Annotated in this window: 49 protein-coding genes, 2 tRNA genes and 2 pseudogenes (2 of these 53 cut by a window edge); 29 read left to right on the forward strand and 24 right to left on the reverse strand. The window is 40.9% G+C overall.

The window, feature by feature from the left end; translation table 11 throughout:
* The 4 genes and pseudogenes from NIES592_RS00405 to NIES592_RS00425 form a co-directional block, all read left to right on the forward strand.
* Positions 1 to 650, forward strand: a pseudogene (locus NIES592_RS00405) (tetratricopeptide repeat-containing S1 family peptidase) (its annotated part extends 688 nt beyond the left edge of the window); the annotation flags it as partial.
* Between the two features lie 202 nt (positions 651 to 852).
* A complete protein-coding gene (locus NIES592_RS00410) occupies positions 853 to 1,110 on the forward strand; it encodes a DUF2281 domain-containing protein (RefSeq protein WP_073554614.1) in 258 nt (85 codons plus the stop codon).
* Positions 1,097 to 1,495, forward strand: a complete 399-nt coding sequence (locus tag NIES592_RS00415) for a type II toxin-antitoxin system VapC family toxin (RefSeq protein ID WP_073554615.1) — start codon at positions 1,097 to 1,099, stop codon at positions 1,493 to 1,495. The genes NIES592_RS00410 and NIES592_RS00415 overlap by 14 nt, the downstream gene beginning before the upstream one ends.
* A gap of 671 nt (positions 1,496 to 2,166) precedes the next feature.
* Positions 2,167 to 3,309, forward strand: a complete 1,143-nt coding sequence (locus NIES592_RS00425; RefSeq protein ID WP_073554617.1) for a histidine decarboxylase — start codon at positions 2,167 to 2,169, stop codon at positions 3,307 to 3,309.
* 31 nt (positions 3,310 to 3,340) lie between these two features.
* On the opposite strand, the gene NIES592_RS26115 is transcribed toward NIES592_RS00425, so the two are convergent.
* From NIES592_RS26115 to NIES592_RS00495, 14 genes are all read right to left on the reverse strand, one after another.
* A complete protein-coding gene (locus NIES592_RS26115) occupies positions 3,341 to 3,457 on the reverse strand; it encodes an HNH endonuclease (protein WP_371915092.1) in 117 nt (38 codons plus the stop codon).
* On the reverse strand, positions 3,402 to 3,977 hold the full coding sequence (locus NIES592_RS00435) for a DUF262 domain-containing protein (protein ID WP_256678035.1): 576 nt from the start codon (positions 3,975 to 3,977) through the stop codon (positions 3,402 to 3,404). Before NIES592_RS00435 ends, NIES592_RS26115 begins: the two co-directional genes overlap by 56 nt.
* Positions 3,978 to 4,241: 264 nt before the next feature.
* Positions 4,242 to 5,960 (reverse strand): urease subunit alpha, encoded by a 1,719-nt coding sequence (gene ureC / locus NIES592_RS00440; protein WP_073554618.1) that lies wholly within the window; start codon positions 5,958 to 5,960, stop codon positions 4,242 to 4,244.
* Positions 5,961 to 6,024: 64 nt separating this feature from the next.
* Complete coding sequence (locus tag NIES592_RS00445) at positions 6,025 to 6,330, reverse strand: urease subunit beta (protein ID WP_009455228.1); 306 nt, start codon at positions 6,328 to 6,330, stop codon at positions 6,025 to 6,027.
* Between the two features lie 27 nt (positions 6,331 to 6,357).
* Positions 6,358 to 6,660 (reverse strand): urease subunit gamma, encoded by a 303-nt coding sequence (gene ureA / locus NIES592_RS00450; protein ID WP_062249546.1) that lies wholly within the window; start codon positions 6,658 to 6,660, stop codon positions 6,358 to 6,360.
* A 35-nt stretch (positions 6,661 to 6,695) separates the two neighbouring features.
* Entirely contained in the window at positions 6,696 to 7,562 is an 867-nt protein-coding gene (locus tag NIES592_RS00455) for an urease accessory protein UreD (RefSeq protein ID WP_073554619.1), read from the reverse strand.
* 651 nt (positions 7,563 to 8,213) lie between these two features.
* Positions 8,214 to 10,385 (reverse strand): tetratricopeptide repeat-containing S1 family peptidase, encoded by a 2,172-nt coding sequence (locus tag NIES592_RS00465; RefSeq protein ID WP_073554620.1) that lies wholly within the window; start codon positions 10,383 to 10,385, stop codon positions 8,214 to 8,216.
* Between the two features lie 471 nt (positions 10,386 to 10,856).
* Positions 10,857 to 11,003, reverse strand: coding sequence for a hypothetical protein (locus NIES592_RS24825; protein ID WP_178379446.1), 147 nt, complete (start codon positions 11,001 to 11,003; stop codon positions 10,857 to 10,859).
* 153 nt (positions 11,004 to 11,156) lie between these two features.
* Positions 11,157 to 11,942 carry a S1 family peptidase gene (locus tag NIES592_RS00470; protein WP_073554621.1) on the reverse strand — a complete coding sequence of 262 codons (786 nt, stop codon included), beginning with the start codon at positions 11,940 to 11,942 and terminating at the stop codon, positions 11,157 to 11,159.
* Positions 11,943 to 11,955: 13 nt separating this feature from the next.
* Entirely contained in the window at positions 11,956 to 12,558 is a 603-nt protein-coding gene (locus NIES592_RS00475) for a COP23 domain-containing protein (protein ID WP_062249535.1), read from the reverse strand.
* A 245-nt stretch (positions 12,559 to 12,803) separates the two neighbouring features.
* Positions 12,804 to 13,886, reverse strand: coding sequence for a photosystem II q(b) protein (gene psbA, locus NIES592_RS00480; protein ID WP_062249533.1), 1,083 nt, complete (start codon positions 13,884 to 13,886; stop codon positions 12,804 to 12,806).
* Positions 13,887 to 15,591: 1,705 nt separating this feature from the next.
* Positions 15,592 to 16,674, reverse strand: a complete 1,083-nt coding sequence (gene psbA, locus NIES592_RS00485) for a photosystem II q(b) protein (RefSeq protein WP_073554622.1) — start codon at positions 16,672 to 16,674, stop codon at positions 15,592 to 15,594.
* Positions 16,675 to 16,995: 321 nt separating this feature from the next.
* The gene (locus NIES592_RS00490) at positions 16,996 to 18,495 is read right to left on the reverse strand and encodes an MBOAT family O-acyltransferase (protein WP_073554623.1); all 1,500 of its coding nucleotides are present in this window, start codon (positions 18,493 to 18,495) and stop codon (positions 16,996 to 16,998) included.
* Positions 18,496 to 18,578: 83 nt separating this feature from the next.
* Complete coding sequence (locus tag NIES592_RS00495) at positions 18,579 to 21,536, reverse strand: DUF1574 family protein (RefSeq protein WP_073554624.1); 2,958 nt, start codon at positions 21,534 to 21,536, stop codon at positions 18,579 to 18,581.
* 348 nt (positions 21,537 to 21,884) lie between these two features.
* Between NIES592_RS00495 and NIES592_RS00505 the strand changes: the two genes are divergently transcribed.
* The 3 genes from NIES592_RS00505 (at position 21,885) to NIES592_RS00515 (ending at position 26,151) form a co-directional block, all read left to right on the forward strand.
* A complete protein-coding gene (locus NIES592_RS00505) occupies positions 21,885 to 22,115 on the forward strand; it encodes a hypothetical protein (RefSeq protein ID WP_009455237.1) in 231 nt (76 codons plus the stop codon).
* A 108-nt stretch (positions 22,116 to 22,223) separates the two neighbouring features.
* Positions 22,224 to 25,286, forward strand: a complete 3,063-nt coding sequence (locus tag NIES592_RS00510; protein WP_071846777.1) for a phosphoenolpyruvate carboxylase — start codon at positions 22,224 to 22,226, stop codon at positions 25,284 to 25,286.
* A 613-nt stretch (positions 25,287 to 25,899) separates the two neighbouring features.
* The gene (locus tag NIES592_RS00515; RefSeq protein ID WP_009455239.1) at positions 25,900 to 26,151 is read left to right on the forward strand and encodes a hypothetical protein; all 252 of its coding nucleotides are present in this window, start codon (positions 25,900 to 25,902) and stop codon (positions 26,149 to 26,151) included.
* Between the two features lie 113 nt (positions 26,152 to 26,264).
* Here the strand turns inward: NIES592_RS00515 and NIES592_RS00520 are convergent, their stop codons facing one another.
* Positions 26,265 to 26,651, reverse strand: coding sequence for a hypothetical protein (locus NIES592_RS00520; protein WP_073554626.1), 387 nt, complete (start codon positions 26,649 to 26,651; stop codon positions 26,265 to 26,267).
* Between the two features lie 319 nt (positions 26,652 to 26,970).
* Between NIES592_RS00520 and NIES592_RS00525 the strand changes: the two genes are divergently transcribed.
* From NIES592_RS00525 to NIES592_RS00545, 5 genes are all read left to right on the forward strand, one after another.
* On the forward strand, positions 26,971 to 27,276 hold the full coding sequence (locus tag NIES592_RS00525) for a small RNA NsiR4-regulated ssr1528 family protein (RefSeq protein ID WP_073554627.1): 306 nt from the start codon (positions 26,971 to 26,973) through the stop codon (positions 27,274 to 27,276).
* A gap of 72 nt (positions 27,277 to 27,348) precedes the next feature.
* Positions 27,349 to 27,421 (forward strand) — tRNA-Arg (locus NIES592_RS00530).
* A gap of 73 nt (positions 27,422 to 27,494) precedes the next feature.
* Positions 27,495 to 28,142 carry a group I intron-associated PD-(D/E)XK endonuclease gene (locus NIES592_RS00535; RefSeq protein WP_143168319.1) on the forward strand — a complete coding sequence of 216 codons (648 nt, stop codon included), beginning with the start codon at positions 27,495 to 27,497 and terminating at the stop codon, positions 28,140 to 28,142.
* Between the two features lie 101 nt (positions 28,143 to 28,243).
* Positions 28,244 to 29,110 (forward strand): nuclease, encoded by an 867-nt coding sequence (locus tag NIES592_RS00540; protein ID WP_073554628.1) that lies wholly within the window; start codon positions 28,244 to 28,246, stop codon positions 29,108 to 29,110.
* A 290-nt stretch (positions 29,111 to 29,400) separates the two neighbouring features.
* The gene (locus NIES592_RS00545) at positions 29,401 to 30,108 is read left to right on the forward strand and encodes a chorismate lyase (protein WP_062249519.1); all 708 of its coding nucleotides are present in this window, start codon (positions 29,401 to 29,403) and stop codon (positions 30,106 to 30,108) included.
* A gap of 72 nt (positions 30,109 to 30,180) precedes the next feature.
* On the opposite strand, the gene NIES592_RS24830 is transcribed toward NIES592_RS00545, so the two are convergent.
* The gene (locus tag NIES592_RS24830; protein WP_178379447.1) at positions 30,181 to 30,453 is read right to left on the reverse strand and encodes a hypothetical protein; all 273 of its coding nucleotides are present in this window, start codon (positions 30,451 to 30,453) and stop codon (positions 30,181 to 30,183) included.
* Positions 30,454 to 31,051: 598 nt separating this feature from the next.
* Here NIES592_RS24830 and NIES592_RS00555 point away from each other — a divergent pair.
* Together NIES592_RS00555 and NIES592_RS00560 are read left to right on the forward strand one after the other, a co-directional pair.
* Positions 31,052 to 32,779 (forward strand): DUF3352 domain-containing protein, encoded by a 1,728-nt coding sequence (locus tag NIES592_RS00555; RefSeq protein ID WP_073554629.1) that lies wholly within the window; start codon positions 31,052 to 31,054, stop codon positions 32,777 to 32,779.
* 152 nt (positions 32,780 to 32,931) lie between these two features.
* Positions 32,932 to 33,840, forward strand: a complete 909-nt coding sequence (locus NIES592_RS00560) for an alpha/beta fold hydrolase (protein WP_073554630.1) — start codon at positions 32,932 to 32,934, stop codon at positions 33,838 to 33,840.
* A gap of 178 nt (positions 33,841 to 34,018) precedes the next feature.
* Here NIES592_RS00560 and NIES592_RS00565 read toward each other — a convergent pair whose 3' ends face one another.
* The 3 genes from NIES592_RS00565 to NIES592_RS00575 all read right to left on the reverse strand — a co-directional run bounded on the left by NIES592_RS00565 (position 34,019) and on the right by NIES592_RS00575 (position 36,279).
* Positions 34,019 to 34,930 (reverse strand): branched-chain amino acid transaminase, encoded by a 912-nt coding sequence (locus tag NIES592_RS00565; protein WP_062249513.1) that lies wholly within the window; start codon positions 34,928 to 34,930, stop codon positions 34,019 to 34,021.
* Between the two features lie 78 nt (positions 34,931 to 35,008).
* Entirely contained in the window at positions 35,009 to 35,641 is a 633-nt protein-coding gene (locus NIES592_RS00570; RefSeq protein ID WP_062249510.1) for a hypothetical protein, read from the reverse strand.
* A gap of 5 nt (positions 35,642 to 35,646) precedes the next feature.
* Positions 35,647 to 36,279, reverse strand: a complete 633-nt coding sequence (locus NIES592_RS00575; RefSeq protein WP_073554631.1) for a ParA family protein — start codon at positions 36,277 to 36,279, stop codon at positions 35,647 to 35,649.
* Positions 36,280 to 36,678: 399 nt separating this feature from the next.
* Here NIES592_RS00575 and NIES592_RS00580 point away from each other — a divergent pair, with 399 nt between their 5' ends.
* Positions 36,679 to 38,142, forward strand: coding sequence for a YcjF family protein (locus NIES592_RS00580; RefSeq protein WP_073554632.1), 1,464 nt, complete (start codon positions 36,679 to 36,681; stop codon positions 38,140 to 38,142).
* A gap of 25 nt (positions 38,143 to 38,167) precedes the next feature.
* On the opposite strand, the gene NIES592_RS00585 is transcribed toward NIES592_RS00580, so the two are convergent.
* Positions 38,168 to 38,353, reverse strand: coding sequence for an amino acid adenylation protein (locus tag NIES592_RS00585; RefSeq protein ID WP_256678036.1), 186 nt, complete (start codon positions 38,351 to 38,353; stop codon positions 38,168 to 38,170).
* Positions 38,354 to 38,589: 236 nt separating this feature from the next.
* Here NIES592_RS00585 and deoC point away from each other — a divergent pair, with 236 nt between their 5' ends.
* The 4 genes from deoC to NIES592_RS00605 all read left to right on the forward strand — a co-directional run bounded on the left by deoC (position 38,590) and on the right by NIES592_RS00605 (position 43,424).
* Positions 38,590 to 39,279 (forward strand): deoxyribose-phosphate aldolase, encoded by a 690-nt coding sequence (gene deoC / locus NIES592_RS00590; protein ID WP_009455252.1) that lies wholly within the window; start codon positions 38,590 to 38,592, stop codon positions 39,277 to 39,279.
* Positions 39,280 to 39,409: 130 nt separating this feature from the next.
* Positions 39,410 to 40,378, forward strand: coding sequence for a DNA repair protein RecO (gene recO, locus NIES592_RS00595; protein ID WP_073554633.1), 969 nt, complete (start codon positions 39,410 to 39,412; stop codon positions 40,376 to 40,378).
* On the forward strand, positions 40,365 to 41,960 hold the full coding sequence (locus tag NIES592_RS00600) for an MFS transporter (protein ID WP_178379464.1): 1,596 nt from the start codon (positions 40,365 to 40,367) through the stop codon (positions 41,958 to 41,960). The genes recO and NIES592_RS00600 overlap by 14 nt, the downstream gene beginning before the upstream one ends.
* 315 nt (positions 41,961 to 42,275) lie before the next feature.
* On the forward strand, positions 42,276 to 43,424 hold the full coding sequence (locus NIES592_RS00605) for a glycosyltransferase family 4 protein (protein ID WP_073554634.1): 1,149 nt from the start codon (positions 42,276 to 42,278) through the stop codon (positions 43,422 to 43,424).
* A 46-nt stretch (positions 43,425 to 43,470) separates the two neighbouring features.
* Here NIES592_RS00605 and recR read toward each other — a convergent pair whose 3' ends face one another.
* Positions 43,471 to 44,037: a recombination mediator RecR gene (recR, locus tag NIES592_RS00610; RefSeq protein WP_026086321.1), complete on the reverse strand. Its 567-nt coding sequence runs from the start codon at positions 44,035 to 44,037 to the stop codon at positions 43,471 to 43,473.
* A gap of 181 nt (positions 44,038 to 44,218) precedes the next feature.
* Here recR and NIES592_RS00615 point away from each other — a divergent pair, with 181 nt between their 5' ends.
* Entirely contained in the window at positions 44,219 to 44,686 is a 468-nt protein-coding gene (locus tag NIES592_RS00615; RefSeq protein WP_062249501.1) for a hypothetical protein, read from the forward strand.
* A 590-nt stretch (positions 44,687 to 45,276) separates the two neighbouring features.
* Here the strand turns inward: NIES592_RS00615 and NIES592_RS00620 are convergent.
* Entirely contained in the window at positions 45,277 to 46,197 is a 921-nt protein-coding gene (locus tag NIES592_RS00620; protein ID WP_062249498.1) for an alpha/beta fold hydrolase, read from the reverse strand.
* Between the two features lie 242 nt (positions 46,198 to 46,439).
* Here NIES592_RS00620 and NIES592_RS26355 point away from each other — a divergent pair.
* From NIES592_RS26355 to NIES592_RS00650, 6 genes and pseudogenes are all read left to right on the forward strand, one after another.
* Positions 46,440 to 46,649: pseudogene (locus NIES592_RS26355) on the forward strand (S-layer homology domain-containing protein); the annotation flags it as partial.
* A gap of 59 nt (positions 46,650 to 46,708) precedes the next feature.
* A complete protein-coding gene (locus NIES592_RS00630; protein WP_062249494.1) occupies positions 46,709 to 47,626 on the forward strand; it encodes a histone deacetylase family protein in 918 nt (305 codons plus the stop codon).
* 191 nt (positions 47,627 to 47,817) lie between these two features.
* Positions 47,818 to 48,954, forward strand: coding sequence for a glutamate--cysteine ligase (gene gshA / locus NIES592_RS00635; protein ID WP_071846774.1), 1,137 nt, complete (start codon positions 47,818 to 47,820; stop codon positions 48,952 to 48,954).
* Between the two features lie 452 nt (positions 48,955 to 49,406).
* The gene (locus tag NIES592_RS00640; RefSeq protein WP_009455262.1) at positions 49,407 to 49,868 is read left to right on the forward strand and encodes a tRNA (cytidine(34)-2'-O)-methyltransferase; all 462 of its coding nucleotides are present in this window, start codon (positions 49,407 to 49,409) and stop codon (positions 49,866 to 49,868) included.
* A gap of 752 nt (positions 49,869 to 50,620) precedes the next feature.
* Entirely contained in the window at positions 50,621 to 52,927 is a 2,307-nt protein-coding gene (locus tag NIES592_RS00645; RefSeq protein WP_073554636.1) for a peptidoglycan DD-metalloendopeptidase family protein, read from the forward strand.
* Between the two features lie 268 nt (positions 52,928 to 53,195).
* Positions 53,196 to 53,269: transfer RNA gene (locus NIES592_RS00650), tRNA-Met, on the forward strand.
* Positions 53,270 to 53,419: 150 nt separating this feature from the next.
* Here the strand turns inward: NIES592_RS00650 and NIES592_RS00655 are convergent.
* Complete coding sequence (locus tag NIES592_RS00655) at positions 53,420 to 55,510, reverse strand: amylo-alpha-1,6-glucosidase (protein ID WP_073554637.1); 2,091 nt, start codon at positions 55,508 to 55,510, stop codon at positions 53,420 to 53,422.
* Between the two features lie 261 nt (positions 55,511 to 55,771).
* On the opposite strand from NIES592_RS00655, the gene NIES592_RS00660 reads away from it, so the two are divergent.
* The 3 genes from NIES592_RS00660 (at position 55,772) to NIES592_RS00670 (ending at position 57,477) form a co-directional block, all read left to right on the forward strand.
* Entirely contained in the window at positions 55,772 to 56,371 is a 600-nt protein-coding gene (locus NIES592_RS00660) for a peroxiredoxin (RefSeq protein WP_062249487.1), read from the forward strand.
* Between the two features lie 228 nt (positions 56,372 to 56,599).
* Positions 56,600 to 57,151: a peroxiredoxin family protein gene (locus NIES592_RS00665; RefSeq protein ID WP_009455266.1), complete on the forward strand. Its 552-nt coding sequence runs from the start codon at positions 56,600 to 56,602 to the stop codon at positions 57,149 to 57,151.
* 47 nt (positions 57,152 to 57,198) lie between these two features.
* Positions 57,199 to 57,477: a glutathione S-transferase family protein gene (locus NIES592_RS00670; protein ID WP_256678057.1), complete on the forward strand. Its 279-nt coding sequence runs from the start codon at positions 57,199 to 57,201 to the stop codon at positions 57,475 to 57,477.
* A gap of 78 nt (positions 57,478 to 57,555) precedes the next feature.
* On the opposite strand, the gene NIES592_RS00675 is transcribed toward NIES592_RS00670, so the two are convergent.
* A protein-coding gene (locus NIES592_RS00675; RefSeq protein ID WP_062249485.1) for a DnaJ C-terminal domain-containing protein crosses the window boundary here: on the reverse strand, positions 57,556 to 57,671 show its 3' portion. 883 nt of this gene lie beyond the right edge of the window; the window shows 116 of its 999 coding nt (coding positions 884-999); the start codon falls outside the window, past its right edge — the gene reads right to left on this strand; the stop codon is at positions 57,556 to 57,558.

Here is a 57,671-nt window from a genome sequence, read left to right on the forward strand (position 1 = left end):
TGGATGTGGGAGTGCGTCCACCGGATGTTGTGGCGACTGGGCTGAAAGCAGATGACTTTTATATCAGAGCCTACGATAAGTATGATCAAAAAGATTACAAGGGCGCAATTGCTGATTTAACAGAAGCGATTCGTCTCAATCCCAACTATGACAAAGCCTACAACAACCGGGGTGTAGCCCGCAGTGATTTGGGAGATAAGCAAGGGGCGATCGCTGATTACACCTCTGCTCTCAAAATTAATCCCAACGATGCTGATGCCTATAACAACCGGGGTAATGCCCGCAGTGATTTGGGAGATAAGCAAGGGGCGATCGCTGATTTCAACTCTGCCCTCAAAATTAATCCCAACTATGCCGAAGCCTACTACAACCGGGGTAATGCCCGCAGACTATTGGGAGATAAGCAAGGGGCGATCGCTGATTACACCTCTGCCATCAAAATTAATCCTAACTATGCTAAAGCCTACAACAATCGGGGTAATGCCCGCAGACTATTGGGAGATAAGCAAGGGGCGATCGCTGATTTCAACACTGCTCTCAAAATTAATCCCAACTTAGCCCAAGCCTACGGACAACGGGGTATAGTCCGCGCCCTGACAGGAGATAAGCAGGGTGGAATTGCGGATTTGCAGAAAGCTGCTGAACTGTCTCAACAACAAGGAAATACAGAATTACATCAAAAGGTGTTGGAGTTTATTAGAAAGCTTCAGCAGTAGATAAGTGAGGAGTGTGAAAGGTATGAAGGGTGGTGCGATCGCTTGTTGATGATTCTCTATGATTAGGCGATCGCACCCCCATTGAGTAAAGCAGTAAGCTAGATTTAGCGGTTAGTTTAGTTAAAAAGTATGGTATATGAGTACTGAACAATTACTACTGGAAAAATGGCGATCGCTTCCCTTGGACAAGCAACAAGAAGTTCTTGATTTTGTTGAGTTTTTAGAGTTTAGGCAAACCTCTACAATTCTTCTCAAGCCAAAGAAATCTTTTCCCGCAACTACTTTGGATGATGTTGCAGGATGTTTGAAATATCAAGGTACAGCAAAAACGATTCAAGATATGGATAATGCTATCCGCCAAGGTGTAGAGGAATCATGGCATGATCGCAGTTGATACTAATATTATTGTCAGGCTGTTGACCCAAGATGATGAATTACAGTATCAACAGAGTTTAGAAATTTTCCAGAATCATGATGTTTTTATACCAGATACGGTGATTCTGGAAACTGAATGGGTACTAAGGTTTGCGTATAAGTTTAAAACAGAAGAAATATGTACAGCGTTGCGTAAGCTTTTTGGTTTATCGAATGTTCATTTAACAAATGCTAGTCTAATTTCTCAAGTACTGCAATGGCATGAAGCTGGCTTAGATTTTGCTGATGCTTTTCATTTAGCCCAAAGTCAGCACCATACTCAACTCTACACCTTTGATGAGAAATTCATAAAAAGGTCTCAAGGGCTGACAAGATGTGAAGTTAAAAAGCCTGAAGGTAAATAATCCTAATCGCATTCGGATCAACTAACAAGCGATCGCTTGTTGGTGATTCTCTATGATTGGGCGATGTCTGGCGACAAGCCACTGCGCGTCTACGCATTTCAAACAAGAAACTCCAAGTTTAAAATGAGACAATTCAGGTTTGAACCGTGAAACTTTGAGTTTGAAACCTGGAACTTCAAGTTTTAAACAAGAAACTTTTCGTTTCAAACGAGAAATTCCAAGCTTGAAACATGAAATTTCGAGTTCAAAGCTTGAAACTCCAAGGTTGAAACGAGAAACTTCGAGTTCAGAACTTGAAACTCCAAACAAGATCCCCGACTTTTATCAAAAGTTGGGGATCTGTTTGGCTAAATGACACGGCAGCATTTGACAAAGAGCTAGAATGAAATTGTTAGTGGCTGTAGTAACTGAGTGAGCAAATACATAGCTGTAAAACAGAGATGCTTTGCTAAAACCTAGATAGAAGAGAATTTACAAGTACATTGTAATTCACATTTTTATCCCAAACATCATGTGATGAAGGCGAAAAAAAGCACGAATAAAAAGAGCGTGCAGTAAGTATTTCAGCCTGAATCAAATCTTTTCGTTTTTCTGTTCTCTGCTACCTCATCATCAGTCCATAACAGAGAAAGCATAAGAAAATTAGCAAGGTTAAGTAGAAAAATAAACTTATGTTTCCCCAATTAGTTGATACAAATACTTCAGTAAGTCTGAAAAGACTACAGCAACATATAGCTGAATGTGCAAAACTTTCTATAGGTTATCCTGTTAACCTCAATTTTGATTACACTTTACTGCTGCCTTTCTTGCAATATAATCTTAATAATGTAGGAGATCCCTTTGTTGAGGGTAATTTTGCTCTTCATTCCAAAGAATTTGAACGCCAATCTCTTAACTGGTTTGCCCAACTTTATGAATTAGAAGAATATTGGGGATATCTTACCAGTGGTGGTACGGAAGGTAATCTCTACGGTATGTTCTTGGGTAGAGAACTCTACCCTGATGCGGTTCTTTATTCTTCTAGAGATACTCACTATTCGGTTGCTAAAGCAGCACGTTTATTGAAAATACCTCACGTTGTGATTAGTTCACAATTCCATGGTGAAATTAACTATGAACATCTAGAGTATGAGCTATCACAGCGAAAACAGCAAAGTGCCATTATTAATATAAATTTAGGCACTACTATGAAAGGAGCAGTAGACAATATAGAGCGAATTAATGACATCATACAAAGGTTAAGAATTCGCTTTTATATCCACTGTGATGGCGCACTCGGAGGAATGTTACTTCCTTTTATTCAGGAAGCACCAAAAATTAGTTTTCGGGATTATCCCATTGGAAGTATTTCTGTTAGTGGTCACAAGTTTATCGGTTCTCCGATCACTTACGGAATTGTTCTTACCCGTCAACCCTATGTCAAAAAAATTGAGACAAGTGTTGAATATATTGGCAGTAAAGATATAACTATTTTGGGTTCACGTAGCGGACTTGCTGCTTTACTTTTGTGGTATGCTATCCAAACGAGAAATCAGCACTTCCATAGGGAGGTTGCTACCTGCTTGCAAAATGCGCGGTATTTACGCGATCGCCTCTTGGAAATCAATTACCATCCTTTACTTAATGACTTTTCAACCACAGTCGTTTTTGACAAACCTGCTATCGAGTTGTGTCGCAAGTGGCAATTAGCCACACAGGGAAATATTGCCCACATTGTCGTCATGCAACACATTTCTACCCAAAAAATTGACCAGTTTATAGACAATTTATTAGTTAATAATAAGCTTTCTTGCTTCTCCACCTCTTGCTTGTAAATTCCAACTTGATTTACAAAATTCTTAAATTTTAATTTTTAAATGTTGTATTGCAATATGGATGAGTCAACTGTGCATTGTCTACAGTAGCATTACCACCATCTGCTCTTCTTTGAATGTGATCTATAGAGATAGAGTGACTGTGCAGATAACCACCACATATTTTGCATCGGGGAACTTTGGGTAAAGCGCTTCTGGGTTAATGATTGATAATCCTTGTAAGAACCTATCTTTGCCTTAATTAGTTTTCTTGTTTTTTGAGCAGCATTTTTCTGCTCTTCTGTGATGTCTCCATCATAGAATACTTTAGAAATCTTGCCATCACCATAGTCATCATTTATCCAGGCTATTAAAGAACTAAGGCGATGGGAGCCATCAATTACGAAATAGTAACTACTAGAACTTCTCCAAAGAATAACTGCTGGTATCAAATCGCCATCTAAAAAACTTTCGATAAAACCACAAATTTTCTCAGCATCCCATTCATTTGTTTCTCTTTGAAAATCAGGTTTGCGTAAAAATGGATAGAAAAAAGAATTTGGTTCTAAATCACGAACCGATATCATAGGTACATTTCTTCCTATGTTTTGACTTTGCTGTCCTTGGACTTCAAATGCTTCTCTAGGTATCAGTGCATCTAGGCTAACTTGTGGACTGTCTTTTGGCATGGTCTCTACTTTTGTGGACTTTTGTAATTAAAATATAAATTGGGTGTTTAATAATACAAGATACTTATAAGTAAAGCAATAATAATTTCACTCTTTCACTTTTTTGAATGAATGAAAAATCTAGTAGTGAATGATTATATATAACTAAATAATTGCTTGATATCACCAGGTAAGGCATCAATAATTTCAACGACAGTAACTTTTTATTTGAGCAACGACTACTTAGAAGCTGCTCAAAAAATTAGTATCAAGATTAATATCGGATCAAAACAAAAAATAACGCTGTGCCATTGGTAGAACCGTTGCTGGTTCACAAGTCAACAACTCTCCATTTGCCCTAACTTCGTAAGTTTCTGCATCTACTTCCATACGTGGTAATGCATCATTCAGCTTCATATCCTGCTTAGTTAACTGGCGTATCCCGGAAACTGCAACTGCTTGCTTGTGCAACTTCAACTGGCTAGGAATATCGCGTTCTAATGCTGCTTGGGAAATAAAAGTCAACGATGTTGCATGACGCGCACCAGCAAAACTACCAAACATCGGACGCATATGCACAGGTTGGGGTGTAGGAATGCTGGCGTTAGCATCTCCCATTTGCGACCATGCAATCATGCCACCTTTAATGACTATCTCTGGCTTGACACCAAAAAATGCCGGACGCCACAAACATAAATCTGCAAGTTTACCCTCTTCCACTGAACCCACATACTGAGCAATACCGTGGGTAATAGCTGGATTGATAGTATATTTTGCGACATAACGTTTTGCTCTGAAGTTATCATTCTCAACCCTCCCTTGGTAAGGGGGGGGTAAAAATCCGCGTTGCACTTTCATTTTATGTGCAGTCTGCCAAGTACGAATTATGACCTCTCCTACTCTGCCCATTGCTTGGGAGTCAGAAGAAATCATACTAAACGCACCCAAATCATGCAAAATGTCTTCCGCAGCAATAGTTTCCCGACGGATACGTGACTCAGCAAATGCTACATCTTCTGGGATTCCTGGATCGAGGTGATGGCAAACCATCAACATATCCAAGTGTTCATCAAGGGTGTTAACAGTGTAAGGACGGGTGGGGTTGGTGGAGGATGGTAGGACATTTGCCTCACCGCAGACTTTGATAATGTCCGGTGCATGTCCACCGCCTGCGCCTTCGGTGTGGTAGGTATGGATGACACGATTTTTAAAGGCGGCGATCGTATCTTCTACAAAACCTGCTTCGTTGAGGGTATCGGTGTGAATTGCTACCTGTACGTCGTAATCATCGGCAACGCTGAGGCAAGTATCAATTGTTGCTGGGGTTGTTCCCCAATCTTCGTGGAGTTTTAGCCCCATTGCACCAGCTAAAATTTGTTCTACAAGTCCTTGCGGTTGGCTAGTGTTGCCTTTGCCTAAAAATCCCAAGTTTACAGGGAAGGCATCGGCCGCTTGTAGCATTCGGTAAATATTCCAAGGACCGGGTGTGCAGGTAGTAGCATTTGTGCCAGTAGCTGGCCCGGTACCGCCACCAATCATTGTAGTAATACCGGAAGCGATCGCCACTTCGATTTGTTGGGGACAAATAAAATGAATATGGGCGTCAATTCCGCCAGCAGTCAGAATCATACCTTCACCAGCGACGGCTTCTGTCCCAGGGCCGATAATAATATCTATATTGTCTTGAATGTAGGGATTGCCAGCTTTACCAATTTTGAATATTTTGCCATCTTTAATGCCGATGTCTGCTTTGACAATACCCCACCAATCGAGAATCAAAGCGTTGGTAATTACCATGTCTACAGCACCATCAGCGTTGGAGATGGGTGATTGTCCCATGCCATCACGAATGACTTTACCCCCACCAAATTTGACTTCATCGCCGTAGGTGGTGAAGTCTTGTTCGACTTCTATAAACAATTCTGTATCGGCTAGGCGGATGCGATCGCCTACTGTGGGGCCATAGGTTTCCGCATAAGCGCGGCGATCCATTCTGTAACTCATGTTTACTCCTGGGAAATTTTGAAACGCAGAGGAGCGCAAAGCAAAGCGCAGAGAAACGCAGAGGTTAGAGTTGTCCGTTAATTCTGCCGTTGAATCCGTATACTTGGCGTGTACCAGCAAGGGGAACTAGGGTGACTTCTTTTTCATCACCTGGTTCAAATCTAACTGCTGTTCCCGCGGGAATATCGAGGCGCATTCCTCGCGCTTGTTCTCGATCAAAGTTTAAGGCGGTGTTGACTTCAAAAAAGTGGAAGTGGGAACCTACTTGGATGGGGCGATCGCCTGTATTTGACACTTGTAATTTTACCGTCGGACGCCCTGGGTTAAGTTCTATTTCGCCTTGTGGTGTAATTATTTCTCCGGGAATCATCATACTCAATCCAAAATCTAAAATTCCTCACCTGATGGGATTATGCACTGTCACTAACTTTGTCCCATCAGGGAAAGTTGCTTCTACTTGCACTTCATGAATCATCTCTGGTACTCCTTCGATGACTTCATCTCGTGTCAACAAGGTTGTACCATAACTCATCAACTCTGCAACTGTCCTCCCATCTCTTGCACCTTCCAAAATTGCAGCCGAAATATAGGCGACAGCTTCGGGATAATTCAACTTCAAACCTCTGTTTTTACGTCTTTCTGCTACTAAAGCAGCAGTAAAAATCAATAACTTGTCTTTTTCCTGCGGCGTCAGTTGCACTTTTTACCTCCCTTGTTGGCGTCTTAACTGTTGGCTCATATCTGCCAAACTCTTGGTACACAGCTACTACGATTTAAAAAAGACATACGTAATAACTGCCAAACACCGATAAACCAGTTTCTCACCTCAGCAGTTGAAGATCCACGGTATCTACACAAAAGTCCATGTTCTAAACGAGTGACACCAATTTGGGGATGGATAATTGGCAATTGCCAAAGATTTCGGGCTTTTTCGACTATTTCTGGTGATATTTCTCGTCCAATGTAGACTAGACTACCTACGATTGGTTGTCCTGCCAAACCGTGGAAACTATGAAATACTTCTTCCCTACCTGGTAGCCATTGTCTATCTATCCATAGAGGTTTACCTTGTTGCCAAATTTCGGTGTGCGATCGCCACTCTCCTTGTAAAAATTTCTCCCCTCTTGCACTGCGTCCAAACCTAGTAATTTCCCAGCCCAAATAATGAGAATTCGTAGCTAATTTTACTATATTTTCTTGTCTGTATAATGCACCGTCAAAAACAATTGTTTCTTGGGGTAACCATTCTAAATAAGCATGATCGTCAACTTTGATCTCAATTTTCTGTTTGGCGATTGTGCCATTACTACGGTAGATTTTGCCAGCGGTTGCGGTAGTAATTAATGCTTGAGTATGGGGTTGGAGGTGGAAGTTGTAAGACAGGCGATCGCCTCCGACAACACCCCCAGCTGTATGTAAAATCACACTATGACAAACTTCTTTTCCTTCTGGATAAAATGGGCGTTGCACTTTTAGCGGTGCTTGATTTTGATTGAAAATCAGCTGAGTTTGGTTTTGGTGATGAGCATACACTAGGTGTAAATTCCCATGCCAAAAATCCTTGCTTAATGTTGTGATTGGATAATGAGAATACTGGTTCACAAATCCTCAGAAATTTTATTTTTTTGCTATGATTATATAATCATCTAATTTATAGTTAGAATTGTGTCTTTGATCAAAATATTTTTGGATTAGATAAGTCATATAAAGTTGTTTAGGCAATTCTAAACGCATTTTTGTATTAGGACTAAATGCAGCAGCATAGCAATAACTATCCATATTGACAGCCTCGATAAAGATTTAAAGTAAAGTCATAGGTAGCAATAAAACCAGTGGCTTTTGTTAGCAGAGATTTATAATTTTGAGCATAGATATTGATATCTCCAAATTTTTCTTAGACTAATTTTGTAGGAGTAAGCTTACAATATCCTTGATATTGGGCTTTTGCCATTTTAATTTGATATTATGTCCGATTAATTACTTACGATATAAACCTTGAGCATTGAGCATAGTGAAAAATAACCAATGCTCACTAATTACCCATTACCAATCCCACAGTTTTTAGTACGTTTCAACGTACTTTAGCTATTAGCCCGCAATTTATTGCAGGGCGGGATAATGGGCAATAGTAAGTGATTTTATCAATCAACAAATTATCGCAATGCCCGATAATTTCTCAATTGTACAAGTCCCCAGATTAATGTGTGGAACTAATCCAAAATCCAAAATCTAAAATCTCAAATCGGATGACACTCACCGAATTTTAGGATTTGCTAGTAACTTTTGCGTATCTGCTATTAGTCTGTCACCCCAAAGTTGTTGTTTAATAAACTTAATATCACCCCATCTTTTATCTAAACGCAAAGCTGCTTGAGCCATTGCTAAACCCCTGTCTTGCTGTCCTTGATTATATAAAGCTACTGCTAAAGCCAGCTGAGTTTCTGCACTGGTATTGTTAATATTTATCGCCTTCTGAAACTGACGTATAGCCCCTTCGACATCTCCCAATTCATATTTAACTAACCCCAGGTTGTTAATAGCTGGTGATGATTTTGCATCTAGAGAAAGTGCTTTTTCGTAAGCTGCAATTGCCCTACGATAGTCTTTTTGATATTGTAAGGACATACCCCGAAATCCATAGGCAACAGCATTTTTAGGATCTAACTGCAATGCTTGATTAATATCTGCATTTGCTGCTTGCGTATTGCCTAAAACCAAATTAGTTAAACCCCGATAAGCGTAAGCTACACTAGGACTGACATTACCCCACTGACTATTAGCTTTAATTGCTCGATCATAAGAATCACGGGCTTCTTTATATTTTCCTAACTCTCTAAATATATCTCCTTGGGCAACCCAAGCTACTGAAAATTTGGGATTAATTTGGGTTGCTTTGGTTATATCTGCTAATGCACTCTGTTTATCTCCTTGCAGATAATAACCACCACCCCGGTAGAAGTAAGCGTTAGCATCATTTGGGTTACGGGCGATCGCTTGGTTAAATGGTTCGATCAGCACTTGTTGAGATGCGGATGCTGGGTTTTCTACAAATTTGATGGCGTTTTGGACTTCTTGGTATAAAAATTGATTTCCATCTTTTTGAATTAAATCACTAGCTTTCTGCAAATCTGCCAATGCACCTGGTTTGTCTCCCCAAAGAAAACCACGCACAACCCCCCGCAATTGATAAATGCTAAAAAAGTTGGGATCTAGTTTCAATGCTTGATCAAAATCAGCATTAGCCCCTTTTCTATCTCCTAACCCAGCGCGGGAATAACCCCGGACAGCGTAGGCGTGAGCAAAAGAAGGTTCTTGCTCAATAAATTTGTTGATATCAGCGATCGCTCCTTGGTAATCTGGTAAGAATGCACGAGCGCTACCTCTAGCAAGATAAGCAAAAGCCAAATTAGGATTCAGGCGCACCGCTTCTTCACCATCAGCAATAGCCCCTGGTATGTCTTTTTCTGTGAGACGAATTGCACACCGCATCGCGTAAGCAAATCCATTCTTAGGACTGAGTTGTATTACTTTGTTTAAGTCCGAAGTCGCTGCTTGTAAATTTCCGATCAAAAAGTAAGCGTTACTCCGACGGAAGTAAGCATCAGGGTTATTAGGACTCAGTTTCAAGGCTTGATTGTAATCTGCGATCGCACCTTGGTAATCTTTTCTTTCGGCTTTCGCTCCCCCTAAACTAATATAGTCTTCTGCACTCCGTTGTCTTGTGGCTGTTTGTGAACCCGTCGCAATTGGCTGGGAATTTCTTCTAGTTGTCAAAAAAGTATTAATCGGAATTCCCAATCGCAAACTTGCTACCAGCGCCCCGTCCTTGCGTACCTCTGTAGCCGCCCGTCCATTAATACCTACCACGCGCCCCTGTTCATCTAACACTGGGCCACCACTCATACCTGGTATTGCTTCGTTGTTGTAAACCAGAGTATATCCATCTTTACCCTCTTTCAGACGACTACGGACATTCCCATCTGTAAATTGGTAACTACGCTCTTTAGTAATACCAGGTAAAGCATCAGCCCAACCCACCACATACACTGTCATTCCTTCCCGGATTTGGTCGGAATTGCCAATATTAGCGATTCGGTAATCTTTGTTACTAGTAAACTGCAAGACAGCTAAGTCTAATCCAGGTAATTCTTGACTGCGGTACACCGGATACTTACTACCATCAGGGGTTTGAATCTCATATCTACCATCATTTACCACTACATGACGATTAGTAAGTACGTAGTAAGTCTCGCCCTTACGGTCAAAAATTACCCCTGAACCTACACCATCTCCCCCAATCAGCACAGTAAAATCTTTTGCTAAATCGCTGACTTGGGTAGGTGTCAGCGCCACACTAACTTGGGGTTGCATGATTGTGATGGTTCCACCCACCAATATTGCACAAAGATGACGCGTAAATTTCATTTTTAACCTCTGTCTAAATATATTTATGTCTAAACTACTACGTATGATTAACTAAATAATAGTAATGTTAACTAACTGATTTCTAAAACAAATTTACTTAAGTTGGTAATAGCTAATAGCAACTAACAACTAGCAATCACCACTCAGCCACCAACGGAAAGTCTATCTGTGTCCATCTGTGTGCATCTGTGTTCGATTAATATCATGTCTGGACGAACACTTGTAAAAAACGAAGAACCTCACCCTAACCCTCTCCTTACTAAGGAGAGGGTGCCGAAGGCGGGTGAGGTGACGTAGAAATTAGAAGTAATTAGCCAAACTTGATATAAAACAATAAACTTTGTCATAGCTTTAATTCACATCAAAAGTAAGTTTGTAATCACAAATTTATTCTTCATTGAAGATTTTGCGATCGCCACAACTTTGTAATCAGTGATCACTCAAAATCTTGTCAACCTACTTCTACCATTACTAAATCCCTTGCAGTTCTTTGATTTCATTCACTGCGCTTTGATAACCATATTCATCTCCCTGTTGCTGAAACAAAGCAGCAGCCTTTTGATAATCTGCTAATGCTCCTTGTTTATCTCCCGAAATTTGCCGAGCAATAGCTAGCACAATATAAACTTTGGGTTGATCAGGAAGTAGTTTAATGGAGCGATCAAAATCTGCAGTTGCTAACTTGCGCAGCAGTTAGTCCCAAAGCAACTTGAGGTTGTACCACCACCACAGTTGCACCCATCAGCACTGCTAGAAGATAATGACCAAAATTCATTTTTTCACCTCTGCCTGAAAATTGGAATCAGAAGATGATACTAGGTCTACAAATGTCGCAATCGGAATGCCCCAGCTATATTGGTGCATTTGTTGCCTGAGTTCTGGTTCTGGTTCAGTTCCATCTTGATAGACATAAGGATCACCCCAAAGCGGTTCGGCGTGCATTCCATTAATTGCCACTACCTTGCCAGCGTAGTTTAATAATGGGCCGCCACTCATCCCCTTTTGAATATCATTGGTATAGCCGATTTTGTAACCGCCTTCCAAGGCTTTGTCTAAGACAAGGGACACCTCACCGCTTCTGAACACAAACCCGATATCCTGATCGCCCTCTTCATCAAAAGGAAAGCCAGCTGCAAAAACTTTATTGCCTTTAGTCAAACTTGAGCGAAAATCCAGGGATGCGACAGTATATTTAGTGCGATCGCTGCGAAACTGCAAGCGAGCTAAATCATTGCCGCAATCGCTCATACTTTGCAAAGTGGCTGCATATACTTTGCCATCATAGGTTTGGATCTGGTAGGGGGCTTTACCAGATCTCAGTACGTGGGCATTAGTTAAAACTGTATACACAGAACCTTTTGTGTGAATCAGAATCCCTGACCCCAAAAAGTCTTTTGATAAGACTTTGACTGTGATTAACTTAGCCTGTTTTTGCAACTGCTGTGTTGAACGCTGGTTTAAAGATTGTTCAACTGAACTGACAGTCGGCGCTACTAATACCGACGAAATTGATAAACTGCCAATACAGGTAGCTAATATGATTTTGTGCCAATCCATTTTGGTTGATTGCTTAACATTGCCAAGCTGGTTTTCCTACTGGGCAAAATTCACCTGACTTTGAACTTTCTGCCTCATTTATCCATTTTTTGACATCTACATAAGCTGTATCATCCCCACCAGTAACGACAGCACTATTATTATTGTTGTTACTGCCAAAACCACTAAGGTCGATACTGGCCCCACCACTTCCACCCCGATAATCGAGTAGTCTTTGTAAAGTTTCGCGGGGATTGCGATCGGGCTTGAGAGTAACTAGAACCCCATTCGCAAGACAAGGCCCATTTTTCTCACTAGCTACACACAAAACGGGTTGACTCCTCAGCTTGCCTGCTCTCAAAAAATTCAACGTTCCGTTATCATAAAATCTCTGGAATCTGCTAGATATTTCTTCACAGCGTTTTTCTGGAGTCCAAGGTGGTGGAAAAGCTTCATCAACCCAACGAATTATGGGAATGTTTCCCCGTGATGTGCGAACAAGTGTTGCCGGTACACCCCTACTCATACCACAAAAAAACTTGCTAGTCTGAGCATGGCTAGGCTGAGTAATAGTTGCTGTAGAACTGAGTGTAAGAGCAGCAATACTCAAAATTTGAGTAAATACACTGAGTTTCATTTTTATTCTCACTTCCTAGAAAGGATGAAAATTAGATTAAATAAACAGCGGTAATATATTAATCTTCAGTATATCTCCCGAAAATTATCGATAATTGTGAAATATTAATAAAAACTACACAATTCCTAGTCAATGCTTTATGCCTCTGCACAAATTGGTATGCTGTTGATAACTGATAACTGATAACTGTAAAAAGCGCCCTCATTGAGAGAGCGCTTTTTATTATTTACAAGCAGCTAACTTAACTATCCATGAATTGCAGGAGCGTTCATCGCTACAGGTACAGCTTCACCACTTGCCAAGTCTAATGGGAAGTTGTGAGCATTACGCTCGTGCATCACTTCCATGCCCAGGTTAGCACGGTTGAGTATATCTGCCCAGGTGTTAACTATGCGACCGTGAGAGTCAAGAATTGATTGGTTAAAGTTAAACCCATTCAAGTTAAACGCCATTGTGCTGATACCCAAAGCCGTGAACCAAATACAAACTACGGGCCAAGCTGCTAAGAAAAAGTGCAAAGAACGAGAGTTGTTAAAGCTGGCGTATTGCCAAATTAAGCGTCCGAAGTAACCATGAGCAGCCACGATATTGTAGGTTTCCTGCTCTTGTCCAAATTTATATCCATAGTTAACGGATTCATTCTCTGTGGTTTCCCTTACCAAGGAGGAAGTCACCAAAGAGCCGTGCATCGCACAGAAAAGCGAACCACCAAACACCCCAGCCACACCAAGTTGATGGAAGGGATGCATGAGAATGTTATGTTCCGCTTGGAACACAAGCATGAAATTAAATGTACCACTGATGCCTAAAGGCATTCCATCAGAGAAACTGCCTTGCCCAATAGGATAAATTAAAAAGACAGAGGTAGCAGCAGCTACGGGAGCAGAATAAGCAACGCAGATCCAAGGACGCATACCCAAGCGATAGCTGAGTTCCCATTGTCGTCCCATCCAGCAAAAAATACCGATGAGGAAATGGAAAACAATTAGCTCGTAGGGACCACCGTTATAGAGCCATTCATCAAGAGAAGATGCTTCCCAAATCGGGTAAAAGTGCAAGCCAATCGCATTAGATGTAGGTACAATGGCACCAGTAATTATGTTGTTGCCATATAACAAAGAACCGGAAACAGGTTCACGAATACCGTCAATATCGACTGGTGGTGCGGCAATGAAGGCAATAATAAAACAGATAGTTGCTGTCAACAGCGTTGGAATCATTAAAACGCCGAACCAGCCAATGTAAAGTCTATTATTGGTGCTGGTAATCCACTCACAGAACCTATCCCAGAGACTACCACTTTCGCCTCTTGTTAAAGTTGTGGTCATGGCTGTTTTATTTCAAAATTCAATGAATGTACAGATTACAAATTTCTCATTTTTTGAAATTGAGAAATTTGCGATTTTTACCAGGATTGGGTGACTGTCAGCGCTTTTTCTTTAAAGGTATATGGATAACACAGCACATCACCCGGTAATCGGTAACAGGAAAGAACTTGTTCTAAATTTCCAATTACCAATTACCGGACAATCCCCGCTATTAGTCCATTGGGCGAATCACCCTATATTTATCTCAGGGAGTGTCCCTCAAGGTTGTTTATTAAAGTTTTTCTCCTCAATGATCTGGAATTCCCTAATTCAAGATTCAAATATGTATTTGATAGCAGTTTACATTTTGATGAAACACAATTTTTTAGCAACCAGCAAATGTGATGAACTAAAATAATTGGATTCCAGTCAAATGCAAACCGCCCTAATTTTCTCACACTGTAAGTTAATACTAAGAATCTCTACTTAGGGAGACACCCAGATCAGAGGAGAAAATTTTCCTGGTCTTACGATCTGGTTGTACATTAATTTTTTATATTTATCAATCTATTTTTGTTAATTTTTATAACTCTTTTGTAGTGCTCAGAAAGTTTAATATTGAAATTTAAAAAAGTTAAAGAAAAATGGGAGTGACGCTCTATTTTTAGAGAAAAATATCTAAATACTTAAGTTATTTTTGTACGATTAAATATATTTCAAATTTAATCAAAATCAAGCGATCGCACATCTAAATATGGAAAATATTCTAATATTCTTTTTTAATTTATTTCGTTCTCAGTTTGGGTTAATAATTATCACTTTTAGCTAAAACCACTGTCTAGCTAAATCTATTCATCAGGTTGGATGGGGTATGTTTTGTACCATGCTGAAATATAAGGCAGAAACAGAGATACCCCATCAGTCTTGTGGCGCACCTTCCCCTCCCCCCAACTCTCAATTGGACTTACCCCCCTTAATCCCCCGAATATCGGGGAGAAACAAAAGATCCAGTTCCCTCCCTTTGTAAAGAGGAGGGTTAGGGTGGGTAAAACTAGGATTCATAAGTTATTTCAGACTTGTGTGTACACCGTCGTCAAACTCTCGGGGAGGATTAGGCAAGTAAGGATGATGTTACTCTACTTGGATGAAAAGGCTGTTGTTGAGATTTTTAGCTTCAGATGCAGTGTTTGCACTTGCGGCAATTTTTACCTCAGCGCCTGGACTATTTTCAGCTAGTTGATGAGTAGTAGGTAGAGGAAAAACTCACCCACCCTACACCGTGTCTCAAGGGACAAACTCACTGCGTAAGTCTGAGTAATGCTAAGCTTTACCCTTCTGTTTTCTCGTGACTTCTGCCAAAATGCCAGATGATGCTCAACTACTCCTGTTAGTCTTACTGCTTTTTGTAGAAGGAATTAATAGGTAAATTAGAGGGTATTTTATGAAGTTTGCAAGTGATGATCGTGGTAGCGGCAGGTAAACATAAGAAAATATATATGCAAAAAAGTCTATAGTTATTTTCTTACTGTTAATTAAAAATAAAAATACATTTTCATAGACAGATATTTTTAGCTAGTTCTCTTGATCTGGAGTTGTCTGGGTTAGACAGCCTCAACTCATACAACTATCTTTTTTGAAGCGATCGCAATAAAAAAGCGCTAACCCAAGGTTAGCGCTTTTTTTATTTATGTAGAGACGCAAGAAGCTGCGCCTCAGCTATTAAAGATTAACCGTTGATCGCAGGAGCAGTCAATGCAACAGGAGCAACATCGCCACTAGCTAAGTCGAGAGGGAAGTTGTGAGCGTTACGCTCGTGCATAACTTCCATACCCAAGTTAGCGCGGTTGATGATGTCTGCCCAAGTGTTGATCACGCGACCCTGAGAGTCAATCACTGACTGGTTGAAGTTGAAACCATTCAGGTTGAACGCCATGGTGCTGATTCCCAGGGCGGTGAACCAGATTCCAATTACAGGCCAAGCAGCCAAGAAGAAGTGCAAGCTGCGAGAGTTGTTGAAGGAAGCGTATTGGAAGATCAAGCGACCGAAGTAACCATGTGCTGCAACGATGTTGTAGGTTTCTTCTTCTTGACCGAACTTGTAACCGTAGTTCTGAGATTCGGTTTCGGTTGTTTCACGAACTAAGGAAGAAGTTACTAGAGAACCGTGCATTGCACTGAACAAGCTACCACCGAATACGCCTGCTACACCTAACTGGTGGAAGGGGTGCATTAGGATGTTGTGTTCTGCTTGGAACACCAACATGAAGTTGAAGGTTCCGGAGATACCCAAGGGCATACCGTCAGAGAAGGAACCTTGACCCAAGGGGTAGATCAAGAAGACTGCGGTTGCTGCTGCCACTGGTGCAGAGTATGCTACTGCAATCCAAGGACGCATTCCTAAGCGGTAGGACAATTCCCACTCACGTCCCATGTAGCAGAATACGCCAATTAAAAAGTGGAAGATTACCAATTGGTAAGGACCACCGTTGTACAGCCACTCATCTAAGGAAGCAGCTTCCCATACTGGGTAGAAGTGTAAACCGATGGCATTAGATGAAGGTACAACAGCACCGGAGATGATGTTGTTTCCGTACAGTAAGGAACCTGCTACTGGTTCACGGATACCGTCGATGTCTACGGGAGGTGCGGCGATGAAGGCGATGATGAAGCAGGTGGTTGCGGCTAGCAGGGTGGGGATCATCAATACCCCGAACCAACCGATGTATAGACGGTTTTCGGTGCTTGTGACCCAATCGCAGAAGCGCTCCCACACATTGCCGCTTGCGCGTCTTTGTAAGGTTGTAGTCATTGCTCTTATGAGTGCGATGAATGAATTTTGGGAGAATGTATTTAGGCAAACATTTAAGTTGCCTGTATTAATAAACTTTACACAAAAATTTATTTATTACAAGCGGTTATCCACTCATTTTTTGTTAATTTTTTTATCTTAATATTGCTTAATATATTGTATTTTAAATTAATTAAAATTTGTAAATACTTAGTTCAATAAATCACTGTTATTCAATTTATTCAAAAATTAATAATTAACTCAAAAGATAGAATAATACCTGCTTTGTTTACTTCTATACTTTTTCCCTCCTACACCCTTTTTCCCAAGAACTCAAAACCTTTAAAAATCAAAGTAAATATATGGCAAACTACCTTCTGGAGCTAGTATCCAGACAGCGTAGAAGCAGGGAAGTACGAACAAGAGTTTGACAGGCCAGTTGAACTGTAACTTTAATTGACGATGGAAAAAATAAGCTAAAGTCATACAGGTAGCAATTACGCCTAAGAGTATTGCTAATTGATATTGACTAATATTGAGTGCTTCCACATAAACTTTTTGAGCAAATTGAGCATCAGCAGGATAACCCCAAAGGTGTTTAAATACTGAAGAAGAATCTTGGAGATTTGGTAGACGAAACCAAATCCAAGAGGTGAAAACCATTAGTTGCGTAAATAACCAAGCTACCAGTGTACCGAAGGGATTGTGCCAAAAATGTTCTAACTCCTCAAAGCGATCGCTAAGAGCATGAGTCAATCTGTGGATAACTAAAGCTAAGCCATGAAACGCACCCCAAATGACAAAACCTAATGCTGCGCCATGCCAAATACCTGCGATTAGCATCACAATCATTAAATTGAAGCAGGTGCGAATTAAACCCTGACGAGACCCTCCTAAAGGAAAATAAATGTAATTACGCAACCAATCTCCTAGTGTTATGTGCCAGCGTCGCCAAAAATCAGCAATACTGGTGCTGAAATAAGGAAAGTCAAAATTTTCTGGTAGAACTAAACCGAAAAGTAAAGCAGTGCCACGGGCGATATCTACATAACCACTAAAATCTAAATACAACTGAAAACCATAGGCAAATATTGCCAACCATAAATCAGTACTACCCGCCCGTTGCAAATTGCCGAAACACAAATCAACATAAATTCCCAAGTGATCAGCTAGAATACCTTTTTTGACAGTTCCTTGGGCAATTAACCAAATACCTTCCGCAAAAAGATTGGCAGTAGGAAAGCGCAAGTGATTAAATTGATGAGTGAGGTTGTGGAAGCGAGTAATGGGGCCGGAAATCAATTTAGCAAAGAATAATTTGTATGATGCAAATTGAATAAATTGATTACTAGCAGGTGCGCCACGGTAGACATCAACTAAATAGGAAATACACTCAAATGTAAAAAATGAAATTCCTAAAGGCGCAATTAATTTAAAAGACTCAACTACTGAACTTGTAGAAGTATGATAGATAAAGTTATATAAAGGTGGTATATATTTAAAACCCAAAAGTAGCAACACATTTATGCTGACACCCAGCCATAATAGTTTTAAACGCTGACTATTCCAATCGGCTTGAGATAACTGCGATTCTTCATCAAAAGATCGCAGTTCTAAAGAATTTTGATTTGGTGAATTATGTTTACCTAGAGCTATTCCTATACGGAAATTACAATAAGTTAGTGCTAGTAAAAGCGGGATATAATAAATTTGCAAAGATGCGTAAAAGCCAATACTAACAATCAATAGCGTCCACATTCGTAGTTTTTGTTGCGCTATTAACCAGTAAATCAAAAGCACACTCAATAAAAATATTCCGTACAAAATTGATATAAAGTTCATTGAAATATTCAATTGGTAATGGGTAATTGGTAATTAGTTATGATTTACCACTAACTACTATTCACTAACCAATATCCAATAACCTATTTGGTCGGCCAAGGAATCATTGGGTCAATAGCAAGTTTTCTGGAAACTTTTTCTGCACCATAAAGATTTAGATGGCTGGGATCAGAAAAGTTTTCGTTAGCTTGGGGCCAAATTAAGCTCAAATCCCGATAGATTAAATTGGAATTTTCAGCTAAGCGTAACATATATTGCTGAAAATCTTGTTCGTATTTTTTTCGCACTGCATCAAGATATTCTGCACTCAAGGGCATATTCACAAATACTATAGTAATTTTTGTGGATGCACAAAATTGCAATACTGCTTGGAGAGCAGCGTCTTGCTCACCCCCTAATTGGAAAGATTTATAGTCATTGTCATAGCTACCATTAACCTTGGGGTGTTTTTGATAGTATGTAGCTGGATTAAAACGGATAGGTATTGCTAAAAATCCGTCAAAATCAACTGCTTGTTCAAAAACATCCTGTTCTGGGTCTGCTGATGTAATTTTTTGATTAACTGCTGATTTACCTCTGAATAAAGGTAAAGACTTCAGTGTTTTGTTGAGTAAACTCTTAAGTTGATCTCGTTGATTATAGGTAGTAGAAATAGTTGCGAGAGCTTGGTTTAACCTTGCATCTAATGCTTGAAAATTATTATCTGTATGAGTTGTGTTTTTAAAGCTTTGCTCCCGTTTTATTGATGCTGAAGTGGTGTTTGAATTCTGAGAATCTTCGTTGGCTGGTGCTTTTTGTAATACTTGTTGATAACCAGGAGATGCTGCGATCGCTTTAAAGGTGACATCCTCTCTACCATTGTTAAAAGCACGCGCACCATCAGCCCAAATAATCAATTTTGGTAGTTCTGATGGTTGTAGCACTCGACGCAGGATAAAATCGACAACTTGTGCTGTCGCTCCATTAATCCCAAAATTAAACACATCGATATCTGAGTAACCCTGAGTTGCCAAAGCTTGAGAAAGTGTGGTGGGATCTATTCCTCTCAAAGCGCGAGAAGAACCAATAATTAATACATCTGGTGGTTTACCGTTTTGCGCAAGACGCTGTTTGTAGAGTGCTAGTTGCTCATCTAATTGACGAGCGTTGAAACTTGGCATTGGCGATCGCGCTGCCAATAAAATAGCAGTTGCAGTTGCTTTTCCCCTAGTGATGGATTCTTCTTTTTGGGTGAATCCAGAAGCATTAAACACCTGATTTTTAGATGCAGGCGATGTATTGGTAAAAAAAACAGTTCTTTCCAATCTTTGATTTTGTTCTTCAGCTGAAGATAATTGAGGTGCGGTACTAGCAATCTTTGGTGTTTCTGGGATGGAGTGAGAAGTTATATAGCCCAAAATCCAGTCTGATTGCAGAGTCAGCAAAAACCCCAACAAGCCCCAAACTAAAGCCACCCGCCAGCCATTTTCTTCTACCTGTTGTTCTTGTGACTGTTTCTTTTCAGCAAACAGCTGCGTTGCTAAAAGCCATCTTCTGATTCTTGCACCCCAGTCCTGAGCCACTTCTACAAAAATACTCTGTACATCTTGGCTGGTTAAATCGGGAGGTAGCACAGGCTCATTAGCTTCAGGTGTTAAAAGTTCACCAACATAAGCAGCAGTGGCGGCAAATTCAGGAGTCGGTTCTGGTACTAGACGTTGACGATTGATAAAATCGACCCCGTAGTTCCAAAAAGGTTCCTTGTTACCCGCACGGCGACCATAGACTCGTACGCCTGCAATTCCTACTATTTTTAACTGTTTGACAAACTGAGTAACTTTACTTGCTACCTGTTTGCGTGAAGGACACACAAGTGCTTCGCACATGATGTGTAATAGATCGCCTTTACGTAACAAGAGGACGCGAGTTCCACCTGTTTTGAGGCGAGTATCTATGTCAGGGTTGAGCAAGCGCTCAAGTAAAAAAATAATAGCAGGTTCATCTCCAGCTGAGGATAATTCTAACGCTGATACTGCTAAATCTGGGTATTCTGTTGCAGGTAATGATTGCCAATCAATCCAAGCGGGTTCGTGATCGATTGTTTGGTGTCCGTAAACTGTGGCGGCGAGAATACCTTGGGGAGCAAGGGCTTGAAGTTGGGGCATAATTGCCTGTAAGCACTGAGTTTTATCGGGAATTTGCTCAGTTGCCTTGGGGTCAGCAGCACTGCAAAATATATGCAGTGTAGATTCTTTGAGAGTTGCTGTGACTTTGATTGCCAGATCAGACAGTCTTTCATTTAAAATCCTGGCGATCGCTTGTAAATCTCCCCAACGCGCCCATTCTTTCAGCATGATTTCTGGAGGTGTCAGATCCACTCTTAGCATCCAGTCAAAATCTGTTTCGCCATCCACTTGTGTGGCGATCACTGCATCTTGATAACCAGAAAGCTTGAGACTGCGTAACTTCTGGGCTACTGGTTCTGCAATTAATGAAGGATCGGGAGTATAGTTAGACTGACAGTAAATCAACAAGCGATTTTGATTGCTGGGATTTTCGAGAGTCGGTTCTTGCTTTTTGGCTTTGACTTCCACCCCTATCCCAAAGGTACTAAGACTTTCACTCAAATAGCGAGCGATCGCATCTGGATCGCCTTTACGTGCCAAACTTTCATTAGAAAGAATTAGCGCCCCACCCATGCGACTGGATTTTTCCGCATCTGCGATCAAGGCTTGCTCCACCTGTTGTAGGTGCAAATCCAACTGGTTTAAGAAAACCTGATGACACCACTGTGGGCGATTTTCCCCTTTTTTTCGACCGTAGACGAAAACTTGGTAGATTGAAGGTTGTTCATTTTTGGTCAGAGCGTCCAAGTCAGTGTGCTGTAGCGCGTGCAGCAAATCCACAAGAGTACGCCAACGTTGGGGACACTCTGGACTTTCGCAAAGAATGTGCAGCTCATTTCCCCGCAATCGGACTTTCACACCTAAAGAGCTGATTCCTGTTGCTTGGCTTACCCATTGTATTAAGGACTTTTGACTAACTGGTAATGCTATTTTCATGGAAAGGTGAGATTGGGGATTGGGAATTGGAACTGGGGAGTAGGAATTGGGGAGTGGGGAGTGGGGAGTAGGGAGCAAGGATCAGGGAGCAGGGGTTTAATGTTTTATTTATCCTTTCCCTTCCCTTGTCTTCCTTGTCCCTTATTCCGATCCCCAATCCCCTATCCCCGTTCCCCTAATCACTTGTAAACTAGAACCGTAGAATTATCCACCATGAATTTTTTAACGCTTTTGTTAACTTGTTAATTTACACTCATCAGTAAAAATAATTATTTAAGCTCGCTAAATCTGAGCTTTGTTTAATTTTGCTGTCTTTGATCGATTTCCTCCAGTTCACGAGAATTACTTATGCAAGCTGCTAATTCCAAATCTTCAGCCAACTCAGGACTTAATTTGGGTTTATTTACCATTCCCCAATCTTTCCTTTTGCAAATGGGTACAGCATCGGTGATCATCTTGCTGTTAGCAGAGAAAGCCACCGGAGAAACACTACAAGCTCTTGGGGAAGCCAGCGAAGAATTATTTCGTGGCGATCGCCTTCCCATCCTTGAGTTTCCAGAACAGAATCCAGAAAATTAGCGTCAAATATTATACTGTTTTTTCTGAAAATTATTGTGGCAAATTCCATGACGGTCAAGAGCAAAACCTGAAATCATAAAAAGTAATAGGCCTTACTAGAACACAAATATGAGTTCTCTTTTATACTTTTTCGCTCAGGAAGTGAATATCTACCCCGCTTCAGATTTATTTTTGCGCCATCGACTACAAATAGTAGAAGAATTGTGGGAGTCCGTACTGCGGCAAGAATGCGGCCAGAAAATGGTCGATCTTTTGCGGCAGTTACGTGATTTATGCTCACCAGAAGGACAAGCAACTCTTGACCAAGCTTCCTCCGTATTTAAATTAATAGAGCAGTTAAATATCAACGAAGCTATTCGTGCGGCTCGTGCTTTTGCATTGTACTTCCAGCTGATCAACATCATCGAGCAGGACTACGAACAACGGCAGCAAATGACTCGCTATGAGGCGTCAGGTGAACCAGGAACCCAGGAAATAGCAAACACATCCTCGACAAATTCTGAAGCCAGCAGCGGATTAGGGGCAGAATTGCTCAGCAAAAGTTGGCAAGCCAATCCCCATCGCAAACGCCAAGACACTTTCGCAGCCCTATTTCCCCAGTTATACCAGCTAAATGTACCACCCCAGCAAATTCAACGCCTTATTTCCCAATTGGATGTGCAATTAGTCTTCACTGCTCATCCCACAGAAATTGTTCGTCATACCATCCGCGATAAACAGCGACGAGTAGTAAAACTGCTGCAACAACTTGATGTTGCAGAAAAACGTGTAGAAAATCCTGATTATGCTTGGGAAGTGGCAGAACTACGGGAACAATTAATCCAAGAAATTCGCCTCTGGTGGCGTACCGATGAATTGCACCAGTTCAAACCTTCTGTACTTGATGAAGTAGACTATGCTCTGCATTACTTCCAAGAAGTGTTATTTGATGCTATCCCCCAACTTTACAAACGCTTCAAATATGCTTTAGCTAATACTTTTCCCTGGTTAGAACCACCAAGTAAGAACTTTTGTAAGTTTGGCTCTTGGGTAGGTGCAGATAGGGATGGAAATCCATCAGTCACCCCAGAAATCACCTGGCAGACTGCCTGTTATCAGCGCAAAATAGTTTTAGAAAAATACATTCAGTCAGTGAAGCGGCTCATTAATTTGTTGAGTGTGTCGCTGCATTGGAGTGATGTCTTACCAGACTTACTAGAATCGTTAGAAATAGACCAGTCCCAGTTAAGTGAAGTTTACGACGAATTAGCTTTACGTTATCGTCAAGAACCCTATCGGCTCAAAATGTCCTACGTGCTGAAGCGACTGGAAAATACACGCGATCGCAACTTGGCTTTATACAATCGCGAAACACCAAAAACTGAAGTTCCTATTTATCGCTCTGGAGAAGAATTTTTAGCTGAACTACGGTTAATTGAACGTAACTTAGTAGAAACAGGATTAAATTGCCAGGAACTGGAAAATCTGATCTGCCAAGTCGAAATTTTTGGTTTTAATTTGACTTGTTTAGATATCCGACAAGAATCAAGCCGTCACTCGGATGCTTTAAATGAGATTTTGGAATACTTTGGAATTTTAAACTGTTCTTACAATGAACTAACAGAAACAGAAAAAGTTGCTTGGTTAGTAGGAGAATTGCAAACTCGCCGCCCGTTAATTCCCGCAGAACTACCTTTTTCACCAAAAACCAATGATATTATTGAAACTCTGCGGGTAGTGCGATCGCTACAACGAGAATTTGGTAATAATATTTGCAAAACTTACATTATCAGTATGTGTCGCCAAGTCAGCGACGTACTAGAAGTATTGCTATTTGCTAAAGAAGCGGGACTTTACGATCCTGGTACAGCAGTAGGTACGATCCAAGTAGTCCCCCTATTTGAAACAGTGGAAGACTTGCAACGCTCTAAGAGTGTGATGCAACAGCTGTTTGAATTGCCTTTGTATCGCGCCTTGTTGGCTGGAGGCTACGCTGCAATTCAAGGAGACAGACAGGGGACTGGCGATAGGGAAAATGTCTCCCCTCCTCCAACTTCCTCCACCTCTTTTTCTTATCCCCTGACTCCCAACCTCCAAGAAGTCATGTTGGGGTACTCTGACAGTAATAAAGACTCTGGCTTTTTAAGCAGCAACTGGGAGATTCACAAAGCCCAAAAAACTTTACAGCGAATAGCTGAAGAACATGGGGTGACTTTGCGGATTTTCCACGGGCGTGGTGGTTCTGTTGGACGTGGTGGTGGCCCGGCTTATGAGGCAATTTTGGCACAGCCTGGTCACAGTATCAATGGGCGCATCAAAATTACTGAACAAGGGGAAGTCTTAGCTTCTAAGTATTCCTTGCGTGATTTAGCGCTGTACCATTTGGAAACCATAACTACTGCTGTCATTCAAGCCAGCTTATTGAAAACAGGGTTTGATGATATTGAACCTTGGAATGAAATCATGGAAGAATTGGCAGTGCGATCGCGTACTCATTATCGTTCGCTGATCTACGAACAACCAGATTTTATCGACTTCTTCCACCAAGTTACGCCGATTGAGGAAATTAGCCTCTTACAAATTAGTTCTCGTCCAGCCCGTCGTCCTTCTGGTAAAAAAGATTTAAGCAGTTTGCGAGCGATTCCTTGGGTATTTAGCTGGACACAAACACGGTTCTTGCTCCCTTCTTGGTACGGTGTTGGCACAGCTTTGCAAGAGTTTTTAAATGAAGAACCAGAAGAAAATTTGCAATTACTGCGCTATTTCTATATGAAATGGCCCTTCTTCAAGATGGTAATTTCCAAAGCAGAAATGACTTTGGCAAAAGTAGACTTGCAAATGGCGCGGCGCTATGTTGAAGAGTTGTCTGATCCTGAGGATAAACCCCGTTTTGAGAAACTATTTGCACAAATCGCCAGCGAATACTATCTCACACGGGAATTAGTACTCAAAATTACTGAACACCAACGGCTTTTAGATGGCGATCCTGTCTTGCAGCGATCAGTACAGTTACGCAATGGTACAATTGTACCATTGGGCTTTATTCAGGTTTCCCTGCTGAAGCGCCTACGCCAGTCGAAGAATATAGCCACATCTGGAGTGATTCACTCACGATATAGTAAAGGCGAACTGCTGCGCGGCGCACTGTTAACAATTAATGGTATTGCTGCGGGTATGAGAAATACGGGTTGATGTATTGGTGGTTGGTGGTTAATAACTAGCTACTAATTACTCTAGGGGCGTAAAATTGTAGCGTTCTTAAACGCAAAGGAACGCAAAGTGAACCCAAAGGTACGCAGAGTTTTTCTATAGGGCGTTACTGAATTTGGTCATGACAAGGAGGACAAGGAGGACAAGGAAGACAAGGGAGAGAATTTGTATCAAAAATTTTGTGAAATGGTATGAATTATGTTTACATACATTTTTGTAGTTCGATGCCAAATTTTGTAGAGACGTAGCAATGCTACGTCTCTACAAACCTGTGAATTATAAATTCATATCTTGATTCAGTAACACCTTCCATAGAGAATTCGCTACAAGTTAATCAAATGTTGTACTAAGTAGGAGGGCATAAATAATTAAAGGTTTGTAGTGAGAACTTTAGTCCTTAAAAAAGGGATAGAGATACTTACTACGAGTTGATTAAAGTAATTTTACGTTACTTTATATAACGTGAATTTGACAAAGTATTTAGGTTTGCCACAATATCACCCGCAACTTAAGCAATAACTCACTACTAATGCACAGACACGAGGGACATCGCGTCTCTACAACAACCAACAATCAACAATTACCAAATTAAACAATGGCTAAAAACCGAATTCTAATTTGCACCTTTTTTGCTTTACTATCTGGCTTTGTGAGTGGTTACATTGGTGGACAAATTAGCTTAAGTATTCATAGCCAAAGATGTCAAAATCAAGCCTGGGGTTTCAAACAGGCGTGTCATGCTTTGGTAGCACCAGGGGCAATTTGGCAAGGCAGCACAACAGGATTATGGACTGGCACGATTTTGGGGGCGTTTTTTGGTGGTTTGGTGACGCGCCCCCAGAGGTGAAAAGTTAGGGAAGTGTGGGGAGATGGGGGGCTAGGGGTCCCCACTTTGTGGGGTTGGGGGCAATGGGGTGATGGGGAGAAATTAAGAATGTTCCTTTTGCTTTTTGCCTTGATCTACCCTTCTGCCTCCTGTCTCCTATTTTTCGCCTTCTGTAAGTCAGTCCAAGCATTGATGCTGGTGTCAAAGCAGCGCCACTTTCCTCCTTGATTTTCTTGGTAGCAAAACAAGCTGCGATCGCTAGCATTGAAGTCATCTGTTAGATAATATACCATGCCTCGAAAAGGGTAGGTTTTCCGACTCAAGCGCTTGGCTACGGCTTGATTAGGACATTCCACCATAAACACAGGTTGTCCATCGAAGTGAGCCAAGGAGAAGATGCACATCCGCAAAATCGCTCTTAGCCAGCTTTCTGAGTTTTCAAAATAATCATCAATAATTTTGTTGGTCAGAGCTTTTTCCAGGGTACGGTCTTTGCTTTGAGGAGTATGAGGGTCAGACATTGCACCACCTATGACCAAAACAATTTGTGAACCCGGAATTCGGAATTTGAAAATAATTTCAGCAATTCCGATTAGTCAATTTTAAATTAAATTGACTATGCCGTTGGTTAGAGATTAAACCAAAAATTTTATATATACAAGCGTATACGAAAATATACGGCATTTCTTTAGATATAATCATCTAGTAATTGTTTATTCTGCTGGGTCAAATCAGCTTGGAAAAAGGCTTTGCCAGAAATTAGGAATATAGGAAAAGTATTTACTACTGAGTGTCCTTATACTTGGTAAAATTCAAATGTAAGGATGAAGTAATATTGCCATGACTACCGAAACCAACGAAATCCAGTCAACTACAAAGGGTGCTGATGCTGTTGATGAAGCGATCGCCCAGGGAATTGATTTTGACGGTACTCCCATTCCCAGCGCCAAGCTGGAACTTTATCATCAAGTCATGGCACTAGAGGCAAATAGACAGCGTAGTGGCGTTAGTAATACTATGCGATCGCGTATAGTCCGAATTGGTGCCAAACATATTCCCCAAGATGAACTGAACCAAAAGCTTATCGATGCTGGTTTTGCACCTCTCAAAGAAAAAGAAATTACCTTTTTCTACGGTGGTAAATAAATTTAGCTTGCATTATGATCACAAGACATATATAATAGATAAGCTGGCTTTAACTAAAGCCTTTTTTGACATGGGCGCGTAGCTCAGTGGATAGAGCCACGGATTTCTAATCCGTTGGTCGCAGGTTCGAATCCTGCCGCGCTCGTTTTAAATTAAGACAAGTCATCAAAACCTAAGCTATGGTAGATTAATTTTTACCATAGAGAACTTAGTGTTAGATGCATCACACGAAAGATAAGGGAGATATTGCAGCTGCTAAAGCAATAGCAGATTTGGTTGATAAAGGATATTCAGTTTTTACTCCAGTAGTGTGTGAGCATCTACCATTTGATTTGATCGCCTACAAAGATGGGCAATGCTATAGAATTCAAGCCAAATATAATAGCAATGGTGCAGTTAAAAATAAAACCAGTTGGACAGACAAAAACGGTTGTCATGAGAAAAAATACAAAACCGGAGACTTTGATTTTTATGCCCTTTATTTGCCAGATATAAATAAAGTAATTTATCCATCAATTAAGTTTGGTGGTTGCAAAATCAGGACTACACCTCCCAAATCACCCAGCCCTTTTTACTGGTGGGAAGACTTTATAGATTTTACAGAAGATGCGCCAAAGCGAACTTACAAAGAATTTGGAGTTGATTTAACAACTAGAAAAGTTAACCTAGACTCAAGAATTCACACCAGAAAAGTAGAAAGACCATCAAAAGCAGAACTGCAAAAATTGGTGTGGGAAAAACCAACAACACAAATAGCCAAAGACTTTGGTGTGTCTGATAAGGCGGTAGAAAAATGGTGTAAGGTTTATAGAGTAGAAAAACCACCCAGAGGTTACTGGGTTAAGAAAATTTACGAAAAAATCTAAAAAATTATTAAATAATTTCCTAACTAATCAACTCCAAGTTAGGGTAGCGAAATTGACTATACAAACATACTTATATTTCTTACCTAACAGGAGTTTCAAATATGCCAATGACCCTGATTAAGGGCAACTATAGAGTTGTGAAAGCTGCTCCTGACGGTGATTCTGTACGTTTTTATCCTGATAATCCCGAAAACTGGAAAAAATTACCTACACGAATCCACACTAATCATTCTGGCGGCGCACAGCTGCGTCTGGACAGTATTGATGCCCTGGAAACACATTATCATGCCAGAGTTGGTAGTTTGGGTACGCAACATCAACCATTGGAATATGCTCATGTTGCGGCTAGTGAGTTGTTAAAATTTTTGGGATTTAAAAATATTACCCGTAATTCCAATGAAGTGGTTACTAAAGCAGAACCAGAACAAGTGCCTGGTTTTATTCTCACCCGTTTTGCAGATGCTTACGGCAGAAGTGTAGCTTTTGCCTTTAAAGGAGAATCAGAAGCTGACGACGGTAGTAATGTTTTCTTCGATAAATCTTTAGTGAGAAAAAGTGCGAATTATCATCTGATATCAAAAGGGTTAGTTTACCCAACTTTTTATTCTAAGTTGTATCCAGATATCCGCCGACAATTAACTATCGCCGCAGAAAAATCTCGCCAAGATCAGAAAGGTTTGTGGCAGGTAGATCAAACAAATACAGGTTTTGTTTTAGAGACACTAGAAACGATTACTGACAAGATTGTCATGCTACCTAAGCTGTTTCGCCGACTACTTAGTTATCTGGCTATCAACGATGGCAGTGTTTCTCTAGAAGGGTTTTCAGATTACCTAAAATCTATGGATGACAGATTAATTATTCTTAGGGAAGGTCATGTCACAGGATTTGATTTTGTCGTTGAAGTAGATGGTCAAAACCTCAAGTTAAATTATCAGCCTGAAGATTTGGTATTTATCGAAAAATAAGTACAAGGCTGCTATGCTGAAAACATAAGTAAACTGATTTTTTTCATGCTGAGAATTGTATGCAGTTTGTGACCACCTAAATAACCATTAAATAACCACTGTACGGGCGTAGACGCGCCTTGCGCAGCTTCCCGAAGGGTAGCATTTGTACAAAAATACTTCATTTTGAATTGAGGATACCCATACAAATGCTTCGTCACTACAAAATAATCCTTAATTTCCCTGTCTTTGTCTTGGGTAGGGAGATTTTTTATGCTTTGATAGAAATAGGTGAAGTTTTGTAAAGAACATTGACTGCTACTTTTACACCGACAAACAACTTAACATTGCCGACGGGGTGGCATCGTCTCACTCCAATATGGCAAGGTGGGGAGGAAGTAATTCAACAAGGTTTGCCACACGCCCAACTAGCACCGGCTTGGCAACTGTTACTTTTAGGTGATGGCTCCCCAACTAGACACTTACAATTGCTCACAGGTGAACCAACAGAAGTGGATGTCATTGACATGTCATTGGTTGGTATGGATTTAGACGGCGCTCCTGACTTAATCAAGGCTGTACCGGGGCCAAGACTACGACGGCAGGTATGGCTACGTACTGCCTCAGGGCAAAGGTTAGCATATGCCACTTCATGGTGGGAAGCCTCTCATGTGGATGAGTACTTACAAAATCGTTCATTACCCATTTGGGCAAGTTTAGCTCGTCTCCGCACAGAATTGTATCGAGATGTGCAGGGGATTTACTATGGTTACTCAGATGGACTGGAGTCTGGCTTTGATGAGGAGGGGCCTTTTTGGGGACGTCATTACTTGTTTTGGCATCACGGGCAACCTTTAACCCTAATTTATGAAGTTTTCTCGCCTTATCTAACAAAATACTTGGGAGCGATGCAGCTATTGCAACAAGGTGGAGAACAGGAGGTAGAAGGAGAAGCTAATAGTTTAGAACCGCCAGAAGCAAGTAAAAATCAAGAGGTCTTTAATTTTAATGAACCCTGACATTCTCAGAGAGCAAGTCGAGTACTACCGTCAATGTGCTTGAGAATACGACGAGGGCTTTTTGGCAGATGGTTAAGCAGGCCCTAAAGCCTGATGGCTATGTCTTTTTTGTAGATAGCTTGCTAAATCAACAATCAACAGCACTAAATCACGCAGCTTGACATCAACAAGGATATTCAGAGAGAAAGTTGAATGATGGGCGAACCTACCGTGTCGTGAAAATATTTCATGAACCAACTCAATTAGAGAAGTCTTTGCAAAATTTGGGTTGGTCTGGTAGCATTTACCGCACAGCAAACTACTTTCTTTACGGTCTGGTTTATTGAATGATCGCAGTTGAGTCAAATTGTCAGACTGTATAAAAAATCAAATATTCTTTTATTCTCAGTATCACAATTATCTGCAAAAGTGACTATGGTTAATGCAACTGCATTTGTAACCGTACCATTTTTTTAAATAAAATAATCAAAAAAATTATATTTTATTAAGTACATAAGTTTTGATATTTAAGCAATTACAGTTGCGGTAATTAGTGACCATATTGTCAATTTTGCTACTCACTTATAGAAGATTAATTTAATTTCCAATCAAGAAAATAAAAAATCATCAATCATTCGTGAGAGACAACATCATCTGACTTCCTAAACAATAGAACTTACGCATAACTTACGAATCCTTGGCGTTCTTGGCGTCTTGGTGGTTAGCTCAATTAAACTTTTTGGCTGAAATATTGTGATTCTCACAAATTAGATAGGATTGCTATACAATGCACAAACTATAATGGCAATTTTGGAAAAAAATGGTAACTTATTACCGAAGTATATTTCAGACTCTAAAGCCAAAAAATAAATGTAATTAACATCTTCAATGCTGAGAAAAGCTTTTGGTTTACTTTGCCAACAAAGCAAGTAAAAAGTTCCCTAATAATGAGGTATTTGTTTCAATGGCGCTGCCTGTTGTGTCTGTTTCGATGAAAAAAAAGAAACCATCTCTGGTACTAACACTCTCATCTGCTGGAATATTAATTGCTGGTGGTATGACAGCATACTGGCTGTTAACCCAAGGACAATTATTGTCTCGAGATTTACCAGTAGGTGCAAATATCATTCCCCAGGATGCACTGTTTGCAGTTTCTCTGAGTACAGATCGCGCTCAATGGCAGAAATTAAGAGAGTTTGGCACAAAAGAAACTCAAATCGAACTGGATAAAAACTTAGTGCAGTTGCGCGATCGCTTCCTCACTAATAACGGTTACGATTTTCAAAAAGATATTAGTCCTTGGGTTGGCGAACAAGTAACAATAGCAATTCTATCCCCAGAAGCAATTAAACCTGCATCTAAGCCTGTGGCAACCGATGGTAATACTACTGTCAATCAAAGGTCTACAGTGGTAGTACTACCAATTAAAAATCCCGAGCAAGCGAAAAAAGTTTTAGCACAACCTAAAAATCCAAAAGCAGGCCAATGGATTGATCGTACCTATGAAGGAATTGCCATCAAAGAAACTAACTCCGCATCGGGAGAAAATTTATCAGCAGCAGTCATAGATCAGCAGTTCTTGGTAATTACAGATAACCCTAAAACCACAGAACGTGCGATTCAAGCATATAAAAATAAAACATCCCTGGCGACAACTGCGGGTTTTACGGATAACTTTCCTAAAATTGCTACCTCTCAAGCTTTTGCTCAATTCTATGTAAATATACCTGCCTCTGCTAAAATAGCTGCTGCATCTGGTAATCGTCATTTGCCTGCTCAAGTTCTAGCACAATTACAAAATAACCAAGGTTTAGCTGGAAGCATTTCCTTAGAGTCACAAGGAATACGTATTAAAGGTGTTTCCTGGCTTAATCCCAACAGTCAACGTACACTCAGGGTAGAAAACAAAGCCGGAAAGATGCCAAACCTTGTCCCACCAGAAACTTTAATGATGCTTTCTGGCGGTAATTTAAGGCAATTGTGGTCAGACTATGTTTCTACATCCCAGGGAAACCCACTCTCACCTGTTCCACCAGAACAGCTAAAAGCAGGTTTCAAATCTTTCACTAATCTTGATTTCGAGCAAGATTTACTGAGTTGGATGGGTAATGAATTTTCAGTCTCAGTCATTCCCTGTAGCCCCCGGGACAGTTTATCAGATAATTTCCGTGCCTCTTTAGTATTCATGGTACAGGCGAGCGATCGCACCCGTGCGGAAACATCTCTCAAAAAACTTGATGAAGTGATGAAAACTCAATACCAATTCCAGATTCAACAGACATCAGTAGCAGGTAAACCTGTTGTCAATTGGTTTGGACCTTTGGGAACTCTAACCGCTACCCATGGTTGGTTAGACGGAGATGTGGCTTTCTTTGTACTTGGCGCTCCTGTCAGCGATAGGATAATTCCTAAACTCAACAATACCCTAGCAAATACTCCACTATTTCAACAAACAGTCCCTTCAGAACCCAATCCTACCAATGGCCAGTTTTTCTTAGATGTGGAACGCACAGTTCAAAACTTTCCTCTACCAACTTTACTACCAAATCAAAAAACGTTCTTAGCTGCCACACGCTCAATTGGCATTACATCTGCTGTTAATGATAGTCGTAGTAATCGCTATGACATTTTTCTCGCACTTAAAAAAGTTGGAGATGCAACCTCTTCATCTAGTCAGGAGAGTAGGAGATAAGGAAATGAGGAGGTAACTACCGATCATGAACTATTTTTCTTATGATATGTTTAAAAATTGTAATGAAAACTAAGACTAGTAACTAAGAATTTGAGCAAATTCTTTGCCGAGTCCGAGTCCCAAACCCTTATAATTTTGAATTGGAGGTGGAGATGATTCAGTCTAAGTCCCAATCAGGGATTGAAATTGCTGCAATTAGGCAACTTACAGAATCTACCTCCGTGACTCTGGCTCAAAGTATAAAACAAATTGCGATCGCTACTCCCTTAAGTACTCAACCAATTGTCACAACTTATGTGCAAAAGGGTAATAGTGGGATGCCGTTACTATTAATTCACGGCTTTGACAGTTCTGTGTTAGAATATCGCCGTTTACTACCATTAGTGGCAGAAAAGCATCAAACTTGGGCAGTAGATTTGTTAGGTTTTGGGTTTACAAATCGCCCGACAGGAATAAAGTTTAGTACAGCAGAAATTAAAACCCATCTTTATCATTTTTGGAAAACCCTGATTAATCAACCGATGATTTTAGTCGGTGCTTCAATGGGGGGCGCGGCGGCGATTGATTTTACACTCACCTATCCAGAAATAGTGAAAAAATTAGTATTAATTGATAGTGCTGGTTTGATAGGTAGTTCGCCATTAGCTAAATATATGTTTCCGCCGTTTGATTATTTAGCGGCTCAATTTTTGCGTCATCCTAGAGTACGTCAAAGTATTAGCCGTGCTGCATATAAAAATAAAAGCTTAGCGACGATAGATGCTCAGTTGTGTGCAGCTTTGCATTTAGAATGTCCTAATTGGCAACAAGCATTAATTGCCTTTACTAAAAGTGGTGGTTACACAGCCTTTAGATTTAAAAAATTGGGAGAAATTCAGCAACCAACACTGATTTTATGGGGTGATTCTGATCGGATTTTAGGTACTAAAGATGCTAAAAGATTTAATAGAGCGATTCCTAATAGTCAGTTAATTTGGATTCAAGATTGTGGACATATCCCTCATTTAGAGCAACCGCAAATTACAGCACAGCATATTTTGGAATTTAGTGAAAAAGATTGATATTTGAGAGGACGAATATTGATTTAAGTTAGTGCCTAGCCTTGGCGATTATAAATCACAGCTATACCAAATAAATCTGCCGAAGCGAACTAACTCAAAATCAAGGATTTTAAAACCACTTCGTGGATTTTGTTTGTGTAGCCGTGACTTATATTACAAGAGAGCAAGATAGAATTGATTATATAGAAATTGGATATACCCAATCACGATAATCAGGGTCTCTATTTTCTGTAATTGCTGTTAATTTTTCTCTCAGTTTTTCAGCGATAGGTCGATGTTCTGGTAAGTAATAGTTTTCAATTCTATTGACTGGTACAACTTTAGCTGCTGTGCCGCATAGAAATACTTCATCAGCGATCAAAAGTTCAGATTTATCTACAGGGCGTTCTATTACTGGGATACCAAAGTCTTGAGCTATTTTGATCACACTATCGCGTGTAATCCCCTCTAAAATATCCTGTTCAAATCCAGGGGTAATTATTTTTCCATTTCTCACAATAAAAATGTTCATACCAGAAGCTTCACTCACTTTCCCCTGGGAATTCATTAAGATTGCTTCATCAAATCCAGATTCAACAGCTTCTGTTTTAGCGAGGGAAGAAGTAATATAGGCGGCGCTAATTTTTCCTCGCAATGGAAAGCTAATGTCTTCTTGTCTGCACCACGAACTAATGCGACAACTGACTCCTTCGGGAGATAAATAATCTCCTAGTTCTAATCCATAAATAGCAAAACTTTTATCTATATTATGCAGCCTGGGGGCGATGCCTAAATCAGAAGTGAAGACAAAGGGGCGAATATAGAAAGAAGTAGTGGGTTGATTTTTTTTTACAAATTCGATTATGGCTGTTTTGATTTTTTCGGCTGAGATATCGTAATGTATGAACTTCCCACTTTGACTTAATCTTTGGCAGTGACGGTCTAATCTAAATAGTAAAACTTGTTTAGGATCTTGGGGATCAGGAATACCTCGCATTCCACCAAAAGCGAGAGTTCCATAATGTAATGCGTGAGTAGCAATGGAAATTGTTGCTTCTTGAAAAGGTACGATTTTATCTTGGAAGTAAGCAAAAGGTAAGAAATTGTACATGAGAGATCTGACAAAATATCTATTGAACTATGGATTTTAGATTTGAGATCTATATTAGCTATCTCAAATCTCAATTTTTTAATCAAGCAACCACATTTGATTAGAATTATCTTCGGGTTCGGTGGGTGTTTGAGGTGGTAGTTTTTCTGGTGTAGGTGTGCGGTATGATTTTCTGTAAGTTAATGCTTTGGGAATTGCTTTTTCCTTTTTAGAATTATTCAAATTATTAATCTCTTCTGTAAGCTGAGAATTTGCCTGTGCAAGTTGTACAGCAGCTTGCTTGGCTTCGTCAAGTTCTGTTGTTAAGCGTTCCACTAATTTATCTTTTTCAGATAAGACCGATTGTAACTCACTAATTCGGGATTGGAGATTTTTTTGATTTTGCTGTGTTTCTGCAACAGAAGCCTGCAATTGCTTTATGAGTGTATTTTTTTCAGATAAAGATAACTGTAAATCACTAAGTTGCTGTCGGAGGTTTGCTTCGTTTTGACGTGTTTGTTCTAGGGATGTTTGCAACTGATTGATAGTAGTTTCTAAATCAGCTTTAGTTGGATTTGTACGTTTATTTTTAGCAGTTGATTCTTCTGTAGTTGGGGTGGTTTCCTCTGTTACTTCCTCAGCAGCAACATCAATAATAGATTCTAATTCTGGTGATGATATTTTATGTGCTTCTTCTTGTAATACGTCGGCAACGCGTTTTCTAGTAGCCATGATTCCTATTTTCTCCAGTCACGTTGTAATTCTTCTGCTACGCGGCGGTAGTCTGATTCTGCTTCTTTGGCATTTTTGCCTCGCCATTGAGTAATTGCTACACCCTCTAGTGCTGCTCGTTCGTGAGCTTTGTAAGTACGGATAAAAGCATTACAAACTGGAATACCCAATTTTATGAGTGTATTTTGTGCTTCCAATGCTTCCCCTAAACTACGTGTATCTACTTTAGTCAAAAGCACCCGGTGGGCAATTTCCAAAGGAGCGACTGCTTGACTAACTGTATCAATTAGAACAGCTAAGTCCATCGGTGCTGGCGGTGTGGGCAAAACTAAATAGTCTGCGATCGCTACTACCGCTTTCAAGCTTGTAGAGTGTAACGCTGGAGGCGTATCGACTACCACTAAATCGTATCCTTCTATCTTACGCAAACCACCTAAATATTTGGGATCTTTCACTTGAGATAGATCAAATCCCATGCTGTTTTGACTACGCCTATACCACCAGCTAGCAGAACCTTGAACATCTGCATCTACCAGAAGAACTTTTTGTGCTTCTGCAAAAGTTGCAGCCAGGTTAACTGCGGTAGTTGTTTTCCCGACTCCCCCTTTACCGTTGAGGATAGCAATAATTCTCGGCACAGATTAATTTACGATGCTCTCTCTCTTCACCTGAATATACCGCGTTGTGTGACACCGAGAGTAGATCTGTCTTGAAAATGGGTATGGGGGTGAACAAATTTTCATTGCCAACCTCGGTTATGGGGTGTGTAGACGCACCTTCTTCTGCTTAAGGTAAGGGTGGGGTGTGTAGACGAGCGGTGGACTCTTTTCCCGGTATCAAGAAAGAGCCGTGCGCTCATAGGCTTTGCGTAAGAGTGGAGTAGTAAACTACCACTAACTACTAACCACTAACAACTAACTACTAACTACTAACAAATGACTAATCACTATTGACCCTTGAGCATTGACTATTGACCAACTAACCACTAACTTTTGATCTATTCTGGAGTAGAAATAATCCAAAAAGCGCGGTGAATCATGGTTGTGAAGTTGCAGCGACCAATATTAGTAGGAGGACTTGGACTATCGTTCTCCCTCTGGATTTTACAAAGTTGGCACGATTCGATCATCCAACTGGGAGAATATAGTGTTCTAAGTCTGTTATTGGTTGGCGGTGGTTTGTTGTTGTTAAAGCAAAATCGCACTAAACAGGATTCCCATGTACTTGATAGTTTACCTGTGGATCGAGAAACTGTAGAAAGTGCGATCGCGAAAGCTGAAACTGTAATAAATCATTTAGCAGGGGAAGCAGAAAATCATCATGCCTTAGCAGCATTAAGAGAAAAAATTCCCCAGTTGTACTCTGAGTTAGACAGGGAAGAAATTCACCTAGCTGTGACTGGTGGTAAGTCGGTGGGTAAAACCGCCTTAATAGAAGTACTAAAATCTCACTGGTGTCCACAACTACAAAAAACAGTCTGTTTACAAGAAATACCGTCTTTATTTGCAGAAGCTGGTGAAAAATCAGATGCAGCTGCATTAACACAAGCAAAAGCGACTGATTTTATTCTGTTCCTGACAAATGGTGATTTGACAGATACAGAATTTCAAACCATCCAGCAACTACAAGCAGAAAAACACCACCTGATGCTGGTTTTCAATAAACAAGATCAGTATTTGGTAGATGAACGCGCCAGTATATTGCTGTCTTTAAAACAGCGAATGCAGTCTCATGTTGTAGCAACCTCAGCCTCTCCCCTACCTGTGAAAGTGCGCAAGCACAACGATGACGGTTCTGTGCAAGAGTGGATGGAACAACCAGCGCCAGAAATTCAGCAACTGACGCAGCAACTAGGTGAGACTTTAGCACAACAAGGGCAACAATTGGTATGGGCAACTACGATGAGAAAAGCACTGTTGCTCAAAGCTGAAGCTAAAAATTACTTAAATGGGGTAAGATGCGATCGCGCTCACCCAGTGATTGAACAATATCAGTGGATAGCTGCGGCGGCTGCTTTTGCTAACCCAGTTCCCGCCTTAGATATTTTGGCAACTACGGCAATCAATGTCCAAATGATCGTAGATTTGGGTAATATCTATCAGCAGAAATTCTCCCTCGAACAGGCAAAAACTATAGCCGGAGAAATGGGAAGCTTGATGCTAAAACTAGGCTTAGTTGAACTTTCTAGTAAAGTGATTGGTACTGTTCTCAAGAGTCATGCTATCACCTACGTTGCGGGTGGTGCAGTGCAGGGTGTAAGTGCAGCTTATCTCACGCGGTTGGCTGGACTTAGCTTGATAGAATATTTCCAACAGCAAGAAGTAGCAGTAAATTCAGCCACTGGGTTTAATGTTGAGAAACTGGGGCAAACTTTGCAAAAGATATTTCAGCAGAACCAACAAGTGGTATTTTTGCAGGAGTTTGTGAAGCAAGGCGTGAAGCGTTTGTTACCAGAAGTTACTGAGGGTGAACTTGTTGGTGCTGAGAAAGCGGTGGGTTGATTTCACCAGAAGTTAACAGCTTACATTAGAAACTATCCATATCAACATCACGGTAAGCGGCTACCAATTCAGGAGTAGTCGCTGCTTGTTTATCAATCAGTTCCATTAAGGCATTATTGCAAAGTTCTGCAATCTCTGGATATTTATTGGCATACCATTCGAGTGATGTCACAACAGAAGGATCACTGATGTCAATACCGAGTTTGACCAATTCTTCGGTTTGTTTTACAGCAAGGTTAAAAATTACTTCCTAATCAATAAATGGTTCAAGCACTGTAAATTTCCCTATTTTCCCTATACTAATATCTTTCAACTAATTTCTAATTCATTACCTGAAAATATTAGGTTAATAATTTCATCGATAAAATAATAAGAATTGTAGACTTATTTATTAAAATAGTATTAAAGTTTTATAAATTTTTATAATCAATCATTGGTAAACAAGCGATGGCAGCAGAATATCCAGACAACGATATTGATATTGCGCCATATATAGACCACACTCTGCTAATACCAACAGCGACTCCGGATCTGATTGAGCAATGGTGTGAAGAAGCTCAAAGGTTTCACTTTGCAGGGGTTTGTGTCAATCCCAGCTATGTACGCCTTGCGGCCGAATTACTGCACAATAAGATGCCGAAAATCTGTACAGTCATAGGTTTTCCTACTGGGGCGACGACTTCAGCCGTGAAATTGTACGAAGCTCAAGAGGCAGTGGAAAATGGTGCTAATGAATTAGATGTAGTAATTAATTTGGGTTGGTTGAAAGCTGGTAAAACTGATGAGGTGCATCGAGAAATTGCTGAGATTTGTGAAGAAACAGGGCAAATAGTTAAGGTAATAATAGAAACCAACCTACTGACGGATGCCGAGAAAAGGCTAGCTACGGAAATATGTATGGATGCGGGGGCTGCTTTCATTAAAACCTGTACAGGTTGGAATGGAGGTGCAACAGTAGCCGATGTGCGACTCCTCAAGGAGGTTGCACGGGAAAGAGTTGGAATTAAAGCTTCGGGGGGAATTCGCACAATTGACCAAGCCCTAGATTTAATTCTGGCGGGCGCTACTAGATTAGGAACATCTTATAGTGTCGATTTACTAAGACAGCGCGATACGCTGGAAAAGAGTAGTCATTAGTCATTAGGTCATTAGTCATTAGTCATTGGTTATTAGTCAATGGTCATTGATTAATAATTACTAGTTGTTACAAATGGCAAATGACAAGACACAAAGGACAAATGGCAAAAGACATAATGACAAAGGACAAATGAGTAGAATTTATAAGGCTACTGGTATTAATCTTAAAGCTCAGGCTTTTGGCGAATCAGACCGCCTCGTGACCGTTTTGACACAAGAATTTGGTCTGATTCGTGTAATTGCCCCTGGTTCTCGCAAACACAACTCCAGCTTGGGTGGCAGGAGTGGAATGTTTGTTGTCAATGAATTGTTGATTGCCAAGGGGCGATCGCTAGATAAAATTACACAAGCTCAAACTGTAAAATCTTACCCAGGTCTGGCTCAGGACTTGGTAAAGCTAGTTGCTAGCCAATACTTAGCGGAAATCGCACTATGTCAGGCTTTAAGCGAACACCCCCAACCAGAATTATATGAGTTACTAAATGAACATCTAGAACGACTTGAAAATTTACCTAGCACAGCATCCAGCGTTGTAGCTCATCTGACACATGGACTATTTCAGCTTTTGGCTTTGGCTGGATTGACACCACAAGTACAAATTTGTTGTTTAACTGGACGCACCTTGAAACCAGATTTTCAAGATCCCCACTGGCGAGTTGGATTCAGCGTCAGTGCTGGTGGAACTGTTTGTTTAGCAGCTTGGGAACGCTTGAAGAAGCAGGGGGAGGTGGAGAAGGCGCAATGGGGAGACGGGCAAAAAGATTTCACCCTACCACCCCATCATCCTACCACTCCTAATCCCCACTCCCGCAACGCAGTGGACGTCCCGAGTCACCCATCACACAAGAACCAAGCCTACAAAACCATCAACCATCACCAAGAAATACCAGCGCTTTCTAAGCGCTTGGATGCTGAAGAATTGTCTATACTCCAGCAGCTGTCGCAATCAGAGATAATGCTAGATGCAGCTGAAAAAAATAGCTGGTTATCTGTTGAGCAAGTTTTACGTCAGTATGCTCAGTATCATTTTGGTCGTCCTATTCGTTCTGCTGCCTTGATTGATTCTTATTTTGCTGCTAACCATGATGCAATCGTCTGATTTGAATACAAGAATCCTGCCAATATCGCCAAGCCATGTCAAAAAACACAATAGAACATCAACCCCAAAATTACTAAATAACCTGAGTGCGGTTCGCGATACTACATCCAACCAAATTCATTATCAAGAAATGTCTGCAAAAGACGTTTCTCAAGACGATCAAAATTGTACATCGGCAGCACCCCTAACCGATGTGTCAACGGAAACTAACTCCAATGAACCAAATGCATCTGTATCAGAAAAGTCAGATGCAGAAAAAAAACCTGTAGACACACAAGCAATTGCAAATAATGCCCAGGAATACGGATTTTGGCCAGTATTGAAAAACCCTAATTTTTTAGCTCTTTGGGGTGGTCAAGTTTTCTGTCAACTGGCAGATAAAGTATATTTGGTGCTGATGATTGCCTTGATCAATACTCATTTTCAGACAGGCGCACAAACTATTAGTGCTTGGGTGTCAGCACTGATGATAACTTTTACTATACCAGCTGTATTGTTTGGTTCCCTAGCAGGTGCATTTGTAGACCGTTGGTCGAAAAAGATGGTACTGGTTGGAACAAATATTTGGCGCGGTATCCTAGTTTTGATCATTCCCTCACTACTTTGGTTAACTCAGGATTGGCAACCGATCGCAATGTTACCTGTGGGTTTTGTGATCATTTTAGGCATAACTTTTTTGGTCTCGACACTGACGCAGTTTTTTGCACCAGCCGAACAAGCAGCAATTCCCTTAGTTGTAAAAGAAAAGGATTTACTCTCAGCTAATTCTCTTTACACCACCACCATGATGGCGTCGGTGATTATTGGGTTCGCCATTGGTGAACCACTGTTAGCAGCAGCCGATCGCTTGTGGTTACTCCTTGGTGGTAGCGACGGACTTGGAAAAGAAATAGTTGTGGGTGGTAGTTATGCGATCGCTGGATTAATTTTGTTATTACTAATAACTAACGAAAAACCCCACCCACCCACAAAGGAATCTCCACACGTTTTTGCCGATCTGCGGGATGGTCTGCGTTATTTGGGGAAAAATCACCGCCTCCGCAACGCTCTGATTCAATTAATTATCTTATTTTCTGTATTTGCAGCGTTAACAGTTCTTGCTGTCCGCATGGCAGAAATAATTCCTAACTTAAAACCAGAACAATTCGGCTTTTTATTAGCATCCGGTGGTGTTGGAATTGCGCTGGGAGCAGTAATGCTAGGTCAATTTGGGCAACGCTTCTCCTATACTCAGTTAAGTCTTATTGGCTGTGTTGGTATGGTTGCATCCCTAATTGGTCTATCAGTATTTACACAACAGTTATGGGCAGTTTTGCCATTAGTGATGTCTTTAGGTATTTTTGGGGCATTAGTAGGCATACCCATGCAAACGGCTATTCAAACAGAAACACCCATAGAAATGCGGGGAAAAGTTTTTGGCTTACAGAATAATGTCATTAATATTGCCCTGACTTTACCCTTGGCATTAGCAGGCGTAGCAGAAACCTTCGTTGGGTTACAAGTAGTATTCTTTGGATTGGCAGCGATCGTTTTCTTAGGTGGTTTATTAAACTGGTATATTTCCTTTTCTAGTAGAGATTAATACTTTTGTGTTAAGCTTATATGCATAATAAAATCTTGGATACCAGTAGCTAGGGATCAAGTCTACATAAGCTAGGCGCAGCTTTGGCGTCTAGTTGGTCTATATTGATTTTGTCCTGAAAGAGCGACTTATAAATAAAACAAATAAATATAATCATATTTAAATAAAAAACATAAAATTTTGTATGTTAAGTGGGTACTGGCTGTGATTTATGATTAATCAACAAGCCAAAAACAGTAAAAACCAAAAACATCAGAATAATGGTAAAAAGCTGATAAATTAAACCCGCTTTCCTAATAAATAATAAATTAAAGAATGCGTATAGCTTGGATTGGAAAAAAATCGCCCTTTTGTGGCAATGTTACCTACAGTCGAGAGATCACAAATGCTTTACTAGAGCAGGGACACCAAGTTAGTTTCCTGCATTTTGCTCAAGAACAATCCAAACTTGACAATTGGCCAAATTGTCAAGAGGTACCTTTACCTTTCATTTATAAGTCGCAGGTTTATACTATTCCCACCTTTAGAGCGACTAAGGTTCTGACTCAATCGCTGAAGCGAATTAAACCAGATATAGTTCATGCTTCCCTCACCTTATCTCCCCTAGACTTTGTTTTGCCGGAAATTTGTGAGGAGTTAAACTTACCACTAGTTGCTACTTTCCACACACCGTTTGCAGGTAAAGGAGCCAAGCTGGTTTCAGGAACCCAACTTTTGGCCTATCAACTCTACGCGCCTTTTTTGGGCAATTACCATCGCGTGATTGTATTTTCCCAAATACAGCGCGAATTATTAGCACGTATGGGTGTACCGTCAGAAAATATTGCCGTTATTCCCAATGGCGTGGATGTTAATAAATATTCTCCTGGTATTTCTCAAGTTAAAGCAGAATTTGATGCTGATCGCTTGTTTGTCTACCAGGGAAGGTTAGCTCCAGAAAAAAACGTTGAAGCTCTGCTGCGCGCTTGGAAGCAAGCAGAAATGGCCCCAGGAAGCAAGTTACTGATCGTCGGTGATGGTCCCCTCAAGTCTTCTTTGGAACCTTTTTATAGCTCTGATAATGGCATTCACTGGTTAGGTTTCGTCGCTGATGAAAATCGACGCATAGAGATTCTACGGAGTGCAGATGTATATATTTTACCTTCCTTAGTAGAGGGTTTATCTTTGTCATTATTAGAAGCTATGGCTTGTGGAGTCGCTTGTTTAGCCACTGATGTTGGAGCCGATGGAGAAGTGCTAGAAAAGGGAGCGGGTGTAATTCTTAATCCTAAATCAGTACGACCCCAACTGAGAACCTTGCTACCATTATTCCAAGACCACCCTGAGTTAACAGCTTTACTGGGGCAAAAAGCTAGAAAGCGAGTATTAGAACGCTACACTCTTAGCACTAATATTGCTCAGTTAGAACTGTTATATGAAGAAGTGGTGCAACAACAAAGTCTACAGCTAACTCGAGGAGCTTGAGCAAATCAGTTATCAGTGAATATTATCAAACTGATAACTGATAAACCTAATCTAACTCTCGCCGCCCTTCCAAGGCCCGCGCTAGCGTCACCTCGTCAGCATACTCTAAATCGCCACCCACAGGTAAACCAAAAGCAATGCGCGTCACTTTGGTAAATGGCTTGAGTAACTGACCGACGTATAGTGTTGTTGTCTCTCCTTCTACACTCGGACTAATTGCCAATATTACTTCTTTGGGTTTTTGTTGACTAACACGCCGCACTAAAGGTTGGACTGTCAATTGTTCTGGGCCAATACCATCAATCGGAGAAATTACTCCGCCCAAGACATGATACTTACCTTTGTACTCTCTAGTTTTTTCTAGAGCAATCACATCGCGGGAGTCTGCCACTATACAAATAGTACTGTTGTCACGACTGGGGTTGCGACAAATTTCACAAACAGGTTCAGCTGAAAGATGAAAGCATTCTTTACACAAACCAATTTGCTTTTTGGCTTCGATTAAAGCTTGTGCTAAAGCTTCTACTTCTGCTTCCGGACGCTTCAAAATATGCAACGCAAGTCTTTGGGCAGTTTTTGGACCTACTCCCGGTAAGCGTTGTAATTGTTCAATTAGCCGTGCTAAAGGACGTGCGTAAACCGTGATTTTATCTCCAGTATGTTAGTACCATTATTATAATGGCATTTTTAAAGAATCTTGAGTAAATCTAAATCCAAATTAGGAAATCTCCCAAATGAGCGTGTAGCTTTACGACAAGCACGCAGAGATAACTAACTAACAGAGGAGATTAATTATGACAGCTCAGGTTTGTGAGAGAATTAACTTCTATGGCGAAATAATACCAATGTCGTTTTGTATTCCATTGCCTGAGCAAAATCCAGTGATGAAGTTAAATGATCAAGATATAAATATAGGTAACGATCATCCCTTGGTATTCTCAACTGCTTACTGGCGGCTACCTATCGGGACTTGGAAAATCAACAAAGGTCAATTATATCTTGTAGATATATTTGGTCTTTACAAAATGCTTGGCAAAACTCCCACTCGTGCTCAATGGTTCAGTGGGGTGATCAAAATTCCTCAAGGGAAACTTCTTCATCATCGTGGCGTGGGCTTTGGTTCTCTATACGAGCAAGAGATTTATGTAAAAATTAAAAAGGGAAAAGTTATTCACTCAGGTGTTATTGATAACCCGCGACTCCCTTACAATAGCCCTACTGAAAGTGAAAACTTATACGATGATGGCGATAATGGATGGTAATTAGTTCGCCTATTTCTGACTGAAATCTGCACTGATTTTACACAGTGCAGATTTCAATATTCACACGATAGAGACGTAGCATTGCTACGTCTGTACAAAATGCAGACAAACACAATTCATGACCAAATTCAGCAACGCCAAAAAAACAATTATCCCTCTAACGAAAGTCAGAGCTTGATTCTGAAAAAAGATGGCTATTCTAATTCTGAATGAATACGTACTTTATCCCCATCTCTGCAACCATATCATCCAGAGTTTGAATTTTTATATCTTTTAGGTAAAATTTGCGCTTTTTACTGGAGATAGAAATAGCAACCATCCAGTCCCAATGAAAAAATTTACGAACCTTGCCATGATAAAACCTCACCCCGTCCTCTCGGCCAGTTCACCAGAGGGACTGGAGGTACAGCAGATTTCATCTGAGTAAGGTACAGGAGAACCCCTCCCTAACCCTCCCCGAAAATGGAGAAGATTAGGGAGAGTGTACTCCATCTACATGTCAATTGGGGAAGTTTAAATTTAACCCACTTCAGCGGGTTAAAAAATTTATAATAGTCAGCTAAAGGCTGACTAAAGATTAAGCTCCAACTTTAGTTAAGGGCGCTATAATCAGTGAATAGAGAATCTTGTAACCACTGCACAATCTGGGAATTCACCACATCAGGCACTTCATCGTGGGGACAATGCCCAGCACCAGGTATGGGAACAATTTTGATATCTTTACCATTATCCCGCGCTTGCTCGTAAATTTTCGCACCAGTAATTGGTGTCCAAGGATCGTCAGCACCCCAAATTACTAGCAGAGGATGTTGGACTTTCGGCAATAATTCCGCCGGAGTCGGGCCAGGAGGTGCTGTGAGGATGGAAGCAAAGACTTTTTGCGCTCCTGGATCGCAAGATGGTGTATAAAGCATATCTACCAATTCATCCGTAACAGCTTGGCGATCGTGATAAACTTGGTAGAGAGTCCGGCGAATTTGATGTTTTTGCCGAATGCGATTAAATACGAAACTCCCGGTAATTGGATGACCAACTAATTTATTAAAAACAGACATCACAACTCGTAGCAGTGGGTTCAATTCGTGGGGACGATGACTCAAACCCCCCGCAGAGTTAATCAACACCCCACCTGCAACAATTTCTGGATGTTCGGCTAATACCATCAAGCTTAAGAGTGCGCCGATCGAGTTACCAATAAATACAGCGGGTTGGTTAATATGGGCTATCCAAAAATCTTTAAGTAGTTCTACCCAGACTTCCACTGTGTAATCAATAGGCGCTTTCTCTGAACCACCAAAGCCCAATAAATCGAGGGCAAATACTTGGTAGCCAGCATCGGCTAACACAGGGATATTTTTTCGCCAGTGGCCAATACAAGCACCAAAGCCGTGTACTAAAACCAAGGGCTTGCCTGTACCCAGGACAGTATACTGAATTTTGTAACCTTGCCAAGTCCAAAGGTGTTTTTCAAAAGTAGCTGTGGTTGGTAGCTGCTGTGTGTTTACAGTCATTATGAAGATTCGTAAAGCATTCTCTTTATATATTAATTTTCTCAGACTTCACAGATTTAAGGAAAACAAACCGATCGCCTCTTGACCGGAAGCAAGAGTTAAGAGTGCTTTTTATATCATAAATTAAGACGTGAAACAGGACTATGACGAAAGTACAATCTGTGACTCGCCAAACCAGTAGCCGCACCACTGTACAGCGCAGCACCCAAATCAGTGCGGCCAATAGTGTAGCAGTCCAAAGTCAGAAAGCTGGTTTTACCCTTGCGGTTCTGCAACCCGCCGGTGATATTTCAGAAGTAATAACCCGTGTTTTCCCTAAATCAAAACATGGCAACAAGTATCATAAAGAGCGGTTTTTGGGCGACTACAAATACAAGATCAAATCCAAAGCAAAATTTGTGAGGGGATTAAAAGCAGGCGATCGCATAGTCGTGCGCTTGTATGACACTCAAATTTTAACTGTTTGATACATACCGAGCTTGAGAAATAGCTGATATCTAATTTAGCAAAAATGGATTTACCGCTGGTTTATCACCCAGATTATGTTGCACCACTGCCTGAAGGACATCGTTTTCCGATGCCCAAATTTCAGCAACTTTACGAACTACTGTTAGCTGATAGTGTGGCACACCCCTACCAATTTCATACCCCTGAACGTCCTCCACAGAAATTAATAGAGTTAGTCCATACACCAGAATATGTTCAAGCTTACTATGAAGGAACCTTGGATTTAAAAGCTCAACGGCGTATTGGTTTACCTTGGAGTCCAGCGCTAGTAAATCGTACCTGTGTAGCGGTAGGTGGTACGATCTTGACTGCCAAGTTAGCACTTAGTCACGGTTTAGCTTGCAATACTGCTGGTGGTACTCATCATGCTTTTCCCAGTTATGGTTCTGGCTTTTGCATTTTCAATGATTTAGCGATAGCCTCTCGTGTCTTGCAAAAGCTAGGACTAGTCCAAAAAATTTTGATAGTAGATTTGGATGTGCATCAAGGGGATGGAACAGCATTTATTTTTCAAGATGATCGCACTGTTTTTACTTTTTCGATGCACTGCGAAGTCAATTTTCCTGGTACAAAACAAAAGAGTGATTTGGATGTCCCGCTTCCCATTGGTATGGAAGATGATGCCTATCTACAAACTTTAGCCGCATATTTGCCAGATTTGTTGTCTGAGGTAAAGCCAGACTTGATTTTCTATGATGCAGGTGTCGATCCTCATGTCGGCGATCGCTTAGGCAAATTGGCTTTAACTGACACTGGTATCTATCGTCGGGAAATGCAAGTTTTAAGTACTTGTATTGCTACTGGATATCCCGTCGCTTGTGTTATTGGTGGTGGTTATGCTGATGATCTAAAGTCCCTTGTCTATCGTCATTCCCTTGTACATCGGGCTGCGAGTGAAGTTTATAGGCATTTTCATCTTTAAGAAGCGGGAGGTGGGGTGATGGGGGAGTGTGTAGACGCGTAGCGGCTTCCCGTAAGGGTGGAGTATGAGAAGTATGAGGAGTGTAGTTCAGTTATTGATAACTGATAACTGATTCCCCTTACGGGTGCAATGCAGAAAATCGTCTCATTGGATACAATTTAAGAAGAAGGAGAGCCGAGGAGAAAAATAAGGTGCTATTAAAAGGCTTTGAGATAGAAATGTACACAGGTACACCTGATGGTGAAATCGTCGGTCTCTCTGACAAGATTACTACGTCTTTGGATGGATATGTACGAGAGCCTGATAGCAGGAATGTAGAGTATATTACTGTACCTAGTCGTAATTATGACCAATTATTGTGTGCCATCCTAGGTCCCCGCCTGAAGTTGCGAGAGTACCTTCAGCAATTGGGCAATTATACCCTTATTCCTGGTAGCACGTTGTCTTTAGGTGGTAGCGATCGCTTTGTTCGTTCTGATCCCACAAATCCCTATCACACTTATATCGAGCAAACCTATGGCGCAAAAGTAGTTACGGCTAGTGTGCATATTAATATCGGCATTGATGACCCGGAACTGCTGATGCGGGCTTGTCGCCTCATCCGGGTAGAAGCACCGTTATTTCTTGCTTTGAGCGCTTCTTCTCCTTTTTTAGATGGCAAAGCCACAGGTTTTCATTCTACCCGCTGGCGTGTATTCCCACAAACCCCTGCTCATGTGCCGTTATTTACCAGCCATGCTGATCATATTCAATGGGTAGAACAACAGCTAGCCGCAGGAACAATGCAAAATGTTCGGCATTTGTGGGTATCGGTAAGACCAAATGGCGATCGCCGTCCTTATGATTTAAATCGACTGGAATTGCGAATTTGCGATTTAGTGACAGATCCTATATCTTTATTAGCAATTACTGCTTTACTAGAAGCACGTCTGTTACAGCTCATCGAAAATCCCCATGTTGATCCTTTAACTCTAAGTACTTTTTCTCCTGAAGAACTCATCTCCTTGACTGCTAACAACGAAATAGCTGCAGCTACTTCTAGCCTTGATGCCCAACTGTTGCATTGGCAAGATGGCAGAAAAATCACTGCTAGAGATTGGATTGCTGAACTTTATCAGGAAGTTTGGGCGCTTGCTAAGCAAAACGGCTTCAGTTGTTTCCTTTCACCTCTACAGAAAATTCTCCGTGAAGGTAATGAAGCCCAACAATGGTTACAGCTATATGCTGTTGGTTTCAGCGCTCAAAGCACAATTATTCAGGCTATTCGTGCTGTACGAGAACGTGAAGTAGAACTAGAAGATAAATTATGTGCCTCCCTTGCTGCTTGAGCAATCAGCTTTAGCAGAAAACAGAGAATAGACAACAGGCAATAGAGACATGCCGATAATTAAAATTGGGGGATTTGAACAGGATGTTTCAAATATTTCTCTTTCACCTGGATCAATTAAAGTAAAGGGCTTGTACCCTCGTCTTTGAGGGGCTGATTCTTACTCCTGTTCCCCATTTTCCCTTCCCCTTTAATTCCACTATGGAGTTGACGCCCCATCCTCTATCTGTAGGAAATGGCATCTGTCTTTGGGAATAAAATTCATTCTCTCAAAAATAACCCGATACTTACTCTCAGAACAGATTTTGGGAGTATCCTTTGGTTTGTTTTAAATTTCTAATCAATTGTGGTAGGTTGAAAATTATTAACAAAAGCTATAAGTCGCGTCTATCAATAGGTAGATCTAAACTTTTTGATACTTTACTTTTAAAGATACTGTAAAGCCACCCGAAAATGCCTCAGGTAGTTCTAGTTAATCCCCTCATACCACCCAATACAGGTAATATTGCTCGTACTTGTGCTGCAACAGGTACAGAACTACACTTGGTTGGTCCCTTAGGATTTGAAATTAGCGATCGCTATCTTAAAAGAGCCGGTCTAGATTACTGGCCCTATGTCAAACTGCATTATCACGAATCTCTAGAAGCATTTAAAACCTTACATGAGCAACGAGGAGGAAGACGGCTAGGCTTCAGTGTACGCGGTAATTATAACTATGCTAGCTTTCAATATCGAGTTGATGATTGGCTCTTGTTTGGCAGTGAGACTACAGGTTTGCCGCCAGAAGTTATTAGCAGTTGTGATGCCACTGTTTACATTCCCATGAGCCAACCCAAAGTTCGCAGTTTGAATCTTTCTGTGAGTGTGGCAGTAGCTTTATTTGAAGCGCATCGTCAGTTGGGTTATTTAGAATGAATCACAGAATACACAATGTATAAAAGTTTACTTTTTAACTAAAAATACTTGAAAATTAACAAAAAATTAATCTTTAGTTCATAAATTTTTAGAGAAAACCCTATAGCTACCTTTGTAAAAAAGTCAAATCCTATACTAATTTCTTGAAAACTCGGCAAACTCACAGTAATAATACTTAGAAAAAGCTACAATCATCTATAAGAAATTTGTATATAGCAGAAGAGAGATTTGCTGAATCGAACGATAGATTTTCGTGAATTTGACTTTTTTAATTTGAGGAACTAAAAAACTGAAAGGATGTCATATCAACCATTTGAGCGACTACATAACCGTTAAATTGGTTTTAGGAGCGTAAACATGCCTGAGAGTTAGTACGGTTGTGTTTTAGGGAATAATCAGCGTAAAGTCTCCTGTTGTGACGACGGATTGGGTGAAAAACCCTTGAAGATAAAAGTTATCTACAGCGGTTGTTCGCTCTTCCAATCAGTCCCAATAGTAAGTTTTGAGACAGCTATTAAAGAGCAACAAATTGTAAGTTATGAACAGAGAACAGACAAGTCGCAGAAAAATTAATTTTTTACTAAATTTTCAAAATGTGAACTTGTCTAAATTAAAGAAGCAAGTTAATCTTGCCTAAGTATCTCTGTTCAATGTGATCTTGATCTACTGTTTAATGTGATCCAAATCATTGACTAGTACTCGACTTTAATCATCGAGGTCAGTTAAGCGCTAGTGTTCATAGGAGGTCGTCTTTGAAACGAGCATTGAAAAAAAGAGAGAAGGCTGTGTTAGAAAACACCCAAAGCGAGGAAGTACCGGTGGAACAGCAAAACCCAGTTAACTCACGAATCCACCGCCTGGTACCAACAAAAGCCGCCATGATTGGCTTGGCAATCTCAATGGGGGCGACTAGCCTTTTGGTGACTCGACAAAGCGATCAAGCCCTTGCTGCAGAACCAGTAGGTAATCAAAACACAGCCTCAACACTTCCTGCGACTGCTGATGCCGAATTAAAAATAGCTCGTACAAATCATTTAGAGTCCGAGATCGAATCGTCAGTAAGTCAGCCTGAAAATCCTGTTTTAGTTGAACCAACAGCAATTTCACAGATGCCTGGGCTTGGGGCAAAATGGCAGATTGTCACCAATGGAGTAACTGTGCCAACTCATGGGCCAGTTGTAGTACCAACTAAAGCTCCAATCGCAAACAGGGTGGGTGTTCCTAATGACAACAGCAATACACAAACACCCATACAAACACTATCTAATAGTTATGAAGTAACCCGCAATCAAACCACATCCTTTGCTGCTCAACCGCAGACAGTGGTAGAAGATAAGACACTGAGCAGCGAAGTAAATGCCCAACTGAAAGCGCAGCAAGAATTTGCACTCTACCGCTTACAGGAAAAATCAGACCGTTTAAGAGCCAGTCTGGCAGAACTGCGATCTCAAAGAACTACAGAATTACCCAAAGTTGTCACAAATCAAGCTCAACCAGCATCAGAAGTTGCTAATCCAACTTCACAGGCAAACACAAGCAGCACTTTTACAGTACAGTCACAAACAACTAGCGATGCCAGCCAAGCTAGCTTCGTGTCTAGATTAAAGCAAAAAAATGTAGTGAATGTACCCACAACAGCTGCAACACCAACAGTTAGCACCCCAGTTATTACATCAACAGTAGCAACAGCAAAAGTCGTCACCTCATCAGCTAGTGCTACCTATGAAGTCAAACCAGGGGATACATTAGCAGCGATCGCACGCGCTTATGGTACATCAGTCTCAGAATTAGCTAAGGCAAATCATCTTAGTAATCCCAATCAACTAAAAATCAATCAAAAGCTGAATATTCCCACTACAAAGGTAGACAAAGCAGCCACCACAGCACCAGTAGCAGTTAAGCCCAGTACTTTTGAATTGAGCCGTAATTCCAAAGTTACCAATCCTAGCCCTAATTCAGTTATTGCTGATACCAGCAGCGCTGGAATTGGCTCATCACCCTTAAACAACCAAATTCAAGCCAATACAGTTAACACAGAATATTATTCCACTGATTCAACAACAAATACTAATAAAACAGCAACTGTTCCTGCCACAGAAAACGCCTATGGCATGGGTGGTGATACCCCCATCCCAACAGCGATTACCGAAATGCAGCTGGCTAGGAAACAAGATGCAACCAAATCAAAGAATGCTAAAAACACAAATCCACGCCTAAACAGCTTAAAAGCGGAAATTGAAAGATTACGAGCAAAATACCGCGCTCAACAGTCTGGTAATACAACTGTGGTAGAGGAAGTTAGCAATAACACTGCTGCTGTACAAATTCCAGTTGCCCAACCTAACAATGTCGCAATCCCAATTCCGGTTTCTAGACCCAGTAGCAACGTAGTAGTACCAACCTCAGTTAACAAACCTAATCCAGTAGCAGTATCAATCCCCGTTCCTAGACCAAGGGTATCAACCTACACTACCACAAGACAGAATAAAGAACCGATTAATCCAGAATTTGCTAGCAATCAAACTCAGAAAGTAGCAACACCTAGTATGGGTGGTGATGTATCTCAGTCTTTTAATGCTAAGCGAGGAACTCAAGTTTCTCCAGAATTACCACCATTGGCCGCAGTAGATACATATCTGCCTAAGCCAATTGAAGAAATCACACCTACAGCTACAGGCTATATTTGGCCAGCCAAAGGAGTCCTCACCTCTGGCTATGGTTGGCGTTGGGGAAGAATGCATAGAGGAATTGATATTGCTAACGGTGTTGGTACACCGATTTATGCTTCCTCTGGTGGTGTAGTAGAAAAAGCTGGTTGGAACAATGGTGGCTACGGTAATCTTGTGGATATCCGCCATCCTGATGGCAGTTTGACTCGTTATGGTCACAACAGCAAGGTTTTAGTACGTGTCGGTCAACGAGTAGAGCAAGGTGACACAATTGCTTTAATGGGTAGTACTGGCTTCAGCACCGGACCCCACAGCCACTTTGAAATCCATCCAACTGGCAAGGGCGCAGTCAATCCTATGGCTTTCTTGCCGCCACAACAACGCATATAGTTTTTGGTGGTAGTTGTTTGTTGTTCGTTGTTTGCTAATTTAACACTCAACTACCAACACAATAACTTTAGGATAAAGGGGAAAGGGGAAAACGATAAATTCAAAGGTTTCCCCTTTCCCTTTTCTTAGTCCACAAGCCAGATAAAGAATGTTAATCCGAAAAGTATTGATTACTAAATAAACAGCAATATTTTCAAAATTTCTAAGTATGTAGGACTAGCCATGACAAAACTAGTATGCTATATTTAGAAATCGGTGAGAAAAGTTTGGCTCAGTAGCTCAGTAGGTTAGAGCGGGGGACTCATAAGCCCTAGGTCGTGTGTTCGAATCACACCTGAGCCATCAAAAATAAGGCGTTGCTGAATCTGGTCATGAATTATGTTTGTATACATTTTTGTAGAGACGTAGCATTGCTACGTCTCTACATATCCGTGAATTGTAAATTCATATCTTGATTCAGCAATGCCAAAAATAAAAATCCACTTTAAATTTTCAATTCTCAAGCTGGCGGAGTACCTCAGCAACGGACCACGCTTGAGCGATCGCACCTTTGGGTGTGTGTGGTTCATCACCATCAAAAATTTCCGAAATTGAGCCAAGGCAACCGTCAGCCAGAAAGTGGTCTAGCAGAGGTTGCCAGTCAAAAGGCAAAGGTTCTGTAGTACAGAAACGTTTCCAAGCTCGGATAAAAGGGCCAATTAGCCAACACCAAACAGTACCTTGATGGTAAGAGCGATCGCGCCGTTGTGGATGACCCATATATTTGCCGATGTATTCCGGATCACCCGGGTCAAGGGTACGAAGACCATAGGGTGTGAGTAAGCGTTTAGTAGCTAACTGTAATATCTGACGCCCCTGTTCAATAGAAAAGGCGCAGTGGGCAAGGGAAAGCGCAATCACGGCATTTGGACGAACCTGAGAGTTACGATGATCGTCTGGCTCTATAGTGTCATATAAGTAGCCTAGCTGGGAATTCCAGAACTGTTGGAGTGAGTCTTTGACTTGTTGGGCTTGCTGGCTGTAACGTCGAGCCTGCTTGGCGAAACGACTTGGTTCGGCGACAGTTTCTTGCTCACTCAAGATTTCTGCCCACCGAGAAGCCCAGCACAAAGCTGAGTACCATAGAGCGTTAATTTCGACTGGCTTCCCACGGCGGGGTGTTACTGGTTGTCCATCAACTACTGCATCCATCCAAGTTAAGGCAACACCACGAGCATCCCAACCAATTAAACCATCCGTAGAATCTACTTGAATGTTGTAGCGTGTACCACCAATGAAGGCTTTATAAATTTGCTGTATTACTGAGTATTGTTCTGCTAAAAACAGCCAATCTTGTGTCGCTTCTAGGTATAGCCCCAAGGTTTCAATCCACCACAGAGCCGTATCAATGCTATTGTAAACAGGTTCATTTTCTAAACTAGGAAATATATTGGGGATCAAACCGCGGCGACAGTAACGTCCAAGACTCTGTAAAAGTCCTTTTGCCAAATCAAAACGCTGAGTCCGCAACGCTAAACCTGGTAAAGCAATCAAGGTATCACGTCCCCTGTCATTAAACCAATGATAACCAGCTATTACAGTAGGTTCAGCACCACAGAAGGGGGAAACAACAAACTGATCGCTGGCCTTTAGTAATTGCTGCCAAATTGGGAAAGATGATGGAGTGCTTTTTTCTCCCCACCTCCGGTTCTCCCAATCTCCCAATCTCCCCACTTCTTCCTGTTCCCATCTAAATACTAAAGAGAGTCGGTCTTGTTCTGCCTCAACAACTTCTGCAAAGGTATCGTCAGTGAGGGGACTTTGTAAGAGATCGGGAAAACCCACCTTGGCTTCGAGAGTGACTACATCTCCTGGTAAAAGCGTAACTGTTAAATAACCAGGACTGTAGAGATCTTCGCGATCGCTTAATCCTCGCCGTGTCTCTTCTGGTAAATGGTAATTCCAATACCAAAATCCGTCTGGTTGATAATTGCCTCGTGTCCAGCGCAAGTGCCAGGGTGTACCAAACACTCCTGAGTTGATCCCTTGCAAACAGACTTGTCCCTGACCTAGTAATTGTGAGAACTGTAACTGTGGAGTGGCTTTTTGCTGGTCGTGAAAATCGCGATCGGCGATCAACAGTCGCAACCTCAAAATGCCCTCATCCTTTCCTTCATAACGATATTGAATTAAAAGGCGATTACAAGAAGATAGGGTGAAGTTTTTCTCCTCAACGCCCCATCTCCCCACCTCCCTCTCTCCTCTACAAAAGTGGGGCATTACCAATTGTCTTGTTAGCTGCCAGTCGTCTTCACCCCACACCCATTTAGGAACCGGATTAATATTAAAATGACGTAGCAGTTCGTAACCTGCCGGATCAATCTGACCACTACCCCAAAAATTAGTCCCCAATGCTATAACTTGCTTTGGTAGTTCCAGGCTAGCTTCCAGATGCGAAAACAGTAGGGTGCGTCTAGAAGGCAAGTTCGTCGCAGCAAATAACCAACCGTGATAAGTACGAGTGCGGACATCAGAAACCGTACCACTGGCAAAACTTCCCAAGCCATTCGTGAGCAACCATTCTCTTGTATCTAAATCGGCCATTTGCTACTCAAAATCGTTATGAGTATGATATAGTTGTAACAGTTCGTAATTAAGCTGTCAGGGCGTAGACAGGTAAGTATTACCTGTACACCTAAGATGAGCGGGCAGCTAGTACTTAGCCAACCCAAAATTCAGGGTATTGGTCGGGTAAAGGCTAAAGGTTAGAGGATAAAAATCCTCACTACCGATGTTATTTTCCCACTCCCCAAAGAAACTTTGGTGGACTACTAGACGAAAATAATTTCCAAGGAGAATTAGTATATGTCTACAGAAGGATGCCTCCGTGTTGGTCAATCAGCTCCCGACTTTACAGCAACTGCTGTGGTAGATCAAGAATTCAAAACAATTAAACTTTCCGACTATCGCGGTAAGTATGTTGTTTTGTTTTTCTATCCCCTAGACTTTACCTTTGTTTGTCCAACAGAAATCACAGCTTTTAGCGATCGCTACGAAGAATTTAAAAAGATTAACACAGAAATCCTCGGTGTGTCCGTTGATAGCGAATTTTCACACCTAGCATGGATTCAGACCGATCGCAAGTCTGGAGGAGTTGGTGATCTTAACTATCCCCTTGTGTCCGATATTAAGAAAGAGATTAGCACTGCTTACAACGTCCTTGATCCAGCAGCTGGCATAGCTTTGCGTGGTCTGTTCATCATTGACAAAGATGGTGTCATCCAACACGCGACTATCAACAACCTCGCCTTTGGTCGTAACGTAGATGAAACACTGCGGACACTACAAGCTATTCAGCACGTCCAATCTCACCCTGATGAAGTATGTCCTGCTGGTTGGAAGCCTGGTGATAAAACAATGATTCCCGACCCGGTAAAGTCTAAAGTTTACTTTGCTGCTGTGTAGGTAACGGGATTTCCCATATCAACTATCAACAATTTGACCTTCGGAATGTTTATTCCGAGCTGGATTGGTGTTAGGCTTCTGGCCTACCCAATCTATCCGATGCAAGATTTCAGAGTGACCACAGATATACACGATATGCACACGGATATAAATTAATCGGTGTCATTTTGTCAGTTATCTGTGGTTTGTTTATGTAATAGTTTTGATATTTTTATTGGGGAGAAAATCATGTTAATTTCAACTGATTTTAGCGGTTTATTTAATGAGCGCTTTTTCCGAAATTTTTTACCGATTCCTGCTGCCAATCAAATACCACTAGGATTTTTAACGCCAGATTTTCAACTGCCAGATATAACCAATAATACTTTAATCAAATTATCAAATTACAGAAATAAACAACCAGTATTACTTGCTTTTACGCGAATTTTTACAGAAAAACAATATTGTCCCTTTTGCTACCCACACATCAAATCCTTAAACGAAAACTATGAACAATTTCAAAATCGGGGCATAGAAGTTTTAATGGTTACTAGTACTGATGAACGGCAAAGTCAAATAGTTGTAAGAGATTTAGGCTTAAAGATGCCATTACTGAGTGACCCCACCTGCCGAGTGTTTCGCACCTATAATGTTGGCCAAGCTTTGGGAGCGCCTTTACCAGCACAATTCGTTTTAGATCAAGAAGGTAGACTGCGTTATAAGCATTTGTTTTCGTTCCTAGACCACAATGCTAGTGTAGAAAAATTGCTAGAGCAATATAATGCAATAGTTAAAAGCTAATAGCAAAAATAATTTTCTATGCTCAAACTGTATCACCAAACCAGAAAATAGCTACAGTACTGAAATTTTTTGAAAGCTTGTTAGGTCATCATCCTTATTTTAGTGGTGAACTATTGACTCCAGCAGACATTGTTGCCGGCTGTGCAGTGACTATTTTGCCGATATTGGGTTTTTCTCTCAGTGACAACCCCAAATTAAGGGCATGGGTAAAAAGCTTAATGCAGCGTCCGGCTTGGCAAACTACCCATCCTACCCCAGAAGCGATTGAAGCATTTAAATCTCTTATGCAAGCTTTAATGGCACAGTATCAGTCTGGGAGGAGTTAATGGTTGATGCTTGTTGGTTGTTAATTGTTGTTTGTTATTTGAACTACCAACCACCAACAACCAACCACCAACAATATATTACAGCCTAATATTCTGTAAATGACTGCGGGGGTTATAGGTACGAATAGCGCGGATTTTTTCATAATACTCCCGCTCTTGTTGACTGATGTCTCTGGGAGTGGCGATCGCAATTT

The sequence above is a fragment of the Fischerella major NIES-592 genome, from assembly GCF_001904645.1.
Taxonomy (GTDB): Bacteria; Cyanobacteriota; Cyanobacteriia; order Cyanobacteriales; family Nostocaceae; genus Fischerella; species Fischerella thermalis.

What these genes read in the sequence shown, in the direction of transcription:
- NIES592_RS00465 (WP_073554620.1), bottom strand. Translation starts at nt 10,385, where the DNA reads ATGAAATTTACGCGTCATCTTTGTGCAATATTGGTGGGTGGAACCATC.
- NIES592_RS00570 (WP_062249510.1), bottom strand. Translation starts at nt 35,641, where the DNA reads ATGGCTACTAGAAAACGCGTTGCCGACGTATTACAAGAAGAAGCACAT.
- NIES592_RS00555 (WP_073554629.1), top strand. Translation starts at nt 31,052, where the DNA reads ATGGCGCTGCCTGTTGTGTCTGTTTCGATGAAAAAAAAGAAACCATCT.
- NIES592_RS00470 (WP_073554621.1), bottom strand. Translation starts at nt 11,942, where the DNA reads ATGGATTGGCACAAAATCATATTAGCTACCTGTATTGGCAGTTTATCA.
- deoC (WP_009455252.1), top strand. Translation starts at nt 38,590, where the DNA reads ATGGCAGCAGAATATCCAGACAACGATATTGATATTGCGCCATATATA.
- NIES592_RS00565 (WP_062249513.1), bottom strand. Translation starts at nt 34,930, where the DNA reads ATGTACAATTTCTTACCTTTTGCTTACTTCCAAGATAAAATCGTACCT.
- NIES592_RS00560 (WP_073554630.1), top strand. Translation starts at nt 32,932, where the DNA reads ATGATTCAGTCTAAGTCCCAATCAGGGATTGAAATTGCTGCAATTAGG.
- NIES592_RS00410 (WP_073554614.1), top strand. Translation starts at nt 853, where the DNA reads ATGAGTACTGAACAATTACTACTGGAAAAATGGCGATCGCTTCCCTTG.
- ureC (WP_073554618.1), bottom strand. Translation starts at nt 5,960, where the DNA reads ATGAGTTACAGAATGGATCGCCGCGCTTATGCGGAAACCTATGGCCCC.
- NIES592_RS00490 (WP_073554623.1), bottom strand. Translation starts at nt 18,495, where the DNA reads ATGAACTTTATATCAATTTTGTACGGAATATTTTTATTGAGTGTGCTT.
- NIES592_RS00415 (WP_073554615.1), top strand. Translation starts at nt 1,097, where the DNA reads ATGATCGCAGTTGATACTAATATTATTGTCAGGCTGTTGACCCAAGAT.
- NIES592_RS00425 (WP_073554617.1), top strand. Translation starts at nt 2,167, where the DNA reads ATGTTTCCCCAATTAGTTGATACAAATACTTCAGTAAGTCTGAAAAGA.
- NIES592_RS00445 (WP_009455228.1), bottom strand. Translation starts at nt 6,330, where the DNA reads ATGATTCCCGGAGAAATAATTACACCACAAGGCGAAATAGAACTTAAC.
- recO (WP_073554633.1), top strand. Translation starts at nt 39,410, where the DNA reads ATGAGTAGAATTTATAAGGCTACTGGTATTAATCTTAAAGCTCAGGCT.
- NIES592_RS00495 (WP_073554624.1), bottom strand. Translation starts at nt 21,536, where the DNA reads ATGAAAATAGCATTACCAGTTAGTCAAAAGTCCTTAATACAATGGGTA.
- NIES592_RS00640 (WP_009455262.1), top strand. Translation starts at nt 49,407, where the DNA reads ATGCCTCAGGTAGTTCTAGTTAATCCCCTCATACCACCCAATACAGGT.
- psbA (WP_062249533.1), bottom strand. Translation starts at nt 13,886, where the DNA reads ATGACCACAACTTTAACAAGAGGCGAAAGTGGTAGTCTCTGGGATAGG.
- NIES592_RS00515 (WP_009455239.1), top strand. Translation starts at nt 25,900, where the DNA reads ATGGCTAAAAACCGAATTCTAATTTGCACCTTTTTTGCTTTACTATCT.
- NIES592_RS00660 (WP_062249487.1), top strand. Translation starts at nt 55,772, where the DNA reads ATGTCTACAGAAGGATGCCTCCGTGTTGGTCAATCAGCTCCCGACTTT.
- NIES592_RS00580 (WP_073554632.1), top strand. Translation starts at nt 36,679, where the DNA reads ATGGTTGTGAAGTTGCAGCGACCAATATTAGTAGGAGGACTTGGACTA.
- NIES592_RS00435 (WP_256678035.1), bottom strand. Translation starts at nt 3,977, where the DNA reads ATGCCAAAAGACAGTCCACAAGTTAGCCTAGATGCACTGATACCTAGA.
- psbA (WP_073554622.1), bottom strand. Translation starts at nt 16,674, where the DNA reads ATGACTACAACCTTACAAAGACGCGCAAGCGGCAATGTGTGGGAGCGC.
- NIES592_RS00615 (WP_062249501.1), top strand. Translation starts at nt 44,219, where the DNA reads ATGACAGCTCAGGTTTGTGAGAGAATTAACTTCTATGGCGAAATAATA.
- NIES592_RS00620 (WP_062249498.1), bottom strand. Translation starts at nt 46,197, where the DNA reads ATGACTGTAAACACACAGCAGCTACCAACCACAGCTACTTTTGAAAAA.
- NIES592_RS00505 (WP_009455237.1), top strand. Translation starts at nt 21,885, where the DNA reads ATGCAAGCTGCTAATTCCAAATCTTCAGCCAACTCAGGACTTAATTTG.
- NIES592_RS00540 (WP_073554628.1), top strand. Translation starts at nt 28,244, where the DNA reads ATGCCAATGACCCTGATTAAGGGCAACTATAGAGTTGTGAAAGCTGCT.
- NIES592_RS00605 (WP_073554634.1), top strand. Translation starts at nt 42,276, where the DNA reads ATGCGTATAGCTTGGATTGGAAAAAAATCGCCCTTTTGTGGCAATGTT.
- NIES592_RS00510 (WP_071846777.1), top strand. Translation starts at nt 22,224, where the DNA reads ATGAGTTCTCTTTTATACTTTTTCGCTCAGGAAGTGAATATCTACCCC.
- NIES592_RS00475 (WP_062249535.1), bottom strand. Translation starts at nt 12,558, where the DNA reads ATGAAACTCAGTGTATTTACTCAAATTTTGAGTATTGCTGCTCTTACA.
- NIES592_RS00525 (WP_073554627.1), top strand. Translation starts at nt 26,971, where the DNA reads ATGACTACCGAAACCAACGAAATCCAGTCAACTACAAAGGGTGCTGAT.
- NIES592_RS00520 (WP_073554626.1), bottom strand. Translation starts at nt 26,651, where the DNA reads ATGTCTGACCCTCATACTCCTCAAAGCAAAGACCGTACCCTGGAAAAA.
- NIES592_RS00535 (WP_143168319.1), top strand. Translation starts at nt 27,495, where the DNA reads ATGCATCACACGAAAGATAAGGGAGATATTGCAGCTGCTAAAGCAATA.
- NIES592_RS00655 (WP_073554637.1), bottom strand. Translation starts at nt 55,510, where the DNA reads ATGGCCGATTTAGATACAAGAGAATGGTTGCTCACGAATGGCTTGGGA.
- NIES592_RS00665 (WP_009455266.1), top strand. Translation starts at nt 56,600, where the DNA reads ATGTTAATTTCAACTGATTTTAGCGGTTTATTTAATGAGCGCTTTTTC.
- NIES592_RS00600 (WP_178379464.1), top strand. Translation starts at nt 40,365, where the DNA reads ATGCAATCGTCTGATTTGAATACAAGAATCCTGCCAATATCGCCAAGC.
- NIES592_RS00630 (WP_062249494.1), top strand. Translation starts at nt 46,709, where the DNA reads ATGGATTTACCGCTGGTTTATCACCCAGATTATGTTGCACCACTGCCT.